General features: G+C 52.8%; 53 protein-coding genes and 4 tRNA genes (1 of these 57 running past the window's edge). 25 read left to right on the forward strand and 32 right to left on the reverse strand.

The window, feature by feature from the left end; genetic code table 11:
* Positions 1-449: 449 nt before the first annotated feature.
* Both A3841_RS12630 and A3841_RS12635 read right to left on the reverse strand, forming a co-directional pair.
* Entirely contained in the window at positions 450-995 is a 546-nt protein-coding gene (locus A3841_RS12630) for an RBBP9/YdeN family alpha/beta hydrolase (RefSeq protein ID WP_073852711.1), read from the reverse strand.
* A 47-nt stretch (positions 996-1,042) separates the two neighbouring features.
* Entirely contained in the window at positions 1,043-1,636 is a 594-nt protein-coding gene (locus A3841_RS12635) for a porin family protein (protein ID WP_073852712.1), read from the reverse strand.
* A 133-nt stretch (positions 1,637-1,769) separates the two neighbouring features.
* Here A3841_RS12635 and A3841_RS12640 point away from each other — a divergent pair, with 133 nt between their 5' ends.
* Both A3841_RS12640 and A3841_RS12645 read left to right on the forward strand, forming a co-directional pair.
* Entirely contained in the window at positions 1,770-2,339 is a 570-nt protein-coding gene (locus A3841_RS12640) for a GNAT family N-acetyltransferase (RefSeq protein ID WP_073852713.1), read from the forward strand.
* 61 nt (positions 2,340-2,400) lie between these two features.
* A complete protein-coding gene (locus A3841_RS12645; RefSeq protein WP_073852714.1) occupies positions 2,401-3,030 on the forward strand; it encodes an L-threonylcarbamoyladenylate synthase in 630 nt (209 codons plus the stop codon).
* Positions 3,031-3,176: 146 nt separating this feature from the next.
* On the opposite strand, the gene A3841_RS12650 is transcribed toward A3841_RS12645, so the two are convergent.
* Complete coding sequence (locus A3841_RS12650; RefSeq protein ID WP_073852715.1) at positions 3,177-4,076, reverse strand: lysophospholipid acyltransferase family protein; 900 nt, start codon at positions 4,074-4,076, stop codon at positions 3,177-3,179.
* Positions 4,077-4,283: 207 nt separating this feature from the next.
* Here A3841_RS12650 and A3841_RS12655 point away from each other — a divergent pair, with 207 nt between their 5' ends.
* Both A3841_RS12655 and A3841_RS12660 read left to right on the forward strand, forming a co-directional pair.
* Positions 4,284-4,889 carry a WbqC family protein gene (locus A3841_RS12655; protein ID WP_235861402.1) on the forward strand — a complete coding sequence of 202 codons (606 nt, stop codon included), beginning with the start codon at positions 4,284-4,286 and terminating at the stop codon, positions 4,887-4,889.
* A gap of 120 nt (positions 4,890-5,009) precedes the next feature.
* Positions 5,010-7,607 carry an ATP-dependent Clp protease ATP-binding subunit gene (locus A3841_RS12660; protein ID WP_073852717.1) on the forward strand — a complete coding sequence of 866 codons (2,598 nt, stop codon included), beginning with the start codon at positions 5,010-5,012 and terminating at the stop codon, positions 7,605-7,607.
* Between the two features lie 364 nt (positions 7,608-7,971).
* Here the strand turns inward: A3841_RS12660 and A3841_RS12665 are convergent, their stop codons facing one another.
* Entirely contained in the window at positions 7,972-9,021 is a 1,050-nt protein-coding gene (locus tag A3841_RS12665; RefSeq protein ID WP_073852718.1) for an AI-2E family transporter, read from the reverse strand.
* An 88-nt stretch (positions 9,022-9,109) separates the two neighbouring features.
* On the opposite strand from A3841_RS12665, the gene A3841_RS12670 reads away from it, so the two are divergent.
* On the forward strand, positions 9,110-10,411 hold the full coding sequence (locus tag A3841_RS12670) for a M20/M25/M40 family metallo-hydrolase (protein ID WP_073852719.1): 1,302 nt from the start codon (positions 9,110-9,112) through the stop codon (positions 10,409-10,411).
* A 157-nt stretch (positions 10,412-10,568) separates the two neighbouring features.
* Complete coding sequence (locus A3841_RS12675; protein WP_170866193.1) at positions 10,569-11,282, forward strand: SIMPL domain-containing protein; 714 nt, start codon at positions 10,569-10,571, stop codon at positions 11,280-11,282.
* A 202-nt stretch (positions 11,283-11,484) separates the two neighbouring features.
* Here A3841_RS12675 and A3841_RS12680 read toward each other — a convergent pair whose 3' ends face one another.
* Together A3841_RS12680 and A3841_RS12685 are read right to left on the reverse strand one after the other, a co-directional pair.
* Positions 11,485-12,339 carry an SDR family oxidoreductase gene (locus tag A3841_RS12680; protein WP_317042487.1) on the reverse strand — a complete coding sequence of 285 codons (855 nt, stop codon included), beginning with the start codon at positions 12,337-12,339 and terminating at the stop codon, positions 11,485-11,487.
* 79 nt (positions 12,340-12,418) lie between these two features.
* Entirely contained in the window at positions 12,419-13,279 is an 861-nt protein-coding gene (locus A3841_RS12685) for an endonuclease/exonuclease/phosphatase family protein (RefSeq protein ID WP_073852720.1), read from the reverse strand.
* 308 nt (positions 13,280-13,587) lie between these two features.
* Between A3841_RS12685 and priA the strand changes: the two genes are divergently transcribed.
* Positions 13,588-16,119 carry a replication restart helicase PriA gene (gene priA, locus A3841_RS12690; protein ID WP_073852721.1) on the forward strand — a complete coding sequence of 844 codons (2,532 nt, stop codon included), beginning with the start codon at positions 13,588-13,590 and terminating at the stop codon, positions 16,117-16,119.
* A 366-nt stretch (positions 16,120-16,485) separates the two neighbouring features.
* Here the strand turns inward: priA and A3841_RS12695 are convergent, their stop codons facing one another.
* From A3841_RS12695 to A3841_RS12715, 4 genes are all read right to left on the reverse strand, one after another.
* Positions 16,486-16,668 carry a hypothetical protein gene (locus A3841_RS12695; RefSeq protein ID WP_073852722.1) on the reverse strand — a complete coding sequence of 61 codons (183 nt, stop codon included), beginning with the start codon at positions 16,666-16,668 and terminating at the stop codon, positions 16,486-16,488.
* A 101-nt stretch (positions 16,669-16,769) separates the two neighbouring features.
* Positions 16,770-18,215, reverse strand: a complete 1,446-nt coding sequence (locus tag A3841_RS12700) for an SLC13 family permease (protein ID WP_073852723.1) — start codon at positions 18,213-18,215, stop codon at positions 16,770-16,772.
* A 76-nt stretch (positions 18,216-18,291) separates the two neighbouring features.
* A complete protein-coding gene (locus tag A3841_RS12705) occupies positions 18,292-18,825 on the reverse strand; it encodes a DinB family protein (protein WP_073852724.1) in 534 nt (177 codons plus the stop codon).
* Between the two features lie 763 nt (positions 18,826-19,588).
* The gene (locus A3841_RS12715; RefSeq protein WP_073852726.1) at positions 19,589-22,150 is read right to left on the reverse strand and encodes a M14 family metallopeptidase; all 2,562 of its coding nucleotides are present in this window, start codon (positions 22,148-22,150) and stop codon (positions 19,589-19,591) included.
* 436 nt (positions 22,151-22,586) lie between these two features.
* Here A3841_RS12715 and A3841_RS12720 point away from each other — a divergent pair, with 436 nt between their 5' ends.
* Complete coding sequence (locus A3841_RS12720) at positions 22,587-23,285, forward strand: TIGR02117 family protein (RefSeq protein WP_073852727.1); 699 nt, start codon at positions 22,587-22,589, stop codon at positions 23,283-23,285.
* Positions 23,286-23,342: 57 nt separating this feature from the next.
* Here the strand turns inward: A3841_RS12720 and A3841_RS12725 are convergent, their stop codons facing one another.
* Both A3841_RS12725 and A3841_RS12730 read right to left on the reverse strand, forming a co-directional pair.
* The gene (locus A3841_RS12725) at positions 23,343-24,056 is read right to left on the reverse strand and encodes a pirin family protein (RefSeq protein WP_073852728.1); all 714 of its coding nucleotides are present in this window, start codon (positions 24,054-24,056) and stop codon (positions 23,343-23,345) included.
* Between the two features lie 28 nt (positions 24,057-24,084).
* The gene (locus tag A3841_RS12730; RefSeq protein WP_073852729.1) at positions 24,085-24,669 is read right to left on the reverse strand and encodes a nitroreductase family protein; all 585 of its coding nucleotides are present in this window, start codon (positions 24,667-24,669) and stop codon (positions 24,085-24,087) included.
* Positions 24,670-24,911: 242 nt separating this feature from the next.
* Here A3841_RS12730 and thiL point away from each other — a divergent pair, with 242 nt between their 5' ends.
* A complete protein-coding gene (gene thiL / locus A3841_RS12735) occupies positions 24,912-25,937 on the forward strand; it encodes a thiamine-phosphate kinase (protein ID WP_073852730.1) in 1,026 nt (341 codons plus the stop codon).
* A 117-nt stretch (positions 25,938-26,054) separates the two neighbouring features.
* On the opposite strand, the gene A3841_RS12740 is transcribed toward thiL, so the two are convergent.
* Both A3841_RS12740 and rlmD read right to left on the reverse strand, forming a co-directional pair.
* On the reverse strand, positions 26,055-26,423 hold the full coding sequence (locus A3841_RS12740) for a hypothetical protein (RefSeq protein WP_073852731.1): 369 nt from the start codon (positions 26,421-26,423) through the stop codon (positions 26,055-26,057).
* Positions 26,424-26,516: 93 nt separating this feature from the next.
* Positions 26,517-27,869, reverse strand: coding sequence for a 23S rRNA (uracil(1939)-C(5))-methyltransferase RlmD (gene rlmD, locus A3841_RS12745; protein WP_073852837.1), 1,353 nt, complete (start codon positions 27,867-27,869; stop codon positions 26,517-26,519).
* 426 nt (positions 27,870-28,295) lie between these two features.
* Between rlmD and A3841_RS12750 the strand changes: the two genes are divergently transcribed.
* The gene (locus tag A3841_RS12750; protein ID WP_073852732.1) at positions 28,296-29,105 is read left to right on the forward strand and encodes an SDR family oxidoreductase; all 810 of its coding nucleotides are present in this window, start codon (positions 28,296-28,298) and stop codon (positions 29,103-29,105) included.
* A 178-nt stretch (positions 29,106-29,283) separates the two neighbouring features.
* On the opposite strand, the gene A3841_RS12755 is transcribed toward A3841_RS12750, so the two are convergent.
* Positions 29,284-30,021: an SH3 domain-containing protein gene (locus A3841_RS12755; protein ID WP_073852733.1), complete on the reverse strand. Its 738-nt coding sequence runs from the start codon at positions 30,019-30,021 to the stop codon at positions 29,284-29,286.
* 73 nt (positions 30,022-30,094) lie between these two features.
* Here A3841_RS12755 and A3841_RS12760 point away from each other — a divergent pair.
* From A3841_RS12760 to A3841_RS12770, 3 genes are all read left to right on the forward strand, one after another.
* Positions 30,095-30,167 (forward strand) — tRNA-Lys (locus A3841_RS12760).
* 138 nt (positions 30,168-30,305) lie between these two features.
* Positions 30,306-30,378: transfer RNA gene (locus tag A3841_RS12765), tRNA-Lys, on the forward strand.
* A 128-nt stretch (positions 30,379-30,506) separates the two neighbouring features.
* Positions 30,507-31,124, forward strand: a complete 618-nt coding sequence (locus A3841_RS12770) for a DUF4403 family protein (protein ID WP_073852734.1) — start codon at positions 30,507-30,509, stop codon at positions 31,122-31,124.
* Between the two features lie 123 nt (positions 31,125-31,247).
* Here the strand turns inward: A3841_RS12770 and A3841_RS12775 are convergent, their stop codons facing one another.
* Both A3841_RS12775 and A3841_RS12780 read right to left on the reverse strand, forming a co-directional pair.
* Positions 31,248-32,609 (reverse strand): hypothetical protein, encoded by a 1,362-nt coding sequence (locus tag A3841_RS12775; protein ID WP_073852735.1) that lies wholly within the window; start codon positions 32,607-32,609, stop codon positions 31,248-31,250.
* 99 nt (positions 32,610-32,708) lie between these two features.
* Positions 32,709-33,467, reverse strand: a complete 759-nt coding sequence (locus A3841_RS12780; protein WP_073852736.1) for an ABC transporter ATP-binding protein — start codon at positions 33,465-33,467, stop codon at positions 32,709-32,711.
* A 292-nt stretch (positions 33,468-33,759) separates the two neighbouring features.
* On the opposite strand from A3841_RS12780, the gene A3841_RS12785 reads away from it, so the two are divergent.
* Positions 33,760-33,841 (forward strand) — tRNA-Leu (locus A3841_RS12785).
* A 610-nt stretch (positions 33,842-34,451) separates the two neighbouring features.
* Here the strand turns inward: A3841_RS12785 and A3841_RS12790 are convergent.
* The 3 genes from A3841_RS12790 to A3841_RS12800 all read right to left on the reverse strand — a co-directional run bounded on the left by A3841_RS12790 (position 34,452) and on the right by A3841_RS12800 (position 38,126).
* Positions 34,452-36,557: a ComEC/Rec2 family competence protein gene (locus tag A3841_RS12790; protein ID WP_073852737.1), complete on the reverse strand. Its 2,106-nt coding sequence runs from the start codon at positions 36,555-36,557 to the stop codon at positions 34,452-34,454.
* Positions 36,557-36,985, reverse strand: coding sequence for a GNAT family N-acetyltransferase (locus A3841_RS12795; protein WP_073852738.1), 429 nt, complete (start codon positions 36,983-36,985; stop codon positions 36,557-36,559). The genes A3841_RS12790 and A3841_RS12795 overlap by 1 nt, the downstream gene beginning before the upstream one ends.
* A 103-nt stretch (positions 36,986-37,088) precedes the next feature.
* Entirely contained in the window at positions 37,089-38,126 is a 1,038-nt protein-coding gene (locus A3841_RS12800; protein ID WP_073852739.1) for a PhoH family protein, read from the reverse strand.
* Positions 38,127-38,223: 97 nt separating this feature from the next.
* Between A3841_RS12800 and A3841_RS12805 the strand changes: the two genes are divergently transcribed.
* From A3841_RS12805 to A3841_RS12825, 5 genes are all read left to right on the forward strand, one after another.
* Positions 38,224-39,000: an SAM hydrolase/SAM-dependent halogenase family protein gene (locus tag A3841_RS12805; RefSeq protein ID WP_073852740.1), complete on the forward strand. Its 777-nt coding sequence runs from the start codon at positions 38,224-38,226 to the stop codon at positions 38,998-39,000.
* Between the two features lie 40 nt (positions 39,001-39,040).
* Positions 39,041-39,421, forward strand: a complete 381-nt coding sequence (locus tag A3841_RS12810) for a four helix bundle protein (RefSeq protein WP_073852741.1) — start codon at positions 39,041-39,043, stop codon at positions 39,419-39,421.
* A 51-nt stretch (positions 39,422-39,472) separates the two neighbouring features.
* Positions 39,473-39,763 carry a putative quinol monooxygenase gene (locus tag A3841_RS12815; RefSeq protein WP_073852742.1) on the forward strand — a complete coding sequence of 97 codons (291 nt, stop codon included), beginning with the start codon at positions 39,473-39,475 and terminating at the stop codon, positions 39,761-39,763.
* 132 nt (positions 39,764-39,895) lie between these two features.
* Complete coding sequence (locus A3841_RS12820; RefSeq protein ID WP_073852743.1) at positions 39,896-40,432, forward strand: iron-sulfur cluster co-chaperone HscB C-terminal domain-containing protein; 537 nt, start codon at positions 39,896-39,898, stop codon at positions 40,430-40,432.
* Positions 40,433-40,444: 12 nt separating this feature from the next.
* Positions 40,445-40,528 (forward strand) — tRNA-Leu (locus tag A3841_RS12825).
* A gap of 122 nt (positions 40,529-40,650) precedes the next feature.
* Here A3841_RS12825 and A3841_RS12830 read toward each other — a convergent pair.
* Entirely contained in the window at positions 40,651-41,613 is a 963-nt protein-coding gene (locus A3841_RS12830) for a DUF4238 domain-containing protein (RefSeq protein ID WP_170866194.1), read from the reverse strand.
* Between the two features lie 251 nt (positions 41,614-41,864).
* On the opposite strand from A3841_RS12830, the gene A3841_RS12835 reads away from it, so the two are divergent.
* Entirely contained in the window at positions 41,865-42,260 is a 396-nt protein-coding gene (locus A3841_RS12835; RefSeq protein WP_317042488.1) for a transposase, read from the forward strand.
* Between the two features lie 400 nt (positions 42,261-42,660).
* On the opposite strand, the gene A3841_RS12840 is transcribed toward A3841_RS12835, so the two are convergent.
* Both A3841_RS12840 and A3841_RS12845 read right to left on the reverse strand, forming a co-directional pair.
* Positions 42,661-44,505, reverse strand: a complete 1,845-nt coding sequence (locus A3841_RS12840) for a PLP-dependent transferase (protein ID WP_073852745.1) — start codon at positions 44,503-44,505, stop codon at positions 42,661-42,663.
* A 228-nt stretch (positions 44,506-44,733) separates the two neighbouring features.
* The gene (locus tag A3841_RS12845) at positions 44,734-45,234 is read right to left on the reverse strand and encodes a YkgJ family cysteine cluster protein (protein WP_139307959.1); all 501 of its coding nucleotides are present in this window, start codon (positions 45,232-45,234) and stop codon (positions 44,734-44,736) included.
* A gap of 226 nt (positions 45,235-45,460) precedes the next feature.
* Here A3841_RS12845 and A3841_RS12850 point away from each other — a divergent pair, with 226 nt between their 5' ends.
* A complete protein-coding gene (locus A3841_RS12850) occupies positions 45,461-46,123 on the forward strand; it encodes a transmembrane-type terpene cyclase (RefSeq protein WP_073852747.1) in 663 nt (220 codons plus the stop codon).
* A gap of 345 nt (positions 46,124-46,468) precedes the next feature.
* The gene (locus A3841_RS12855) at positions 46,469-47,407 is read left to right on the forward strand and encodes a DUF808 domain-containing protein (RefSeq protein ID WP_073852748.1); all 939 of its coding nucleotides are present in this window, start codon (positions 46,469-46,471) and stop codon (positions 47,405-47,407) included.
* Between the two features lie 126 nt (positions 47,408-47,533).
* On the opposite strand, the gene A3841_RS12860 is transcribed toward A3841_RS12855, so the two are convergent.
* On the reverse strand, positions 47,534-48,463 hold the full coding sequence (locus tag A3841_RS12860; protein ID WP_073852749.1) for a lytic transglycosylase domain-containing protein: 930 nt from the start codon (positions 48,461-48,463) through the stop codon (positions 47,534-47,536).
* 392 nt (positions 48,464-48,855) lie between these two features.
* Here A3841_RS12860 and A3841_RS12865 point away from each other — a divergent pair, with 392 nt between their 5' ends.
* Both A3841_RS12865 and A3841_RS12870 read left to right on the forward strand, forming a co-directional pair.
* Entirely contained in the window at positions 48,856-49,458 is a 603-nt protein-coding gene (locus A3841_RS12865) for a TetR/AcrR family transcriptional regulator (protein ID WP_073852750.1), read from the forward strand.
* A gap of 89 nt (positions 49,459-49,547) precedes the next feature.
* Positions 49,548-50,081 (forward strand): YceI family protein, encoded by a 534-nt coding sequence (locus A3841_RS12870; protein WP_073852751.1) that lies wholly within the window; start codon positions 49,548-49,550, stop codon positions 50,079-50,081.
* Between the two features lie 104 nt (positions 50,082-50,185).
* Here A3841_RS12870 and A3841_RS12875 read toward each other — a convergent pair whose 3' ends face one another.
* The 5 genes from A3841_RS12875 to A3841_RS12895 all read right to left on the reverse strand — a co-directional run bounded on the left by A3841_RS12875 (position 50,186) and on the right by A3841_RS12895 (position 53,143).
* Positions 50,186-50,488 (reverse strand): hypothetical protein, encoded by a 303-nt coding sequence (locus tag A3841_RS12875; RefSeq protein WP_073852752.1) that lies wholly within the window; start codon positions 50,486-50,488, stop codon positions 50,186-50,188.
* A 130-nt stretch (positions 50,489-50,618) separates the two neighbouring features.
* Positions 50,619-51,074 (reverse strand): YybH family protein, encoded by a 456-nt coding sequence (locus tag A3841_RS12880; protein ID WP_073852753.1) that lies wholly within the window; start codon positions 51,072-51,074, stop codon positions 50,619-50,621.
* An 87-nt stretch (positions 51,075-51,161) separates the two neighbouring features.
* Positions 51,162-51,716: a glycine zipper domain-containing protein gene (locus tag A3841_RS12885; RefSeq protein ID WP_073852754.1), complete on the reverse strand. Its 555-nt coding sequence runs from the start codon at positions 51,714-51,716 to the stop codon at positions 51,162-51,164.
* Between the two features lie 203 nt (positions 51,717-51,919).
* Positions 51,920-52,684, reverse strand: coding sequence for a class I SAM-dependent methyltransferase (locus A3841_RS12890; protein WP_073852755.1), 765 nt, complete (start codon positions 52,682-52,684; stop codon positions 51,920-51,922).
* Between the two features lie 6 nt (positions 52,685-52,690).
* The gene (locus A3841_RS12895; protein ID WP_073852756.1) at positions 52,691-53,143 is read right to left on the reverse strand and encodes a hypothetical protein; all 453 of its coding nucleotides are present in this window, start codon (positions 53,141-53,143) and stop codon (positions 52,691-52,693) included.
* A 212-nt stretch (positions 53,144-53,355) separates the two neighbouring features.
* Here A3841_RS12895 and A3841_RS20060 point away from each other — a divergent pair, with 212 nt between their 5' ends.
* Positions 53,356-53,631, forward strand: a complete 276-nt coding sequence (locus A3841_RS20060) for a hypothetical protein (protein WP_139307960.1) — start codon at positions 53,356-53,358, stop codon at positions 53,629-53,631.
* A 440-nt stretch (positions 53,632-54,071) separates the two neighbouring features.
* Here the strand turns inward: A3841_RS20060 and A3841_RS12905 are convergent, their stop codons facing one another.
* The 3 genes in view from A3841_RS12905 to A3841_RS12915 are tightly spaced (each overlapping or abutting the next) and all read right to left on the reverse strand, a layout consistent with a single transcriptional unit that may run on beyond the window.
* Positions 54,072-55,283 (reverse strand): sensor histidine kinase, encoded by a 1,212-nt coding sequence (locus A3841_RS12905; protein ID WP_073852758.1) that lies wholly within the window; start codon positions 55,281-55,283, stop codon positions 54,072-54,074.
* The gene (locus A3841_RS12910) at positions 55,273-55,845 is read right to left on the reverse strand and encodes a chemotaxis protein CheB (protein WP_073852759.1); all 573 of its coding nucleotides are present in this window, start codon (positions 55,843-55,845) and stop codon (positions 55,273-55,275) included. The genes A3841_RS12905 and A3841_RS12910 overlap by 11 nt, the downstream gene beginning before the upstream one ends.
* Positions 55,845-55,970, reverse strand: the 3' end of a protein-coding gene (locus A3841_RS12915; protein WP_073852760.1) for a CheR family methyltransferase. 705 nt of this gene lie beyond the right edge of the window; only the last 126 of its 831 coding nucleotides appear in the window; its start codon lies off the right edge, out of view — the gene reads right to left on this strand; its stop codon occupies positions 55,845-55,847. Before A3841_RS12915 ends, A3841_RS12910 begins: the two co-directional genes overlap by 1 nt.

Genomic DNA, 55,970 nt, shown 5'->3' on the forward strand with positions numbered 1-55,970 from the left:
TGGTGCTCTCAAGCCCGAGAGGGCTCGTCCTTTGGCATCGCGCTGTGTTCCCTCCTGCGCCAGGGCGCTGCCACTAACGTGGCACCGGATCTCACAAGGCGCTCAACCCAAGGACTGGGATCATTTCGATAGCCGCTGCTGACGAAGCTTGAACTAAAGTCCCCCTTCAAAGGGGGTAGGGGGATGTGATCGGCTGCGAGACTCTTCTTCTGGATTATACTTTGTAGGGACAAGTCGCGACCTGTCCACACGGTACCAGCAGCTATGAAACTTATACTTCAGCAGAAGCAATAGCAGGCTCCCCGCCTTGGCTAAGGAGGGGTCAGGGGTGGTTGGACCCGGCATTGCAAAAGCTCCCTCCCCTGTTATTAAGAGAGGGTTGGGGAGAGGCAAAAATCCTCCTCCTTAAACAAGTAACATGGCGCTAGTCGGAGTTTGGCACTACTGCCCTACAACCTCGCGCTGCCGCAAAGGCCTTTGAGCAGTTCCAGCCCCTGGTCCCAGCTGCCGTAGCCGGAGGCGCTGTTGATGTGGCCCGCCATGCCGATGTTGACGTAGCGACTGCCCCAGGCTTCAGCCAGTTGCTGCGCGCGCTTGGTCAGCATGTATTCATCGTTGCTGCTGCTCACCAGTATACTTTTAAACGGCAACCGCTGCGTGGGTATAGGCGCAAAGCCACTCGCCTCCTCCGGAAACTGGGGCGCCTCGGAATCGGCGGGAGCCACAAGCAGGGCCCCCTTTATTTTCTGCTTATACTGCTGCGCCCAGATGGCCACGGCGATGCAGGCCAGGCTGTGCGCCACCAGCACCACCTGCTCGGGGTTATGCTGCTGCACCACGCGGTTTAACTCCTCCACCCACTCCTGCCGCACAGGTTTGTCCCAGTTCTGCTGCTGCACCCGCTCAAAAGCCGGGAACTTCTGCTGCCACAGGCTCTGCCAGTGGTCTGGGCCGGAGTCGCCGAGGCCGGGAACAAGTATGACGGTGTGCTGCATAAGCTATCGTGCGGCTGAAAGTATAAATCACTGAAAGTATAAACGGGTTAAAAACCCAGCCCCGCAGAGATGGAGAAAGCGCGGCCCTTGCCCGATGATCGCCCATCGTTAAAGAGCGAGGTTAAGTAGTGGTGGTACATCAGGTCCAGGTTCAGCAGCCACACCTCAAACCCAATACCGCCATTGAGGGCAAACTGGGCCTTGTGCAGGTCGCTCCGGCTCACGTCTATGTTATTGTCTGCCACAGCAAAGGCATAGGAAATGGAAGGGCCCACCATAAAGCGTACCTGCGAGGCCACCGGGCCACTATAGTCGGTGCGGTAGCCCAGCAGCACCGGTATGCGCAGGTAGCGCACGGTAAGCGCATCGCGCTCCCCCACGCGGGTTTGGGTACGGGTGATGAGGTGCGTTTTGTGGCTCACCAGGTTTAGCTCCGGCTGCACGAAAAACCGCTCCCCGATGCGGCCGTAAACCCCGAACTCATAGCTCAGGCCGGTGTCGTCGTCCTCCACCAGCTCGTCGCTGCCCAGGCTGTAGAAGTTAAGGCCAACCTTGGCGCCGATGGTTAGCTTCGGCTCATCCTGTGCCACGGCCGGCAGGCCCCAGACAAGTATAAAGGCAATTATTGTAAAGATTTCCATAAGATGGGGTATAAATTTCCGAAGACTGCGTTATACTCCTTAAACTATACTTCCCGAAGCTTTGTTTAGCCGCCCCTGCTGGCCGTATGGGCGAAGATAACTAACTTGCCTGTTCACGTGTAAGTATAAAACTATGAAACCTGCTGCCCCGCTCTTACAGCTGCCCGTAGCCCCCGACCTGTACCTGCGCCGCGCCACCACCGCCGACGCGCCCGCCCTCTACTACATCATCGACCGCGACCGGCCGTACCTGCGCCAGTGGCTGCCCTTTATAGATTTCAGCCAGGAGGTGGGCGATACCGAAGCCTACCTGAAGTATGTCTCCGCGCCGGGCAATACCTCCGACCTGATTTTCGTGATCGTGCATGCGCAGAAGGTGTGCGGCCTCATTGGGTTTAAGGGGATCGATAAACTGAACAGGAAACTGGAGATCGGCTATTGGCTGGCCGAGGACAAGCAGGGCAAGGGTATTATGCGCCGCGCCTGCCAAACGCTGCTGGACTACGCCTTCGGGAAGTTGCGCATGAACCGCGTGGAGATCAGGGTGGGCGTGGGCAACGCGCGCAGCAGCAACATCCCCAGGAAACTTGGCTTCACGCTGGAGGGGGTGCAGCGGCACGGCGAGTTCCTCAACGACCACTTCCACGACCTGGAGGTATACAGCCTGCTCAGGAGCGAGTACGGGGCCGGCACGCAAGTATAAGTTTTGCAACGCTTCTGCACCCGAAACAGTATCTCTACTTTAAAACAATAACACCTGAAAGATGAGCAACGCAGCCTTTATCCAGATACACCCCGACAACCCGCAGGAACGGAAGATACGCGAGGTAGCGGACATACTCCGCAACGGGGGTGTCATCATCTACCCTACTGACACCATCTACGGCCTTGGCTGCGACATCCATAATGCCCGCGCCATTGAGCGCGTGTGCCAGATAAAGGGCGTAAAGCCTGATAAGGTGAACCTGTCCTTCATTTGCTCCGACCTCACCCACATCTCCGATTATGCCAAAATAGACACGCCTACCTACAAGGTGATGAAAAAGGCGCTGCCGGGGCCGTTTACTTTTGTGCTGAACGCCACCAGCAACGTGCCCAAGTATGCCAGCGCCAAGAAGAAAACCGTAGGGATACGCGTGCCCGACAACAGCATTGCGCTGCAGCTGGTAAAGGAACTAGGCAACCCCATCCTCTCCACCTCCATCCGCGATGATGATGAAGTACTGGAATACAGCACCGACCCGGAACTGATCTATGAGAAGTATAAAAATCTGGTGGATGCCGTGATAGACGGGGGCCCGGGCAACAACATAGCCTCTACCGTGGTGGACGTGACCAATAACGCCTTTGAGGTACTACGCCCTGGCGCCGGCGATATTGAAGAGTATTTATAGTTAGAAAGTTAAAAGGTTAGAAAGTTAGAAAGTGTGGATGAGATGTCGTGATTTATACTTTGCCTGACACGCAATCCATACTTACCGCCTTGCTTATACTATCGCTCAGTATACAGTATATTATATACCTTATCTTCCCAAACTCTCTAACTCTCTAACTCAGCGGCCTTCGGCCGCTTGTGTTTCCAGCGTTTGTGGGTCCAGAGGTAGTTGGCGGGGGCGCGGCGGATGGCAGCTTCCAGCTTTTTTGCGAAAATTTCAGTAATCGGAACTGTGTCTGAAGTACCATCCGAGATTACCTCGAACGTTAACGTGTAATACCCGCGTCTCGAACGTTTCACATCCAGGAACAGAACCGGGTACCTGAATTTTTTGGCCAGCTTTTCGGCCCCTTCATAAAATGGGGTATCCTGGTGCAGGAAAGTAGTCCAGAACGTGATCTCGCTTTTAAGAGGCGTCTGGTCGGAGAGCATGGCCACCACGCGCGGCATGTTGCGGTGGGCGGCGAAATCGCGGAGGGTGTCCTTCATTTTTATCAGTCCCGCCCCCAGTTTGCTGCGCGTCGTCAGCATAAAGGCCTCGAAGAAGGGGTTGTTCAGCGGCTTGTAAATGCCATGGGCCGGAAAACCAAACTGCACCGCCCCGGCAGAGAGCACCCACTCCCAGTTGCAGGAGTGTGAGCCCATGGTGATAACAGTTTTGCCCTGCTGCACAAAATCATCCAGCAGTTCCTGGTTCGAGAAAACGATGCGCCGCCTCATTTCAGCTGCGCCCATCGACCGCAGCTTCAGGATCTCGACCACCACATCCGTGAACTGCTTGTAAAAGTCTTTGGCAATCAGTCGTATTTCCGGATCACTTTTCTCCGGGAAGGCGTTTCGCAGGTTGCTTAGCACCACCTTTTTGCGGTAGCCGGCAACGTAGTAAACTATAAAGTATAAGCAATCGGATAACAGGTAAAGCACCGGCAACGGCAGCAGGGATAAGCCTTTGAGCAGCAACCAGAGCGGATAATACAGGAAAGGAATATTCGGATAATTTTTCATTTGGCAACGAGCAACCACAAAGGTACAACCTCCGCGCCGATTATGAAATCTGAGAATTCATGCTTATTTAGCGGGAAAACGTATCACGTAGCACGAATCAAGTAGCACGAATGTACTGGAGCGACATCAAAAAGTCTTGACATGTGCTACCAAGAATCTAACTCTCTAACTCCCCAACTTTCTAACTCTCTAACTCTTAAACTCCCTTTGATTCTCTTAACCGAAACCATGTATAACCCGCCGGTGGCTTTTTTCTGGCACGCGCTTCGCTGCGAAAGTATAGCGCTGGAGGCGCACGAGAACTACGTGAAGCAGAGCTACCGCAACCGCTGCCATGTGCTCACGGCCCACGGGGTGCAGCCCCTGAGCGTGCCGGTGCTGCGCGGCAACAGCAAAACCAAGACACCGATACAGGAAATAGAGATCGATTACAGCCAGAAATGGCAGCTGGTGCACTGGCGCACCATACAGGCGGCGTACGGCCGGGCGCCCTATTTTGAATTTTACAGCGGCTACCTGCAGGAAGTATATGAGCGCCAGCCGAAATTTTTGTTCGAGCTGAACGTTGAACTTTTAAAGCTTTATCTTAAATTACTGAAACTGAACAAACCGCTGAATCACACGGATGCGTACCGGATTCAGCCCCCCGGGAACGTGCTGGACCTCAGAAACAGGGTACATCCAAAAATCTATCCTGACAATTTGCACGTAATACCATATACACAAGTATTTGGCAAACAATTTGTACCAGAGCTAAGTATAATTGACTTGTTGTTTACACAGGGGCCAGCGTCGATTTCTTACCTTCAGTAGCGGCGCCCATCAAGCTGAACATTTGTACCGAAAAGCTTGTTTGGATAAAAGATAGTAACTGTAACACTCAGGCAGTTATAACATTTCATACTTTATAAGAATACACGGAGTATAGTATACATGGAAGCAAAATTCTCAAACCGAGTAAAAGAAGTCATCTCGCTTAGCCGTGAGGAAGCCATACGACTTGGCCATGACTACATCGGCACCGAACACTTGGTGCTGGGAATGATTCGGGAAGGAGAAGGTACGGCCATCTCTCTGCTGAAGAAGCTTGGCGTTTCGATAGATGAATTAAAGTACGCTTTAGAGCAGGCTACACGAAATACGGCATCACAAAGCAGCAACATAACGGGCAGTATCCCTCTGACGAAGCAGACCGAAAAGGTGCTCAAGATAACCTACCTGGAGGCAAAGATCTTCAAGAGCGATATCATTGGCACAGAGCATCTTCTGTTGTCCATCCTACGGGACGAGGACAATATATCTTCTCAAATCTTAGCGAAATTTAACGTGAACTACGAAGCAATAAGAGACTCTTTGGATTATCATAGCAATAATCCGCTGGCCTCGTCAGACACTGATGATTCTGATGACTCAGACAAGCTGTTTGGTAGCTCGTCGTCCCGCTCTGGCAGCGCTGCAAGCAAGAAGCCAGGGGAGAAATCGCGCACGCCTGTGCTCGATAACTTTGGCCGCGACCTAACCAAGTTGGCCGAGGATGATAAGCTGGACCCGATCGTTGGCCGGGAGAAAGAAATTGAACGCGTGGCCCAGGTACTGAGCCGCCGTAAAAAGAACAACCCTATCCTTATAGGCGAGCCGGGCGTTGGTAAAACCGCCATTGCCGAAGGACTTGCCCTGCGCATTATCCAGAAAAAGGTGAGCCGTGTGCTGTTTAACAAGCGCGTGGTTACCCTGGACCTTGCTTCCCTGGTGGCTGGCACTAAGTACAGAGGCCAGTTCGAGGAGCGCATGAAGGCCGTGATGAACGAGTTGGAGAAGTCTCCGGACGTGATCCTGTTCATTGATGAGCTGCACACGATTGTGGGTGCAGGCGGTGCCTCAGGCTCGCTGGACGCCTCTAACATGTTCAAACCGGCGCTTGCCCGTGGCGAGATACAATGCATCGGTGCCACTACGCTGGATGAGTACCGCCAGTACATTGAGAAGGATGGCGCCCTGGCCCGTCGTTTCCAGATCGTGATGGTAGACCCTACCACGGCAGAGGAAACGATGGAGATCCTGCACAACATCAAGGATAAGTACCAGGATCACCACCACGTAAATTACACCGACAAGGCCATTGAGGCCTGCGTGAAGCTGTCTGACCGCTATATGAGCGACCGTTTCCTGCCGGACAAGGCAATCGACATCCTGGATGAGGCGGGTGCGCGCGTGCATATCAACAACATCGTGGTGCCGGACGATATCCTGAAGTTGGAAGAGCAGATCGAGAATATCAAGGTGGAGAAAAACCGCGTGGTGAAGAGCCAGAAGTATGAAGAGGCGGCCCAACTGCGCGACAAGGAGAAAAAACTCATCGACCAGCTCGAAGCAGCCAAGCGCAACTGGGAAGACGAGACCAAAAAGAAGCGCTACACGGTAAAAGAGGAAAATGTGGCAGAGGTTATTGCCATGATGACAGGTATACCGGTGAAGCGCATCGCCCAGAACGAAGGACAGAAGCTCCTGAACATGGGCGAGGAGCTGAAAGGCAAAGTGATCGGCCAGGAAAAGGCAATTGGCCAGCTGGTGAAAGCGATCCAGCGTACCCGCGTTGGCTTGAAAGATCCGAAGAAGCCAATTGGCTCGTTCGTATTCCTTGGTCCGACGGGTGTGGGTAAAACAGAGCTCGCTAAAGTGCTGGCCACCTACCTGTTCGATAAAGAAGACGCGCTGGTGCGTATCGACATGAGTGAGTACATGGAGAAATTCAGCGTGTCGCGCCTGGTGGGAGCGCCTCCGGGCTATGTGGGCTACGAAGAAGGTGGCCAGCTGACCGAGAAGATCCGCCGCAAGCCATACTCTGTGGTACTGCTGGATGAGATCGAGAAAGCGCACCCGGATGTGTACAACCTGCTGCTGCAGGTGCTGGATGATGGTATACTTACCGACGGATTGGGCCGCAAGGTTGACTTCCGTAACACGATCATCATCATGACCTCCAACATCGGTGCCCGCGACCTGCAGGACTTCGGTGCCGGTATCGGTTTTATGTCGAAGACCAAGCAGGAGAACGTGGACGACATCATGAAAGGCACAATTGCCAGCGCCCTGAAGAAAACGTTCTCGCCTGAGTTCCTGAACCGCCTGGACGACGTGATCGTGTTCAACTCGCTTAACCGTGAGCACATGCACAAGATCATCGAGCTGTCGCTGGGCAAGCTGTTCAAGCGCGTAGAAAGCCTCGGCTATACTATCGAGCTGACAAAAGAGGCGAAGGACTTCGTGGCTGAGAAAGGATACGATCCGAAGTATGGCGCTCGTCCGCTGAACCGGGCTATTCAGAAGTATATCGAGGACCCGATTGCGGAGGAGATACTGAAGGCCGAGGTGAACCAAGGTGACGTAATCATGGTGGAGTACAAGGAAGGCGAAGAGAAACTGACCTTCACATCCAAGAAGTCGGGCAGCAAGAAAGCCAAAGGCGCATCGGATGAGGCAGAGGAGACAGAGCCAACCAAGTCTACCGACACGGACAAAACGAAAGAGTAACGCATAAGTTTAAAGTATAAAGAAGGCTACCCGCTTGGGTAGCCTTCTTTGTTTTATGCCAGTTATACTTGCAGGACTGGCTTTTATACCTTGCCCCTGACACCGCTCCCCTCTTGTGCGTGAGCCTGTTTCATTCTGCTCTGCTTACCGAGCCTCTACCCAATTTGTCATTCTGTTAAGAATCTTGGTGGAAAAGAGGGTAAACTTATACTACCGCTACCAAGATCCTTTCAGGATGACAAAATGAAAAGTATGAAACGCGCTGCCACTTTTGTGGGAGTCCTGCCCAAGAGGCGCTTTAACAAACGACAAAGTATAAGAGAAGCTTCCGTTAGCGAAAGTATAAAATATGTTTATTTATACTTTACCGCCGCTCTTTGCCGCTTCCCAGCAGGAGCGAGATCGGCCGCATGGCCTCGTGCTTATCCGCAATGAGTTTTAGTATGGCCAGGAAAGGGATGAACAGGATCATGCCGGAGGCGCCCCAAAGTATACCGCCGGCCACAATGGCCAGCAGCGTAAAGAGCATGTTCACCTGCAGTCGCGCGCTCACGGCCCACGGGAAAATCAGGTTTGCCTCCAGGTACTGCACCACGCCAAACACCAGCACCACCCCCAGCGGGTACCACATCGAGTCGTAGGTGATCCAGGCCACCGCCATGGGAAGTATGGCCCCGATGGTGATGCCCACGTAAGGTATAAACGTAAGCACAGAGGCGGCCACCCCAAAGAATATGGCGTGCGGCACCCCGATCAGCAGCAGGCCCAGACTGTTCAGCACGCCCACCACCAGGTACACAATGGCCATGCCTTTGATGAAATTATAGTACGTGGTGATGGTTTCGAGCAGGATCTGGTGGATCTTCTGGTGCTCGTCCTTCGGGAAAAAAGAGTACAGGGCCCGGGCCAGCGCCTCGCGGTTGTAAAGTATAAGCGCCACGTAGATCGGGATCAGCACGAGCAACACCAGCGAAACCGCCGAAGTATAAACCACCCCCTGCACCAGCGAAAAGGCAGAGGAAGCCACATCAGCTGCCATCCCTTCAAGCCAGGCTACCTGTTTCGTGGCATCAAAACCGAAGTGTGTCTCCGCATACAGGCTGATGTTCCCCCAGGCTGCTTTCAGTTTACCCTGCAGCTGCGGCCACTCCGCCCCAAAGCGCAGCATCTGGCGCACCAGCAAATACCCTAGCCCGCCAACCAGCGCCAGCAGCAGCAACAGGCAAAGGGCAATGGCAGCCCAGCGCGGAAATTCTTTCTTCTCCAGCCACACACAGATCGGATATAGCACAAAACTAATGAGCAGGGCGAAGCTGAGCGGGATAAACAGGGTGCTGCCAAAGTATAAAGTCACCGAGACAAGCACGGTAAACTGTAGCCACTTCAGCCAGTTTATGTCTGCGCTTTTCTCCATAGAAACACTATATTTGTTTTGCTTAGGCGTTCGCTGCCTCTGCTGCCAATTTGCTCATTATTTTCCCAGAATCCATAGACGCTACCCCATGAGACTAAAATTTACCGCACTTGCTTTTGCCTGTGGCCTTTTTACTGCTACGGCCCAGGATGTAAGCAGCACTATCACCCAAAACGAAGTTACCCGCATCATATCCACCCTCAGCGATGACAACATGCAGGGCCGCGCCTCCTTTACGCCCGGCATCGAGAAGGCCGCCAAGTTCATCCAGGCCGAGTTTCAGCGCATCGGGCTAAAGCCGCTTCCCGGCGAGGACGACTACCTGCAGACCTTCAGCGTGTACCGCATCACCCCGGATGAAAAAGAGGCCAAACTGAACGGCAAGAAGATTTCCCCGGAAAATATGTTTGCCATCACGGAGAAAGAGGAAGTGGAGTGGAAACACAAGGGCAAGCAGAAAATTGTGACCATTGGCGAGAACGATGATTTCCGGGCGGTGCTACGCGAGCTGAACAGTAGTGCTGAGGACGTGCTGGTGCTGGTGCACCCGAAGCATGAGGAAACCTTTAGCCGCTACCAGCACTACATGGGCCGTGGCAGCGTAAAGCAGCAACTCAGCAGCGAGGGCGGCAGCAAGGTTTTTATACTTACGGACCAGTTGCAGGCTAAAAAGTATAAACTGGAGGTAGAAAATAACATAGAGCAGCTGCAACTCACCAACGTGGGCGGCATGATTGAGGGCAAGCGCAAAGATGAGTTTGTCGTATTTTCGGGCCACTACGACCACATCGGCATTCAGGAAGCCCTGGACGGTGACAGCATTGCCAACGGCGCCGACGACGACGCGGCCGGCACCACCGCCATGATGCTGCTGGCCGAGTACTACAAAAAGCAGCCGCAACCGGAGCGCACCTTATTGTTTGTGGCTTTCACGGCAGAGGAGATGGGCGGCTTCGGCTCCAGGTACTTCTCCGAGCAACTCAACCCCGATCAGATTGTGGCCATGTTCAACATCGAAATGGTGGGCAAGCCCTCTAAGTTCGGCCCGAACAGCGCTTACCTCACCGGCTTTGAGCGCTCCAACCTGGGCCCGCTGATGCAGAAACGACTGGAAGGCACCACCTACAGCATCCACCCCGACCCCTACCCCGAGCAAAACCTATTTTACCGCTCCGACAACGCCACGCTGGCCCGCTTAGGTGTGCCGGCCCATACCATCTCCTCAGTGCAGATAGACCAGGATAAAACCTACCACACGGTGCACGACGAACTCTCTCAACTCAACATGGAGCACCTGACCAACATGATTCGGGCCATTGCCTTAGCTTCTGAGGGTGTGGTGAATGGAGAGGATACGCCGACACGGGTGGATAAGTCGCAGGTGCGGTAGAGGCTCAGAGGTGACTTCCCTAGGACCAAATTTTATAGTGCAAGCGTCGCTTGTGCTGCTACAAAATTAGCTTCAGGCTCATAAACATCCATTTCTAGCACTATCTGGGCATCAGAAACAACTTTGAAAGCCAAATACATTACTTAGCACTGAACTCATGAATAAAATATGTTTTATCATAATCTATGCAATGCTTCAGTCCATTGTAAGCTTTGGGCAGACAAAGAACTTCATAGATCAGCCTTTTATAGAGACAGCTGCATCGGTCGATACACTGGTAACTCCTGATGAAATTTACCTCAACATCTTAATCAATGAGAAAGACACAAAAGGTAAAATTTCTATTGAGGAGTTAGAGTCTAAGATGGAAAAAACGCTTCAGAAGTTAGGGATCAATACAGCGGAAAACCTGTCGCTTAATGACTTGGGAAGTAATTTTAAAAAATACTTTCTTAAAGGGCAGGATGTGCTAAAGACCAAGGTTTACTCCTTGAAAGTTAATGATGCACAAACAGCTGGCTTGGTTATTTTGGAGTTGGAGAAAATCGAAATTTCCAATATTCACCTGGACCGAACAGAGTTCTCAAGCATGGACCAACTAAGGTTAGCGCTCAAATCCAATGCTGTTGCAAAAGCTAAAAAGCAGGCAGAATATTTAGCTTCGCCCATAAACCAGAAAGTTGGAGCTGCTATTTATATTTCTGACCAAAGCAATAACGCCGTACACAATGAACTTCAAGGGCGAGTTGCCGGAATTGTTGTAAGGGGCTACGGAACTTCAACTAAAGCGGAACCCAAGCCAGCTGATATACAATTTGAAAAAATTAAAGTAGAGAGTAGTGTAAGCGTAAAGTTTAAACTGGAACAGTAACTCTCCGCGCACAGGCGAACGCCCGCGCCAGATAGGCGGGTAAGCGCAGGCCTTGCAGTACTATTGAAAAAAATCCCCTTATCACTTTCAGCTTCCCCAATACCTTATTAAGTATGGAAACCCAAAGAGCTACTAAAATAAGTAGCTCTTTGGGTTTCTGCACCTTCCCTGACTAGAAACCTATCAGGCTATACTTTGCTTTTTAGACCGTTTTCAGCGCATCCGCCACTGCAGCGGATAAGGGCGTGGTGGGACGTCCGATTAACTTGGAGAGTTGCCGGCTATCATCATACAAGGCATCATGCGAGGCGGCCACGTCCCAGCCGGCAATGGCCTGCGCCAGCCCCTCGGGCAAGCCGAAGCTGGTAAGGGCAGCGGCATAGTCCGCCTCCGGCAGGTTCTTATAGGGGATATCTTTTCCGGTCTGGCGGGATATTTCTGCTGCCAGGTCGCTGAGGGTGAACGCTTCATCTCCGGCAAGTTCGTATACTTTGCCCTGGTGCCCCTCGCCGGTAAGTACAGCAACAGCTGCCTCGGCAAAATCAGCGCGGGTGGCGGCAGAGATCTTGCCTTCGCCTGCGCTGCCTATAAAAGCACCCCCTGCCACCGCTCCCTGAATGGAGCCAGTGTAGTTCTCCGTGTACCAACCGTTCCGGAGGAGTGTGTAGGGAATACCTGAATCTTTCAGTGCTGCTTCCGTGGCCCGGTGTTCCTCTGCAAGGCTAATAGAGGAAGTATCCGCATGAAGTAGACTTGTGTAAACAATCCACCTCACTCCATACTTTTTCGCAGCATCTATCACGTTTTGATGCTGCTCGGTGCGCTTTCCCACTTCACTTCCCGAAATCAGCAGAAGCGTCTCTATGCCCTCCAATGCGTTCTCCAGCGTCTCGGGCTTTTCGTAGTCGGCTTCGCGCGCTTCCACACCAAGGTCGGAAGCCTTCTGTGGTGAACGCACAAGTGCGACAATATTATCTGAGGATACTTTTTCCTTGAGCTTATTTACAACCAGCCGGCCCAGTTGCCCTGTAGCTCCAGTGATACCAATTTTCATCATTTACAAACGTTTATTTGTTCTTTAAGAAAACCCGGAACTCAAAGAAAAGTTAGAAGAATAAAAGTCAGGAACCAGGCACCTACTTCTTCTTCACCTCATACCTTACCTCCGCCACCACCGGGAAGTGGTCTGATGGGAAAAGGCCATTGGCGTAGGTATCGGTTAAAATCCCATACTTGCTGACCTTAAAATCCGGGGAAAGCCAGATGTGGTCGATGCGGCCGTCGGATTTGCGGGTGGCTTCAAAGCCGTTGAACGTACCGCGCGGCGCGTAACGCATGGCTGCTATTTCATAGGCATCTTTCAGGTTGGAGGCGGCCAGGGTTTTATACTTCTCGTCGTGCTGGTCGAAGTTGAAATCACCCATAAGTATAACGGGCGCTTTTTTGGCTATTTCCTGCACCTGCTTTAAGATCAGCTTCACACTCTCCTGGCGGGCCTGCTCACCCCGGTGGTCGAAGTGCACGTTGAAGAGATAGAACTCAAAGCCTGAATTTTGATCTTTGAACTGGCCCCAGGTGCATATGCGCGGGAAGTCGGCATCCCAGCCTTTGCCCGGTTTCTCAGGGGTTTCGGAGAGCCAGAAGTTGCCCTGCTTGAGCAGTTTATACTTGTCCTTCTTGTAAAACACGGCTGCGTGCTCCCCGGCCTGCTTGCCGTCGTCGCGGCCCACGCCAAGGTAGCCATAGGTCGGCAGCGCCTTCGTCATACCTTCCAGCTGGTGATGCAGCACCTCCTGCGTCCCGAAAATATCAAAATCATGAAACTGCACCAGGTCCGCAATCACGGGCAGGCGCTTGTTCCAGGCATTGGTGGTATCGCTTTTGTTATCATACCGGGTGTTGTAGGTGGCAACGCGCATGGTTTGAGTTTGAGCAAGTACAGACGTGCCGCAAAACAGCAGCAACAGGATGGCAAGGTATACCGTTTTCGCGATCATAGGGATTCCTAGATTAGTGAAAGTATAAGTTTGTTCGGAAATACTAAATCATCCCCCTACCCCCTTCGAAGGGGGACATTCACAGATGTAAATTCTTAAAGTGTATTTTAATTACACTTTAAGAAAAGTCTCCCCTTGAAGGGGGCGGGGGATGACAATCATCTGTGAATAATTCTTCCAAAGCTTAAGTTAAGCGTTTTACCCGCACCTGCCAAAGTATAATTCCGCCGCTTTTACTTCTACCCTTCCGGCCTGCGCAATTCATCAATTTTTTACGACCTTTGTAGGAAGCAAAAGTATAAATCCCCTTGTCTGAGCTACTCAACTTCAATTACCCGCCGGAGCCGGCCATAGATCGCGTCACGCTGTTTGCCGACGTGATTCTGCCGCTGCCCCTGCCCAAGCTGTACACCTACCGCATCCCTTACGAGATGAACGACGAGGTATCGGTGGGCGTGCGGGTGATTGTGCAGTTTGGCTCTAAAAAGGTGCTGAGCTGCATTGTGGCCGAGGTGCACGAAGATGCCCCGGCCGATTACCAGGCCAAGTATATCCTGGACGTGCTTGACGACAAGCCGATCATCACCGCGCCGCAGCTCAAGCTTTTTAAGTGGATTGCTGATTACTACATGTGCACCCTGGGCGAGGTGATCAACGCCGCCCTGCCCTCAGCTCTTAAACTGAGTAGCGAGTCGCGGATACAGCTGCACCCGCACTACAACCCCGAGGAGGACGAGCTTATACTTGCCCCGCAGGAGGAGAAGATCATTTTTGCCCTTCAGAACAACCAGGCCCTTACCTTTACCGAGGTCGGCAACCTGCTGCAGCTTAAGAGTTACCACAAGTTCATCAAATCGCTCATCCAGAAGGAGGCGATCATTATTTATGAGCAGGTAAGCGACAAATTCTCGCCCAAGGTGGTGAAGAAAGTGCGCCTGTCGGAGCATTTTGTGCAGGAGGAGGGCCTGCTGGAGGAGCTGTTTAACCAGCTCACGCCGCAGCCCAAGCAGCTGGACATCCTGCTCAACTACCTACAGCTCGTGCCCGTGCACCAGGATATTAACCTCAACTCCCGCGGCATCGAGAAAAGCGCGCTCACCAATAACCCGCACCTGTCGGCCTCATCCATTAACACGCTCATTAAAAAAGGCGTGCTGGAGCAGTTCGACCAGATCGTGTCGCGCTTCCCGATGGATTATAGCAACCAGCAGCTGCCGATGGCGCTGTCGGAGCACCAGTTGCAGGCCAAAGACGAGATCCTGGGCTTGTTTAAGGAAAAGGAAACGGTGCTGCTGCACGGCGTAACGGGCAGTGGCAAAACCGAAGTATACATCGACCTGATCAAGCACGCGCTCGATAGCGGCGGACAGGTGTTATACTTGCTGCCCGAGATTGCCCTCACGGCCCAGATCGTAACGCGCCTGATGAAAGTGTTTGGCGACAAGCTCGGCATCTACCACTCCAAATTCTCCGACAACGAACGCGCCGAAGTATGGCAGGGCGTGCTTTCGGGCCGTTTCCAGGTGGTGGTGGGCGTGCGTTCCTCCATTTTCCTGCCTTTCCATGACCTCTCGCTCATTATTGTGGACGAGGAGCATGAGCCCAGCTACAAGCAGTACGACCCGGCCCCGCGCTACAATGCCCGCGAAACGGCCCTGATGATGGCGCACCTGCAGGGAGCCAAAACGCTGCTGGGCTCTGCTACGCCCGCCATCGAGAGCTACTACAACTGCCAGACCGGCCGCTGGGGGCTGGTGAGTATGACCAAGCGTTTCGGGGAGGCCAAGCTGCCGGAGATAGAACTGGTGGACACGCGCCGCGAGCAGCAGCGCAAGACCATGCACAGCCACTTCTCGGCCAAATTATTAAACGATATTGAAGTGCGACTGCAACGGAACGAGCAGGTTATACTTTTTCAGAACCGCCGCGGCTACGCGCCCTTCATCTCCTGCGACGAGTGCTCCTGGATACCCAAGTGCAAGTTCTGCGCCGTGAGCCTATCGTACCACAAGTATAACAACGAGCTGCGCTGCCACTACTGCGGTTACCACGAGCGCATGCCCCACGACTGTCCCGCCTGCGGTGCCACCACCCTTAAAAGTATGGGTTTTGGCACCGAAAAGGTAGAAGATGAACTGAAGCTGCTCCTGCCCGACGCCGAGGTGCAGCGCATGGACCTGGACACCACCAAAAAGAAGAACAGCTACCAGCAGATCATCTCAGATTTTGAGACCGGCCGTACCAACGTGTTGGTGGGCACGCAGATGGTAACAAAGGGCCTCGACTTCGAGAACGTGAGCCTGGTAGGAATTTTAAATGCCGATACCATCATCAATTTTCCGGATTTCCGGGCGCATGAGCGGGCGTACCAGCTATTTGTGCAGGTAAGCGGGCGCGCCGGCCGCAAAGGCAAGCCGGGCTCGGTGATCATCCAGACCCGCGACCCGCTGCAGCCCATTTTTAACAAGGTCATCAGCAACGATTACCTGACGCTCTACGAGCACGAGATAGAAGAACGCCTGCGTTTCGGTTACCCGCCGTTTACGCGCATGATCCGCATCACGGTAAAGCATGCGGATGATAAGATTGCCGAGAACGCCGCCATTGTGCTGTCCAAGGAATTAACTGACAGGCTGGGCAAGCAGCAGGTGCTGGGGCCGGAGGTGCCCTACATCTTCAAGATAAGAAACCTCTTTCTGCAGGAGATCCACATCAAGCTGCCCCGCGACACCACGAACCTGAAAGCCGCCAAAGGCCAGATCGCGCAGGCAATTTTCAACCTGAAACTACTGCCCGACTTTAAAGGGATAAGAGTAGTGGCCGATGTGGACCCGGTGTAAGCCTGGTGTCGCGGACCAATGGCGTACTTCCGCCGCTTCGCTGCTATATAGCTTTAAGGGGTTTAAAAGATTAGTCCAAAACAACGGCCAGGGACATACTTCTTCCTCCCGAAACAATACTAAAACTATAGGACTGTAAATGAGACGGTTCCAAATAAAAACCGGGCGTGTACGTCTGCTACAGAAGGGGCTAAGCGAGCCGCCTGTCAGAAAATATTTTTAAAATATTTTCATCCTCCCTATAACCTTCCCCAAACCACCCGCGTAAATATAGATACCTTTGGCTAAAAGTTGAGAACCTGAAAGTCTGATTGTTCAGAAGGAACACTATAGACTTTCAGGTTTTTTCTTTGTGTCCCTCCCCCTCTATTCCGGCTTGTCCTTCTTAAAGATCAGGAACAAATAAATTGCACCAAAAACCAGGAAAACCACCAGCAGGAACACATCCATGGTGGAGTAATTTCCGGTGTATACCCTGTATGCGTTAAGTCCGGCAAAAACAAAACAGGCGATGGCCATGATAACTCTATAATACTTGCGGTTTTGCATGAGCTAAAAGTATGATTGTAAAAGTATTGGTTTAAAGTTGATGCGCCAGCAGTGCGGGTAAGCAGGTTCATACTTGCTGAAAAATCTTCGGGCACCTGCTGTTACAGCGCCATATAAAGCATGACCCAGGCGGTGATCATCACGGCACCGATCAGGTTCAGGAGCATGCCCGCCCGCGCCATCTGGCTGATCGGCACCTGCTTGCTGCCGTACACAATGGCATTCGGCGGGGTGGCGATCGGCAGCATGAAGGCAAAGCTACAGGCAATTACCACACCCAGCACCGGATAAAGCAAAGGCAGGTTCAGCCCGTTCAGCACCCCGATAATGATCGGCACAAAGGTAATGGCGATGGCCGTATTGGAACTTACCTCCGTCAGCATAAGCACCAGAAACACCAGCACCAACACCAGCAGTACTTTCTGGTCAGGGTTTACAAGGAGGGTGATGCTGCGGCCGATCACGTCGGCCAGGCCGGAGGTGATGACCAGCTGCCCCAACGCCATACCGCCTCCGAAGAGCAGGATCGTGTCCCAGTCTATCTTCACCAGGTCCTCGGCCGTGAGCGTACCCTGCCCGCCGGTTTCCTGCCCGGGCGGGATGAGGAACAGCAGCAAAGCGGCCAGCACCGACACGGTGCTCTCGGCAAAGTAGGTGCTCATAAACGTATAGGCCTGCTCCAGGCCCAGCAGGTTGAAAACACCCGGTGCCAGCCAGAGGATAACCGCCAGAACAAACACACCCATCGTTACCAGTTCTCCCTTGCGGAGTCGTTCTTTCTGCTGCCGCCGCTCCGCCACGTAGGCCTGCACCGCCTGCCGGTTATACCCGCTTTTGCCCAGGTAATAGCGCATGTAGAGCAACATCACCACATACATGCTCACCGCGATGGGCATGGCCAGGTACATCCACTGCAGAAAGTCTATCCGGATGCCTTGCTGCGCCAGGTAGTTCACCCCGATCAGGTTGGGCGGTGAGCCAATGATGGTGCCGATCCCTCCGATGGAGGCGCTGTAGGCGATGCCCAGCAGAAAGTATACCGCTGAACTTTTGCCATCCGCCGGCTGGCACACCAGCTGCGTTACCCCCAGCGTGAGCGGCAGTAGCATCGCCACCGTCACGGAGTTGCTCACCCACATCGACAACAGGAAGGCAATGCCTGAAAAACCCAGGAACAACCGGAAGAGGCTTTTCTGAAAATAGGGGCGGGAAAGTATAAACAGGGCAATGCGCTTGTCCAGGCCGTGGCGCGTCATGGAGCGGGCCAGCAGGAAGCTGCCGATAAAGAGCAGAATAATGGGGTGTCCCAGGTTCTGAAAGGCCGTCTCTATCTCGGCAATGCCCAGCATCACGGCCAGCAGCACACCCAGAAATGCCGTCATGGAGAGCGGAATCACCTCGGCCATCCAAAACACCAGGCAAAACGACATGATGGTGGCCACCATCCGGGCCTCGTAGGCCAGCGCGGGCGTCAGGAGCCATACCAGCAGCGCCAGCAGCGGCGCCACCACCATCCCAACATAGCGGCGGGTAAAAGTTATTGCCATACTTTATTCTTTTAAGTATCTGTTTCTAAAGATATAGAAATGTATAAGTATGGCAATAGCCTTTCTCCTGAAGCGGCTATGCCTTCAGGTAGCGCTCCCGGATAATTTTCTGGTGATGTACCTCATGCCCAAGTATGGTATAGCCCAGCGCACGCACACTCACTTCTTTCCCGCTGGCTACACCCACCTGCTGCAAGGCCTCTTCATCAAAGCTCTTGAACAGCTCGATGGTGGACGTACGCAGCGAGGTGTACTCGGCAATGATGGAGTTAATATCGCGGGCGTCGGCTTTGGAGGTCTGGGCGTACAGGTTCTCGTCGAAGCTGTGCAGTTCGGTTTTGTCCTGGCGGGCAAAGCGCAGGGCACGGTAGGAGAAGATACGCTCGGCATCGATCAGGTGCACCATCATTTCCTTGATGCTCCACTTGCCTTCCGCGTAACGGTGCAAAAGCTGTTCCTCGGCCAGGCCCTGCACCAGGCCGGTAATATACACGTAACTCGCCGTCAGCCCCTCGATCAGGTCCTCGGTGCGGGCCTGCTGCACGTAGCTGGCCATGTTGCTGCCGTACTCCTCCGGGGCAGGCGGCGTGATGATGTGTTGCGTTTGCATAGTTTTACATCTGTTAAGTATAGATGCTACGCAAGGTACGAATTTATACTTTATGGTACTTGGGGTGAGGATGTTTCGGAGGATGGGTTCAGGCTCTCAGGACAGGCTGCTGCTAGCTGCCAGTTTTTTGATCCGGCCGGTCTGGAGGATCGTACTTTATACTTTGGCTATACTTTTATACTTTATCTTCTTTCTGGCGCGGGCTTGCAGCCCGTGTCTTTTTATTCGTTGGGTTTTCAACCCGACTGGTTTGAAAAGCCATACTTTATACCTCAACCATACTTTTATACTTCACTAGCCGCCGCTTCCTTCCACTTGACACAAGCTATACTTGCTAGCTACCGTTCATCCTCCAGACTATACTTACCTATCGTTTCATTTTATACTTTGGTGCTCTCAAGCCCGAGAGGGCTCGTCCTTGGGCATCGCGCTGTGTTCCCTCCTGCGCCAGGGCGCTGCCGCTTGCGCGGCACCGGATCTCACAAGGCGCTCAACCCAAGGACTGGGATCAAGTTCGATAGCTAAAGCTTTTGCCACTGGAAAAGAAAGCGTAAAGTTATTAGTACAGAAACTGTCCCCTCGAGGGGACTATAAGGGTGTAAAGCAGCTACAACGAAGTTTATACTTCAGCATCAGTAATCACAGGCTCCCCGCCTTAGACAAGGAGGGGCAGGGGTGGTTGGATTCGTTACCGCAAAGCTCCCTCCCCTGTTCTGGGGGTAGGGGCCCTCGAGGAAAGGGGAGGGTTGGGGTGGGATTAAAGCTACTGCCCCACCACAAAAACAGCATTGCCAAACATCAGCTTTCCGCCCTGCCAGAAGCCCCGGAAAAGCGGGTTATCAGCCAGGTACACGATCTGGCCGCGGCCTAGTGGCTGTGTGCCAAGTATAAGGGCATCCTGCAGTTTCTCCTTTGCCCCCTGCCCTACATAGCCGGCGGCGTAGTTATTCTTCTTCAGCACGCCCACATTCCAGCCGTTCTCCAAAAACTGGAATGTATCCGCAGAACGGATGAGGGCGAAATAACTGTCGCCGTAGCCAAAGGCCAACGGATGCGTTTTGTCCAAGTCTATACGGTACACACTGCCCTGCACTTCGCTTTCCAGCGACTCGCGCTCGCGTCCGACATAGGTGCGCAGGTTCTCGTATGGATTTTTGTCATCACCTTTGCCCTTGCTTTCCGCTTTCTCTTCAGCTTCTTCGCCTTTCTTCTTGAGCTCAAAACCTTTCTTCCCGGCCAGGAAACCCGCGGCGCTCTCCAGGGCGATGAGTTTACCGCCGCCGCGCACCCAGTCCTGCACCTTCTCCAGCGTTTTCTCGTCCAGCACCTTGGTATAAGTGCCTGTGGGTAGGATCAGCACATCGAACTCCTGCAGCGGTACCTGGCTAAAGTAAGAGGTGTTGAGCACCGTAACCGGGTAATTGATCTGCTGCTCAAAGAAATGCCATATCTCCCCAAAGCCGTAAGGTGAAGTCCCCTCACCAGAGAGCAGCGCCACTTTCGGCATTTTAAGGTAGCGCACGCTGCCCGAGCCAAAATCTGCGCCGGTGCTCACGAAACCGGTATTGGTGGCAGCAAGCTGCACGCCATGCTGCTGGGCCAGCTCGCGCACACGGGTGTCAAACGTGTCGCCCAGGCGCTCGTTGCCGGTGCGGGTAATGATGAGGGTGCCAGCCTCATACTTCTGCCCATCCATCTCAAACGGCAACTCGGCCATGCGAATTTTTATACTTTGCTGCATCAGCTGCGTAGCGAACTTCAGGTCCTGCACACTGCTCCAGCGGGCCAGGTAAGCGTAGGGTTTTTCGATGCTGATGGCGGCAGCGGCAGGCGCGGCAGGCGCCTTGGTGGTCATATCCACCTTACCCTTTACCGCGTAGGCCTGCACCCCGTAGGCGTAAGGCAGCGCCCAGGAGGTGATGTCGTAGGTCAGGGAGTCCTCCAGGGCGGACTTTGGTTCGAACAGCACCTTTACCAGCACCGACTTCGGCTGGTACATGCTGATCACCACATCCTCAGGTGCCAGTTTTATACTTTCGGTTTTGCCGTTGAGGTAGTTGTAGCCTTTCACGGCGCCTTTATTGGCCGCATAACCGTACAGGATACCCTGCTGCTGCAGGTAGTCTGTCAGGGCTTTGAGGTTGCCGGCACTGTTGGCGCTGCTTTTTATCACAAAGGATTTATACTCGCCGCCGGGGTTGCGCAGGCTGTTGCTGTAGTATTTACGGAACTCCTGCTTCAGTTTATCGGCTTTCTCGGAGGTGGCCTTAATGGTAGCCTCGCTCGCCGCTACGTGGTGCGCTATTCTGTCCGTCAGCGTCAGCGTGTCTCCGTCTGCTTTCTTATAGGCTAACCCTGCGCGTCCCGAGCCACCCTGCTCATAGGTCATGCCGATGGCGCCGTTGTAGGTGGGCCAAGTGTCGCCGTAGCTGGGGTAAAACAGGTCGAAGCTCTCGCGGGTAAAGTATAACCAGTTGTTTTTGTCGAAGTACTGGCGGTTATACTCGCCGATAGTGTGCTGGAACTGGCGCTGCCATGGGGTTATACTTTCGTGGAAGGGCTTGGCGGCCGGCGAAAAGTAGTACGGCGACTCGGCCCCCATCTCATGAAAATCGGCGTGCACCTGCGGCAGCCAGCTGTTGTATACTTTTAGCCGCTGCTGCGACTCCACCTGCGTTTGCCAGGCCCAGTCGCGGTTCAGGTCGAAGTAGTAATGGTTGGGTCTGCCGCCCGGCCACGGCTCATAGTGCTCCCAGGCGTAAGGCGAGGCGTTGCCGCCCCGGTTGGAGGCCTGGTTATACCACTGCACATAGCGCTCGCGCCCGTCAGGGTTCACCACCGGGTCAAGTATCACCACGGTGTTCTGCAGCCACTGACGGCTCTGGGCGTTCTCCGGGTTCACCAGATCATAGAGCACCTGCAGCACCGACTCCGAACTCACCGACTCGTTGCCGTGCACGTTGTAGCTGAGCCAGGCGATGGCCGGTTGGTCGCCCTGCACCTGTCCATTCTGCAGGCCAGCCTGGCGCAGGTTGTTTTCCCGGATCTGCTCCAGGCGCGGCAGGTTCTCGTCGGAAGCCACATAGGCCAGCACCAGCGGGCGGTTCTCGTAGGTGCGGCCATACTCCTCCACTTTGATGCGGTTCGGGGCCTGCGTGGCCAGGTAATGCACATAGTCCAGGACGCGGTTTTGGGTGGTGAACTGCTGGCCCAACTCGTAGCCCAGGAACTGCGCCGGCGACTGCAGTTGCTGCTGCGCCACGGCGGCCTGCATGCTTAGTAGCAGCAGCCACAGCGCGGCAAAACGCTTTAGCGTGTGTATCATAAAGTCTTTTGTGGGTGAAGTTTTGATGGAGTCTCTAATTTTACACAATCTGCGCAAAAACAGCGAATATGGCAAACAAGCTATTATTACGTAAGGCTTCGCTGCACGGGTATCGCTCCATAAAATTTAGATAAAATAAGGAAGGATGTTCAAACAATTGTAAAATTTTATACCTTTGTACCCGAAACCCTTTTTGGGTTTCTTACCGCCCTCCCCTACCGAAAACAAAAGCAGCTTATACTTATACATGGTGGCAGCCACCAATCGGTAGCACTCCCTGCTTCAGAAGTATACTTATTACCAATGGCCGGGGCCGCGGGCGAATTTTGGAAGAGAAACTAAACTAACTAAACTACACTCAGACCCGGTGCATTGCACCGGGTTTTGTTTTTCAGGGCTGTTTATACTTTCGGAGCGTGACACGTATCTTACAGGTATGCGTTACGTGCTCAGGAAAATAGCAGCGGCCATACTTTGGATACTGGCCTCAGTGGCAGGTGCAGCGGTGCTGTTTATGGCAGCGGCGTTTATACTTGGCAGCATCACCGTGAACAACGGATACGCGCAGCCGCAGCCGCCGGACGAGCACATCGAGATCTACGTCACCTCCAACGGCGTCCACACCGATATCATCGTGCCTGTTTCCACCCCCTACATCGACTGGCGCGATAAGCTGCCACTGCACCACTTCGGCCACGTAGACAGCACCTACCGCTACATCGGTTTCGGGTGGGGCGACCGCAAATTTTACATGGAGACACCGGAATGGACTGACCTGACGCCGAAGGTGGCCATCACCGCAGCCCTCTGGCCCACCCGCACCGCCATGCACGTGGAGTACATCCGCGCCCGCCTGGTACCCACCAAACGGCAGCGCCCGCTGCGTATCACACCAGAACAGTACCGGCAGCTCATTGCCTATATCGACAAGTCTTTTGTGCAGCAGCAGGATGGCCGCTACCTGCACATCAAAGGCTCGGGCTACTCGGGGAGGGATACGTTTTATGAGGCCAACGGGAAGTTCTACATCCTGAAGAACTGCAATAACTGGGTGAATTATGGTTTAAAAAGTATGGGCGTGAAAACGGCCGTGTGGGCACCGCTGCCTGTGTCTATAATGCGGCACCTGCGCTAAAAAGAAAAACCCCGGCATCTGCCAGGGCTCCTACTTAAATCACTAAACACTATATACTTATTTCATGGGAATCTCCATCAGTAACAGTTCTGCATCGCCGGAGGAGTTGATCTGCACCTTGTCCGTCCTGCTAATGCCCATGCCGTCGCGCCTACCCAGTTTCTCGCCGTCAATTTCCACCTCTCCGTCCAGCACGAACGCGTAGAGGCCGTTGCCAGGCTGGTGCAGTGCATACTGCTCCGAGAAACCGTTTCTGAGCGTGCCCAGCGTAAACCAGGCATCCTGGTTTATCCAAAGGGCTTCGCCATCCTTTTCAGGAGAAACCACGGTCTGCAGCTTGTTCACCCGGTCTTCCGGCTTAAAGCTTTTCTGACCGTAGCGCGGCTGTATGTCCCGCTCTTTAGGAAACACCCAGATCTGCAAAAAGTTCACGGGCTCTGTTTTTGATCCGTTAAACTCCGAGTGCGTCAGTCCGCTGCCCGCCGACATGATCTGCACCTCGTTCGTTTGAATCACCTCCTGCGTGCCGGTGCTGTCGCGGTGCGCCAACGAGCCCTTTAGCGGAATCGAGATGATTTCCATGTTGTCATGGGGGTGCGTGCCGAAGCCCATGCCCGGCGCCACCACGTCGTCGTTGAGTACGCGCAGCAGCCCGAAGCCCAGGCGCTCCGGGTCGTAATAGCTGGCAAAGCTGAAGGTATGATGCGAATCGAGCCAGCCGTGGTTGGCGTGGCCGCGCGTATTGGCCCGGTGGATTATTTTCTTGCTCATGGCTTTATACTTGTACTTCTAAGGTAACTTACTGCTGCTTCCACTCCCCTTTAAAGGCCAGTTCGTTCAGTGGCTTGCGCTGGCGCGGTGCCAGCTCACGCGTTCTCAACGGCTCCGGCAGCGATTCCGGGTCGCCCACGTAACCGACTGCGCCCATCGCCACCGCCTCAAATCCCTCGGGTATCCCCAGCGCCTGTTTCGCTTTAGCGGCATCAAAACCACCCATCATGTGCGCGTGCAAGCCCATGCCCGTAGCCTGCAGTAGCAGGTTGCCGGTGGCCAGGCCCACATCGTGCCACGCGTGCTTGTTGGGGCTGCCATCATAATCATAGCCGGTTTTAGCGATGGACACGAAAAGCGCCCCCGCCTGCCTCGCCCAGCTGTTGCCCTCCAGCAGTATACTTCCCAGTTTCTCAAATGCTGCCTCATCCTCCCTGGTGGCATAAATAAAGCGCCAGGGCTGCTCGTTCATGGCAGATGGTGCCCAGCGGGCGGCCTCAAACAGCGCCTCCATCTGCTCTCCGCTTACAGGCTCGTTGCTGAATGCGCGTGGGCTCCAGCGGCTCTCTATCAAAGTATGGGTGGCGGTGCTTTTCTCTGTGGTTGTGGACATATGGCTTATTTAAAGTATAAATCTGATTTTATAGCTTGGTGCTACAAATTTAATGTACATACATGTAATGTACAAACATTATACCACTTTCTTCAGCTTTTTTACTTGTGCCTACTGTTACCTTAAATGATAAAAGAAGCGGGAAGGGGAAGTATAAAGTATAAACCCGCAGCCGGGAAAGCCATACAGCAGCTCTGTTTCTTATTTTGTATCTTTGCATTTGCTAAAACAGATACAGAACTATGAGCGACTATACTCCCTTAAGTGCCGTGGGCGAGTTTGGCCTGATCCGGAAGATAAACGAGAAAATTGAGCTGCGCAATGATTCTACCATCAAAGGCATCGGCGACGATGCGGCTGTGCTGCAACCCAAGGAGAAGCAGGTGGTGGTAACGTCGGACATGCTGCTGGAAGGCGTGCACTTCGACCTGTCGTTTTGCCCGCTGAAGCACCTAGGCTATAAGGCCGTAGCCGTAAACGTATCCGACGTGGCCGCCATGAACGCCAGGCCCACCCAGATAACGGTGAACATTGCCTTGGGTGCCCGCTTTACCGTGGAGGCCGTGGAAGAACTGTATGAAGGCATCCGCCTGGCCTGCGACAACTACAAAGTGGACCTGGTGGGCGGCGACACCACTTCCTCCGCTGCCGGCCTGGTGATAAGTATAACTGCCCTCGGCGAGGCTGCCCCGGAGCAGATCGTGTACCGCAACGGCGCTAAAGTGAACGACCTGGTATGCGTAACCGGCGACCTGGGCGCGGCTTACATGGGCCTCCAGATTTTGGAGCGCGAGAAGCAGGCGTTTCTGGCAAACCCCGAGATGCAGCCGGAACTGGAGAACAAGCAGTACATTGTGGGCCGCCAACTACGGCCGGAGGCGCGCATGGACGTGATCTACGACCTGAAGGAGCGCGGCATCCAGCCAACCGCCATGATCGACATTTCAGACGGGCTGGCCTCGGAGCTGTTCCATATCTGCAGCCAGTCGAAAGTGGGCGCCACGGTATTCAAAGACAACCTGCCCGCCGACCCGCAGATGCTGCAAACGGCGCTGGAGTTCAACATCGACCCGCTGACCTGCATCATGAATGGCGGCGAGGACTACGAGCTGCTCTTCACGGTACCACTATCCGCTTATGATGAGCTAAAAAATCACCCGGACATCACTATCATCGGCAAAATAACCGAGGAAAGCGAGGGCGTGAACCTGGCAACCAAGTCCGGCCAGGTGTTCCCGCTAAAGGCGCAGGGCTGGAGCCACTTTTAGAGTTGGCGTATCACGACAACAAAACAGAAGAGGAGCACAAAACTGTGCTCCTCTTCTGTTTTTACATCCACATTAACTTACTGTCGTGATTCTTGATACGAAATACGTGATACGCCCTTAATCCTCCGGGAAAGGGATGAACACGAAGTTCTGGAACTCGCCATCCACTACAAACAGGCAGCAAAACTCGTCGGGGTCTTTGTAGGCGGCTTTAAACTCCTCCACCTTCTCTTCTACCACCAGCTGGCGGTTCACGAAGTCTTCCAGGTACGAGGCGTTGATGTGCCAGTCCAGCGCCAGCTCTTCCTTGGCCAGGAACACAGAGCCCACCGGCACTTGCGTGCGGCTGAACACAAAAATCGGGTACTCTGAGATCTTACGCTTGCGCACCTGGTACGATGCCTCCTTCAGCGTCTCGGCCACCACCACAAAATCCTTTGAGATGGTGCCCAGGTACTTACCATTCAGTTCCGGATCGTTTTCCATATTTATTTCGCGTATCTCGTAGCACGTATCAGATAGCAAGACTTTCGTATACTTTTGTCGTGATACTTGATACGTGCTACGAGATACGTTTATCTATTTAGCGGTTAACAATACAATATTCTCTACGTGGTGCGTCTGCGGGAACATGTCTACCGGCTGCACGCGTGTTACGTCATACTTCTCCGAGAGCCACTCCACATCGCGGGCCTGCGTGGCAGGGTTGCAGCTCACGTACACGATGCGGTTCGGGTGCACCTGCAAGAGCTTTTTCACCACATCCTCGTGCATGCCGGCGCGCGGCGGGTCAGTGATCACCACATCCGGCCTGCCATGGCGGGCAACCAACTCATCCGACAGAATATCTTTCATATCGCCGGCGTAGAAGGTGGTGTTGGTGATGTTGTTGATCTGCGAGTTTATTTTGGCGTCCTCAATGGCGCTCGGCACATACTCTATCCCGATTACCTCGCGAGCCTGACGCGCCACAAAGTTAGCGATGGTACCGGCTCCGGTATACAGGTCGTACACCAACTCGTTTCCGGTCAGGTTGGCCAGCTCGCGGGTCTTTTTATACAGCTCATACGCCTGGTCGGCATTGGTCTGGTAAAACGACTTCGGCCCTACGCGGAACTTGATGCCCTCCATATCCTCATGGATGTAAGGCAAGCCTTTGTAGCATACCACTTCCAGATCGTGAAAGGTCTCGTTGCCCTTGGCGTTTACCACATACTGCAGCGAGGTGATCTCAGGAAAAGTCGCAGCCAGGTGCTCCATGAGCGCCTGCATTTCCGCCGGCCTGTCTTCGTACACCTGCACAATTACCATCACCTCTCCGGTATTAGCCGTACGGATGATCAGGTTACGCATATAGCCCTCCTGCTTCACGATGTCGAAGAACGGCAGGTTTTGCTCTTTGGCATACTTTCGCACTTCCAGGCGGATGGCGTTGGAAGGATCGGGCTGCAGGTAGCAATGCTTGATGTCGAGGATCTTGTCGAAGCGGCCCGGGATGTGGAAGCCCAGCGCGTCGCGGTCATACTCCTGCCCCGACTGGATCTGCTCTTTGGTGAGCCAGCTGGTGTTGGAGAAAGTATACTCCAACTTGTTGCGGTAGTAGCGCGTTTTCTCCGAGCCAAGTATAGGATCAAATTCCGGTAGCGGCACCTTGCCGATGCGCTCCAGGTTGTCCTTCACCTGCTTCTGCTTAAAGTATAGCTGGGTGTCGTAGCCAATGTGCTGCCACTTGCAGCCGCCGCAGGTACCGAAGTGCTCGCAAAACGGCTGCACGCGCAGCTCCGACAGCTCATGAAAATGCACCGGCTCGGCCTCCATATAACTTTTCTTTTTGCGGGTTACGCGCAGGTCCACCACGTCGCCGGGGGCCACGCCAGCCACAAAAACAACCATATTATCGTGGCGCGCCAGGCACTTGCCCTCGGCCACCATCTCCTCGATCCGGACTTGCTCGAGTATTACTAATTGCTTCTTCTTGCTCTTATTTCTCACAGTGGTGCAAAATTACGAAAATATAGGGAGATGCGGCGGGTTCGTTAGTAGTTATTGGTTCTTCGTTAATAGTTGTTCGTTGCTAGTTATTCGTCAACAGAAATACAGAAACGCTGCCTGCTTCCTGAAGAAAATATGCTGCAAGGGTACTACAGTCTATCAGCAACAGGTAATTCATACTTTACCGTTCAGCCAGCATCATTTACATCTGACAGTGCAAGTATAAATTGTTGGTGATAACACCAACAATGGCTAAGACTCCTAAACTTTCTAACTCCCCAACTTTCCAGCCTTTCAACAATCAACAAACACCAATCAACAATAAAATTTATCTTTGCAGCCTATTAATGATGGAGAAAGTATAAAATGAAAGATAAAGTAGTGTTGATCACCGGCGGCACGTCGGGTATCGGCAAGGCGCTGGCTTTTGCCTTCGGGCGCGAGGGGGCGAGAGTAGCCGTATCAGGCCGCAACCAGCAAAACCTTGACCAAACCAGCCAGGAACTAACCGCAGCAGGTATAGATAACCTGGCTGTGAATGCCGATGTAAGCGTGGAGGAGCAGTGCCAGCGCATGGTGCAGGAAACGGTTGACAAGTATGGCCGACTGGACGTGCTCATCAACAACGCCGGCATCTCGATGCGCGCCCTGTTCGAGGACCTGGACCTGGACGTGCTACGCCAGGTGATGGACATTAACTTCTGGGGCACCGTGTACAGCACCAAGTATGCGCTGCCCTACATCAAGCAGGCAAAAGGCTCTATCGTAGGCATTTCCTCGATTGCCGGCTACCGTGGCCTGCCCGCCCGTACTGGCTACTCGGCCTCCAAATTCGCGATGCACGGCTTCCTGGAAACCTTACGTACCGAGTTGCTATACTCCGGCGTGCACGTGCTGCTGGCCTGCCCAGGCTTTACCGCCTCCAACATCCGCAACACCGCTTTGGCCGCCAACGGCCAGCAACAGGGCGAAACGCCGCGCGAAGAAGAGAAAATGATGAGCGCCGAGGAAGTAGCCGAACGCATCCTGAAAGCCACCCTGCAGCGCAAACGCGACCTGGTAATGACCACGCAAGGCAAGCTGGCCGTGTGGGTGAACAAGCTCTTCCCGAGCCTGGCCGACAAGCTGGTGTACAACGTGATGGCCAAGGAAAAAGACTCGCCGCTGAAGCGATAGTATAGTTGATAGTTATTCGTTGTTCGTTATTAGATTCTGAAAGTATAGCCCCCCTTGCTGCATCAAGGAAGCATGTGAGGATGAAACACCCTTTAAGTTCAGGGAATTGTGACGACCAATAGAAGCAGCATGTAATAGAGGAACCCTAATAACGAATAACTAACAACCAATAACGAAACTACGGCAGTTCCAGCAGGTTATTCTTGCGGATGTAGGCCTTCTCTCCTTTCCATTTGATCTCGTACCAGATGTCCTGCTCGCCGGTGATGGGCACTTTGTGGCCCTGGGAGGCAGTAGCCACCCAATCGGCGCCGGCCGAAGGGGCCGACATGATGGCTACCTGGTTGTTTTTGATGATGCCCTGCTCGCCGAGGTTGAGGAAATTGATGTAGTAAAGTATGAACAGCAGGTAAAGTATAAAACCGGCTTTGAACGTAGCACTGAATCTATAGCCCCGGCGCCACCTGAACAGCATCACCGTAACCGTAATGACCGCCGCCAGCAGCATGACCTCCAGCATGCGCATGTAGTGTTTGCTGAACTGGGTTTTGAAGAACTGCAGGTCGTTATACTCATAGCCCTGCAGGCGGTGGGCCTGCGCCAGTTCCTCCATCTTCTTGAGGGTAGACCGGCTGGGCTCCCTGGTGTAGAACAGGTGCAGGTAATACATGGCGCCGGTATAGTCGCGGAGGCCCTCCTGGATGTAGGCCATCTTCAGGAGCATTTGCGGCGAATAATGCTGCTCCTGCTCCAGCAACTGCTCGTACAGAACAAAAGCATCGGAATAACGTTGATTCTGAAATAAAGAATCTGCTTTAGCCAGTGTTAATTTAGACGCCTGAGCACAAGCCGGTTCCGCCAAAACAGCCAAAAAAATAATCAGAAAGGCAGATATTTTGGATAAGATGTTTTGCATTTAAAAACTTAGCTGTTAGTTTTGCATCGCAATTCAGGGAAACGCCTTGAGCATGCAAGTTAAGAAATAAACTGATTCTGTAGCTCAGCTGGTAGAGCAATACACTTTTAATGTATGGGTCCTGGGTTCGAATCCCAGCGGGATCACTGAAAGAAAGCCCAAGCCTTTCCTAACCGGGAGGCTTTTTCATTCAACCTCTTGCAAGGAGAGGAAAAGAAGCAAAAAAGTGTTTGACATTTAAACGGAAGCTTCTATCTTTGCACTCCCAATCAGGGAACACACACGATTCTGTAGCTCAGCTGGTAGAGCAATACACTTTTAATGTATGGGTCCTGGGTTCGAATCCCAGCGGGATCACTTCAAAAGCCTCAAACCGAAACGTTTGGGGCTTTTTTTATTTCTACTCTAAACAAATAGCGCTATATACCTGTAAGCTCTACTCAAAACCGCCGCTGCGCCACCTGTTACACCATCAATTTATTCCTATGGAAGATGCCGTTAGAATCTATGTGCCTGTCTCCGTCTCCTACCCTGCCCTGGAGGGTGTGCTGAAAAGCCAGCTGGTTGGCCAGTACATCCCGAAACCGGAAGAAGGAACAGACGAGCCTCCGTACGCGCAGATTCTGGACGTGGGCATAAGCGGGAGCAGCTCAGGCACGCAGGAGGTAATTCTCAGGATCAGGATCAGAATACTACGTACCATGCTGAAGCGTGACAACGTGGACCTGTATGTATTGGCCAGCCTGGGGTATGATAATGCCACGCAGCAGCTTTACGTGCAGCAGTTCCACCTGACATCCCGAACCAACAGCGGCTTTTTCAATACTGGCCTGGAGGTGCTGGTAAACAAGGTAGCCTACAGCCAGATCCTCCGGAAGGCCAGGGTCAGTCTGGGGGAGATAATCTCGGCGGAACTGTTGAAAGCAAACGGAATGCTGGACGAGGGCTTGGAGCTGAAGGGGATCAGGCTTACCGGGGCTGTAAACGAGGTCCGGGTGCAGGACATCACGCCTTTACCCGACAGGGTAACGCTCTCAGTAGAGCTTAAGGGCAACGTGGCAGCCAACGTGCTGGATCTCTCCAGCCTATTGCCAGGCAAGTAAGCTGCAGGTAGCTGGCTCTAGGTTCAAATTTCTCAGAATTTATACTTTGAGGGAGCTAATAAAAGTATAGCCCCGGCACTTACAAAATGCCGGGGCTATACTTTATACTTCAGACTTCAGACTTCAGGCCTCGGCCTTAAAGTGGCTTTCGAAGAGCTTATACTTATACCTGGGATATTCCTTCAGCACCGCCACCAGCGCGAAAATAGTACCTCCCACCACTACCGGGTACACCAGATACAGCAGTGGGTGTATGAGCGGCAGAAACAGCAGGCACAGCAGGCCTATGGCAATGAAATTGAACAGGTAGGAAGCCTTGGCGCTAAAGCTGAACAAGCCTCCAGACACCGTTTTTGGGCTCACCACAGAGGCGATTATACTTAGTGGCGCCAGCACCAACACGCTGCCCAGGTACATCATCACTACAAAAAAGGCCTCCCCCTGGTTAAACACAGCCACATACACAAAGGTAAGCACGGCATCGATGAGCAGCGGCAGGCGCAGCGCCAGCCACGTTACCCGCAGCAGGTCCTTGGTGGTGCCGCTGCTGCGCTCCACGGTGAGCCACAGGTTGCGGTAAAAGCCCCACACATTATTGAATACGTAGGAAAACACCACCAGCGGCCCCACAAACAGCCACAGCGTCATCATCTCATCCAGCAGGTGCTCACCCTTCTTGGCGAAAGCCAGTGCATCGGCTCCAAGTATGAACGCCTTGAAAACAAAGCCAAAAATAAGCATCTGACGGGCCTGCTTGTGGTTCTTGAACAGGCGCCACCCCAGGCTGCGTCGGGCGCTGGTGCTGTAGTTCACGGTTTTGCGGCGCGGCTCCGAGGCGGCTTTTTCCAGAAAGAAGTTAGCCGTTACAAAGGCCCCAAGCGCGGCCAGGTGCACCACCAGCATTAACCACTCAGATACCGGGTAGAACATCGGCACACGCACCTGCAGCGCCACAAAGGCCGCCGCCATCACCGCTGCCGAGTAAAAGTTAGCGTTTCTCCAGCGCATGCGGCGCTCAATAAACACCTGCAGCGAGCGCAGCGTAACATGTGCCGTAAGTATAACCAGCACGCTCTGCAGCAGGTGCAGCAGCGTATACAGCGGCGACATCAGGTACATCAGCACCAGAAAGTTGAGCAGCACAAAGTAAAACGGCGACACCAGCTCCACCACCAGCTCGGTGCGGAACCGCTGCAGCGCCGACACCGGGTAGAGCTGGGGAATCAAGTTAGCCTTGGGAATGTATGCCGGGAAAAAGCCCTTCAGGATGATGATGGCCAACATGAACAGGTTGGTGTACTCCAGCACCTGGTCTACGCCTAGTTTGGTATTGCCCTCGCCGGCCTGCTGCAGCAGGAACGCGAACAGCCAGCTATACACGCCCGCCGATATAAGCCCTACCGACAGCAACAGCACACGCTGCAGGCGCTTCTGCCTGAAAAAGCTGTTGATACGGGCACGGCAAGAGAATGCGATCAAATCCATTTTTATAGTTAAGAGTGGAGAGTTATGAGTTAAGAGTCGCAGGAAGTACAGTAGGCGTTGCCACACTTTTAACTTCAAACTCTTAACTTTTAACTAATTCTAGGTGAGCATCCAGTCCAGGTTAGTTTCGGTGTTGTGTTGCGGCAACAGCAGCTGGAACAGGGCCTGGTCTATCAGGCTGGAGCCGTTCATGGTGAACTCCTGCACCGAGCCGTTGTACATCAGCTGCCCGTCGTTCAGCACGCCAATGTGCGTGGCGATCTTCTCGACGTAGTTCAGGTCGTGGGAGGAGATGAGGATGGCGCGGTTTGCGTTGCGGTAGCTGCGGATGAGCTGCACCAGGAGCTGCGCCGCAATCGGGTCGAGGCCGGTAAAAGGCTCGTCGAGGATGAGCACCTGCGGCTTGTGCAGCATGGCGGCGGCAATACCCACTTTCTTCTTCATGCCGGTGGAGTAGCCGGCCACGTTCTTGTGCAGCGATTCCTTATCGGTAAAGAAATAACCAACCAGGCTTTTGATGCGCTCCTCCGCCTCTGCTGCCGATAACTTGTAGAGCTTGGCGACAAAGCTGAGGTACTCCAAACCGGTAAACTCCTCAATCAGGGGGTTGTCTTCGCAGAGGGCGCCCAGGTTCTGCTTTACCTCCAGCTGGTGCCGGTGATAGTCCTTGCCAAACAGGGCGATGCTCCCACTGTCGGGCTGCACCAGGTCGAGAATGCAGTTAAGGAAGGTGCTCTTGCCTACGCCGTTCTTGCCCAGCAGGCAATAAATCTGCCCGCTTTCGATGGTCAGGTCCAGCTCCTGCAGCACCTGCTTTTTCCCATACTTCTTCGACAATCCCGTTATTTCTATACTCATATATTTCTATCGTAGCGTAAAGGAGCGGAAATAAAAAGTGCGCCTACAGCCTGTGGCACAAGCCTAAAGGTATAAACAATCTCCGAAACGCCCTACACTTACCGCCGCTTTATCTCGAAAATTTCATACTTCCCTGCGCGCCTCCTGCTTTCATCTGTGCTAACACCGCAAATGCCCGATATGGTTCTTTGGCCACTGAATTTTAGTTTTAAAGTATAAATGGGCTAATTTTTGAGTATTTGCCTTTGCATTTGTCAGAGCCGGTGTATACTTTTGCATCCTACTTTTACCGGCGCACGTGGTGAAATCGGTAGACACGCCATCTTGAGGGGGTGGTGCCTTCGGGTGTGGGAGTTCGAATCTCCCCGTGCGCACTCTCAAAGCTCTATTCTTAGCGGAATAGGGCTTTTTGCTTTTAGAGGCTCCTACCAATTTATTGAGGCTATACTTCTAATTCAGGTTTTCAGGTAACTCTTTATACTTTGGCTATACTTCCCTAGCCGCTGCTTCCCGCTATTTTGAACAAGCTATCCTTACTAGCAACCGCTGATCCTCTAGTTCCCACAAACCTACAGTTGCATCTCTAGCTTTGGTGCTCTCAAGCCCGAGAGGGCTCCCCGATATGCATCGGGGTAAACTCTCTCGGGCATCGCGCTGTGTTCCCTCCTGCCTCCGCTGCGCTACGGCTGCCCTTGACGGGCACCGGATCTCACAAGGCGCTCAACCCAAGGACTGGGATTATATTCGATAGCCACCACTAACGAAGCTTCAGCAGAACTCCCCTCCTTAGACAAGGAGGGGTTAGGGGTGGTTGGACCCGGTACTGCAAAACTCCCTCCCCTCTTCTTAGGGGAGGGTTGGGGTGGGGTAAAAGCAGGGGTGACTGGACCAGGCACTGCAGAAACGTGGAAGAAGAAGTCCGGAACAGCAGGTTGAACCCACCACCTGCAAATGCGCCTCTCCTTCTACCACGAAAAGCATACCCTACAACTCCAGCACAAAAGCCCCTGAGTCAGCCACATCATGATAGGCGATCCCCAGCGTGTCTAACTGCTGGCGCAGGCGCTGCCGGTACCAGGGGGCGTTGGAGCCATCCAGAATAAGTTTGCCGAAAGTATACTGCTGCAACTGCCCCGGCCTCAGGCGAACGTTCTTACGCAGCAGGAGGAAATCGACTTTGAAGCCGGACTTTGGCTGCAATTTGGGCGGGTGCGAAAGTATAAACCAGCGCTGCCCCTGCCATACCAGCAGCTGGTTACTGTCAGGGAGCAACACGGTAGGGGCCGAATTGGAGCCGGCAAGAGAAGTTAGTTGAGGCTGCTGGACACCTAATTGCCACAGGTGCGGCTGCACGTTAAAGGTAAAGTTCTGCGGATTGCGGAGCAGCGTCGAATCGGCGATAACCATAGCCTGCTGCCCCTGCACCAGCCCAATACCCGTGCTGCCGCGCAGGCTATACACGATGAGTTGCCGCTGCTGCCGTTGCTGTACCTCCTCCCATATCTCCTGCACCGAAAGTATGGCCACAAGACCCACCGCTATGCTCAGGTACCGTAGCCTTTTAAGGGCGGCGAAAAGTATAAGCGCCAGCAGCAGCAAGTATAAAAGCCAGGTTTGCCCCACACTGATGTCGATGCCGGTGAGAATGGACTGCGGCCAGCGCTGCACCCACAGGTTAAACTCGTTCATCCCCCAGATCAGCCAGAAGTGCACCTTGAAAAGAAGCCAGCCAAGCCCCGGCACCCAACTAAAGGCCAGCGCGGCCATACCCGTGTACAACACCGCCGTGGCAGCCGGCACCACCAGCAAGTTGGCCAGCCAGAAGTATACCGGGAACTGATGGAAGTAATAGAGCCCAAGCGGGGAAGTGATCAGTTGTGCCGCTACTGACACCGTAAAAGACACCCAAAGCAGATCCAGTGCCCGGTTTCGCAGCTTCAGCACACTATAAAACCCGGGCTGCAGGTACACGATGCCCAGCACCGCCAGGAACGAGAGCTGAAATCCGATGTCGAAGAGGTTGTACGGGTTGCCATACAGCAACACCAGCGCGGCAAAGGCAATGGTGTTATAAATAACCGTTCGCCGCTGTAGCGCCATGCCCACGGTAACCAGGCTGAACATGAGCACCGCCCGCAGCACCGACGGCGAAAGACCCGTTACAAAGGCATAGCCCCAGAGCGCCGCCAGCACAAGTATGGCGCCTAGCCAGCGTTGCCTGGCTGTGGCCGTGAACCGGGAGAGTACCAGCATCAATACCGAAAAAATAAGCCCTACATGCAGCCCCGACACCGCCAGCACGTGCATGGTACCTGTGTCGGCATAGGCCTGCCGGATGCTGTTGTCCAGCTCGTCCTTTACGCCTAATATAAGCGCCGAGGAAATGGCGTACTCCCGCTTCTCCCCCACCCGCTCGCGCAGCAAGTCGTCCAACTGGCGCCGCAGCTGTATGCTATAGTATAAAATGGGGTTAGAAGGCTGAGAGGCGATTTTACGATACTGCTGCGGCTGCAGGTAGTGGCGGTGGTGGATGTTCTTGTTGGCCAGGTAAGCTCTGTAGTCGAACTGGCTGGGGTTAAGGGATGCCGCAACCGGCTGTGGCGCACCCCGCACCAGCAGCACGTCGCCGTAGCTCAGTTCATACGCCCGTTCCGAGTCGTGGGGCACCGAGAGTTGCACCTTGCCGGTGGCCTGTTGCCAGGTGCCGTTTACCTTTACCTGCTCCACCTGTAGCACCGTGCTCTGGTAGCCAGGCTTCTGCAGCACGTAATCCTGCACCACGCCCTGGTAATGCGTCGGGGCTGTTGTTAAATGCGCAATGTGGCGCGGCTGATTCAGTTCCGTGCGCTGGTACACTGTGGTATAGCCAAGCGCCATGAACGTGAGCAAACCAAGTATACCCGCCGCATCGGTCGCGGAGGGGCTTTTATACTTTAGGGCAAGTATGGCGATGGCCAGAAAGGAGGCAAAGCAAAAGACGAGCAGCCCGAGTCCGTGCCCCAGCTGCCCGCCCAGCAGAAAGTATAGCGCAATACCCGCTATAAAGCTTAGCGTGATGCGTACGAACGGGTATGGCGCCCACCGCAGCATCAGCCTCTAAAAACCATTTTGTAGTGCTGGATGTCACACTCCGTAAACATATCGCCTTCCGCCACAAAGCCGTGGCGCTTGTAGAAGCTCACCGCCGGCAGCTGGGCATGCAGGTAGATCTTGCGCCCCGGCTGCTCTGTTTGCACGTCCTGCAGCACCAGCCGCAGCACCTCAGCGCCTATACTTCTATTACGATACTCAGGCAGCACGGCAAAACGCTCCAGCTTTACGCCGGCATCGGTTTTGCGCCAGCGTGCAGCTCCGCAGGGCACTCCCTTGTAAGTGGCCAGGTAGTGTTTGGCCGTGGGCTCGTGGGCATCATACTCCGCCTCGCGGGGCACCTGCTGCTCCTGCACAAAAACTTTCTCGCGTATGGCAAACGCCGCTTTCAGGTCCTGCCCGGTGGCGGCTCGTTTCACCTCGATCATGGGGCTCAAGTATAAAAAAGCAGAGACGCAACAGGTTGCGTCTCTACAGGTGTATTTTAAAAAGTATAAATCAATATTCCGGTACAGAAAGTTCCGTTTACAGCTACTCTGCCGGCTGCCTCCTGCTGCGTCCGTTCACCTTTACGGGCGCACCCTCTTCGGCTGCCTTGGCTTCCTCGCGGGCGGCGCGGCGTTTCTCCTCCAACTCGCTGTAGGCGCTCACGATGTCGCGCACCAGGCGGTGGCGCACCACGTCCTCGGCACTCATCTCCACAAAACCGATGCCCTTCACGCCCCGCAGGATGTTGAGGGCCTCCATCAGGCCGGAGCGCTGGTTGCGCGGCAAGTCGATCTGCGACCAGTCACCGTTCACCATCACCTTGGCATTCGGGCCCATACGGGTCAGGAACATCTTCATCTGAGCGGGTGTGGTGTTCTGGGCCTCATCCAGCAGCACGAAGGCATTGTTGAGCGTGCGGCCACGCATGTAGGCCAGCGGCGCTATCTCAATGATCTTGTTCTCCTGGTAATACTTCAGTTTCTCCACCGGGATCATGTCCTCCAGGGCGTCGTAGATCGGGCGCAGGTAGGGGTCTACCTTGTCCTTCATGTCGCCCGGCAAGAAGCCCAGGCTCTCGCCCGCCTCCACCACCGGTCTGGAGATGATGATCTTCTTCACCTCTTTATTCTTGAGCGCACGCACGGCCAAGGCCACCGAGATATAGGTCTTACCCGTACCGGCGGGCCCCAGCGCAAACACCAGGTCGTGCTTCTCCACGGTGTCCACCAGCTTTTGCTGGTTAGGGGTTTTAGCTTTAATCACACCACCCTTGCTGCCGTACACGATCACGTCCGAAGAAGTGATGATCACCTCCTCCTCGGTTATCGCATCCGTGCCAAGGTATCTATTTACGCTGTTATGCGTAATCTTCCCAAACTTGTGATAATGGTCTATCAGTGAAGACAGGATCTCGTGAATCTTAGTGATCTCAGGGGTCTGCCCCTGAATCTTTATCTCGTTACCTCTCGATATGATTTTGCTGCTGGGGAAAGCTGCAGCAAGCTGTTTGATGTTTTGATTTTCTGTTCCTAAAAAATCGATGAGGGAGATATTCTCTAAGGTTATTACTTTCTCTACCAAATGTTTATCCTCTTATATAGTAGGTTAGGAATATTTTTTTTAATTTAACTAAATTCAGTATTATTAATACAAATCTACTCAAATTATAGTTCGTAATATGGCTGTAATTACGTTTATCTCGGACTTTGGATATAGGGACCACTATGTGGCCGCCGTCAAAGCCAAAATCCTCTCTTTGGACCCGCAGGTGCCTGTCGTGGACATTACCCATGCCATTGAGCCTTTCAACATCGCGCAGGCAGAGTATGTTTTCGGTTCCGTTTTCCAGGATTTTCCGGAGGGCACCGTGCATCTCATTGCCGTAGACACCCACGGTTGTAAGCAGGGCAAATACCATGCTACAAAGTATAAAGGCCACTACTTTCTGCTGGCCAACAACGGCTTGCTCTCGCTCCTGACAGACGGACAGCCGGGGGTGGTGGTGGAGCTGAAGACCGACACCCCTTTTATGCCATCTCCGGCAAGAGACCTGCTGGCGCCTGCCGCTGTGTTCCTGGCCAAAGGCGGCGATATGGACGTGCTCGGCGACCGCACCACCCACATCAGGCAACTGTTTAACCGCCAGCTCCGCCTCGGCGACCATGCCATCACCGGCCATGTGATCCACGTAGACCGCTTCGGCAACCTGATCACCGACATCACCCGCGACAGTGTGGAGACGATTGCGCACGGCCGCACCTTCACCATCCACTTCGGCCGCGAAACCATTGGCCGCATCTACCCCAACTACAACCAGGTAGACGACGGCGACTGCTGCTGCACCTATAACAGCCAGGGACAGCTGTGCATCGGCATCAACAAGGGCCACGCCGCCGAGCTCCTCGGCCTCGGCTTCGACTCGCAGGTTGATGTGCGCTTTTACCCGGGAAACTGACGAGTTTTGAATGAGTGGATGAGTGAATGAGTGAATTTTGATGGAGGAATCTAGAACAGGAGATAAGCAACAATTTGTAGAGCGGTTTAGGCAGCGTACAAAGCAATTGGCGTTGGATGTAATTTTGTTCTCAAAGGTTTTGCCTAAAACGGAAGAGGCCACTATCATGAAGCGACAACTGCTCCGCTCAGCAACATCCGTGGCAGCTAATTACAGGGCGGCCTGCAGGGCAAGATCATCAGCAGAGTTTTATTCAAAGCTAAGTATTGTGATTGAAGAAGCAGATGAAACCTTATTTTGGTTAGAGCTCCTTTCTGAATCTGGTACTACCACAGAGGCGAAGGTGGCTGAGCTTAAAAGGGAAACAACGGAAATCCTGTCAGTGATGGCGAAAGCTAGGAAAAGCGCGTCAAAAAACTGAAATTCACTCATTCACTCATTCACTCATTCACTCATTCACTCATTCAAAATTATGTTGATTCGCATTGTCCGGATGACGTTTAGGCCGGAGAAAACGGAGGAGTTTCTGGAGATCTTCCGCAACTCTAAAGATAAAATACGCGCTTACGAAGGCTGTCAGCATGTGGAGCTGCTGCAGGACCTGCACCAACCCAATGTATACAGCACCTACAGCCTCTGGGACTCCGAGGAGCACCTGAACAACTACCGCGGCTCTGAGCTGTTCGGGCAAGTATGGCCGGCTACCAAAACGCTTTTCGCCGCTAAGCCGGAAGCCTGGTCTTATACTTCAGTTACCATTTAACAGTAATCATTTATCAGAATTACGGAAGCTATACTTCCGCTTGCAAACAATCTTGGCCCTTTTGCTGTACTTTTGCTACGTATGGCCTGCTTTGATAGGCCCATCTGATAAATGTTAATTGATAATTGATAGATGAAAAACTACTTCGAATTTTATAACATACCCGAGAGTTTTATACTTGACGAGAAGGCGCTAAAGAACACTTACTACAAGCTGAGCCGCGAGTACCATCCGGATTTCCACGCCAACGAGCCACAGGAGAAGCAGCAGGAGATCCTGCATCTGAGCACGCAGAACACTAACGCCTACCGCACCTTATCTGATGCCGACCTGCGCATGCAGTACATCCTGAAGGAACACGGGCTGCTGGAGGAAGGCGGCAAAAACGAGTTGCCCGGCGATTTCCTGATGGAGATGATGGACATGAACGAGGAGCTGATGGAGCTGGAGTTTGACTTCGACGCCGATAAACTGCACGAGATTGGCGAGAATACCAGCGGCCTGGTGGCCCAGCTCGACAACGACATTTTGCCGGTGCTGCAGCGCTACCCCGAGCTGCACGGCATCACCAAAGAAGAGGCCCTGCAGCAGGTGAAAACTTACTACCTGAAGAAAAAATATTTATTGCGTATTCAGGAAACATTATCTAAGTTTGCAACCCGTTCCTGACAGAAAGGAGAGGCCTTGGTGGCGGAATCGGTAGACGCGTTGGTCTCAAACACCAATGAGGTAACACTCGTGCCGGTTCGACTCCGGCCCAAGGTACAAAAGCCCTGCAGATGAAAGTCTGCAGGGCTTTTTCGTTTAGTGCTGTTCTGTATTGTTAAGGGAATGTCAGAAATGGCCTTAAAAATGAAAATCTGCAAGCCTTTAAAATTGAAGGAGGTTCATCCTCCAGTTATAATGGGTAAAAATGATTTAAGAGACTCCTTCTTCTTTGCAAAAATGTATCTATACTTATAGCGAAAACCTATTTCATTAATTTCATTCACACACTGCTCTGATATCACCTGATGTATAAATAATTTTTCATCCCCGCCAAAAAAGCCGTCATTCTCCAAATCATTGTCTGATATGTATAGGCAAAATGTACTAGAAAGAGGGAAGAAAAATGAGAAGTTGCTGTCATACTTAGTGTTGAAAGATTTATTATCAGATATAGAAAAACCCGGATTATCTGAGCTGATAAAATTAGCTCCTGTGCATGCCTCAAGAAGATACCACTTATAGCTGATTAGTTTAGAGGTTATTTTTTCTAACAAACCGCCCGGGAGGTGCCTTCTAAGTAAGCCTCCTTTAAAGTACTGCTCAATAAATGAGGGGTCGTTCGAATATTCTTCAGCTATTGAATCTATCAGCTCTCTAAATACAGAAGCAGGTAGATTAGGATATATACTTAATCCTACTTCTATCAAAGAATTTATAGACTCATCTTTTAAATATGATGTGATATCTATACTCTTCACTCTATATGGGTTCCTTAATTTCAGGCTTATTAAGAATTTAATAAATGTAATTGCTTGACTTATATTAAGTCTTTGCCGTTTTTCAATACATGGAAAGATTCTACCATACTCAGTTTCGAGACAACCAAATATGTCATTTTCGAGTGCTAATTCATTTAATAGAGCATATGCAGGGAATCTTTTTTTGAAGGATTCTTCGAGTACATGGAGGTCAGGTATATAGCAAATAGAGCCCGGGGAACGCGGATTTATACTTGGAGAAGCGTCTGGCTTATATTGTTTTATCTTATTGAAAATAAACATATCCAATATATAGGTCTTGCCATCTTCAGTAAAGTTCTTTATGAAACACTCAGGTAGGTAATGATGCTTGCTTTTTTTCATTTTAAGGGCTTCAAACATTCAATACAAATAACTGATTTACACCTTATGGCGCAAGCGTCCGCTTGTGCCTTGCGACAGCAAAACTAACCGCTTGCCCCCGCATCACAGCCAGCAAACTACTAAACCTTTAGCCAAAGCAGTGGCAGCACAAGCGGACGCTTGCGCTATGATGTTACCTAAACTTTATACTTACCTGGGAAAACCAGGTAGCCTGTAGCCAAGTATGGAAAGGCTAAACCATACTACAGCGCATGAGCAGGAAGTATAAAATCAGGGACCAGCGCAAATTATACTTTGTCAGTTTTTCGGTGGTGTACTGGATCGACGTGTTCATCCGGGAGGAGTACAGGCAGGTGCTGCTCGATAGCCTTAGTTACTGCACCCAGCATAAAGGGCTGGAAGTATACGCCTACTGCATCATGACCAGCCACATGCACCTGATCATCGGTAGCCAGCAGGAGCCGCTCCAAAACATCCTGCGTGACTTTAAAAGTTATACTCCACCCAACTCAGAAAAGCCATACAGGATAACCCGCAGGAGAGCCGCAAAGACTGGATGCTCTGGCTTATGCAGCGGGCCGGAAAGAGGAACGGCAACAACCACGATTATCAGTTCTGGCAGCAGCACAACCACCCCATCGAGCTAAATACAAACTTTCTGCTGCAGCAGAAGCTGGACTACATCCACCATAATCCGGTAAAGGCTGGATTTGTCAGCTTCCCAGAGGCGTATACTTACAGCAGCGCCGCTGCCTATGCAGGAGAACCAGGTTTGCTGGATATTATGCTGATCGAGTAACGTGGGTATAGTATAAACCGTTAGTACCGCGGCACAAGCGGACGCTTGCGCCAGTGTTTTGTTACTCATTTCCCTTTTTCCCCCGCCGTTGTTGGTGTTATCACCAACAATCAAACCCCCAGCACAAGCCTCCGCTCGCATCATAACCTTTAAACGCCGTTAGCCGCTATATCACATCGCATAAGCGAGTAACATAGCGGCTAACACACGCCTCAACCGGGTTTGGTATTACACGATCTCCACCAGCCTTAGATTTGCGCTACAAAGTCCTGAAACACTTTTTTATGAAGTTCAAGGTCCAGGTCGGGAGACAGGGATACCCGGGCAATGTAATCCTTGTCGGCTTCTTTAGTTGTGCCTTGCGTGGAGGTGGCAGGTATCGTCCAGTAACAGCCCTTCAGCTGGCCATAGCTCACACAGTATTTACTTTCATGCGGGATTTCCTGGATCATCATGTTGATCAATTTATTATTCAGCTCCCGCTTATAGGCCTCCCTTTCTTCAGGCGTATTCCCCTTCGTAGGAAGATCCAGTGAAAACACGGACGGCGTAAATCCTTCTTCTGCCAGTTCTTCTGAAACAAAGTTGATCTTCGCCTCCGGCAACGTATCTTTTATAAAGTTTACGAACTCGCGCGTGTTGCTGTAGGCAGCTTCAATCCGTTGGTTCATGGAAGGCAGTTGCTCGGACAGTATTTTAGTTTGAAGATCGGTCGCCTGGTTATCGCAAAGCCTCAGGTGCTTTTCTATCTTTTCCAGCAAGGCTTCCGCTTTTGCATTGGCTACGCAGTAGCCGGCTGTCGCTTTTCCGCCACTCGGGAACTTCGATCCGCTCACATACGAAATAGTCCTGATCGTTGATAGAATGCCGTCTTTGCTTACAAATGGCACATTCGGGCAGAAGGTCTGATCCAGAATGAAAACCGGATCAACCGCCACTTCGCCGGCTGCCGTCTTACGCGCCTTGCTTAGCACCTCCCTCAACTGTACAAGATCCGGCACTTCTACTCTTGGGTTTGTCGGGATCTCAGCAATAATGTAAGGCACGGCATCCTGGCGGGCGATTTCCTCCAGCACCGTATCTATACTTCGGACCATATCATGCTCCCCATCCACCAGCAGGTCCACTATTTCCACATTATCCAGAGCAGCAGCTACCCGCCTGGATTGGTCGTTGGTGCCACCATAGCAGTTTGGAGGAACCACAAACTTGATGTTTTTTCCCGGGTGTTTTTCCAGGGCCTCGTGCACAAGGCCCATCATGATGGCATATTGCGTAGACAGCCCGGAGGAACCAAGCAGCGCTTTTGTACTTGTACCGGTGATCCCATGGATCAATTCCTGAACCCGCGCTTCGTTTGCCGCAGCATCACCCTTCTCCTTATCGGAAGGAGATTTCCCGATCAGCAATTGCAAGGCAGCGAAACAGTTGGCCGGCGTCATGGCAATGCTCTCTCTCCTTCTCACATGCTGTATTTCTGAGATGTAGCCTTTGTTCTGCTCGCCTTTTACCAATATGATACTTCCGAGATGTGCATGCACACTCACATAGAAGTCAATATGGGGCATCAGGGTAGCGTGACCTACTTCATCTTCCTGCGAAAAGAAAATGGTACTGCCATTAAACGCAGCGATCTCCTCTACTTTCTCAACGTGCTCTAAGTCAAACTTGTAGCTATACACCCGCTTAAGCACTTCCGCGTCAAAATAATCGGGTAAGGCACCGGTATAAACGATACGTGTGTTCTTCTGCTCCAGTAAGTTTTTCCTTAGAACAGCCAAAACAGGCATCGTCCGGGAGGAGAAACTGATGACATGCTCCGGTTTCAGCCCGTGTAAGCTGGCAATTGCCCACTCCAGCACGGATGATAAGGGATGCCCTAACCGGATGTAATCGTAAGCAGTGGGTAAAGCACTGAGGGCTGCTGTCTCCGCATTTCGGTTTTTAAACAGGCTTTCAAACTGCTCCAGGAATTCGGTTTTGGCCAGTTGTTCGTTGTAAATATCCAGTCGGTGGGTGGTTAGCCTCAACCAGTCGGCTGGCATGTTTTCTAATACAGCCTCAATATAACTCCGCACTTTATTGTCTTCCATGATATTTATGTTGCGATTAGCCCATACTTTAAATGGCTCAAATTTACTTTAAAAATGCTACAACAATTTGTTGTAGCATGTTACTTCGGCGCCTTACAGCCGGTCCCAACTTCTTCCCTCTAAACCCCACACCAAGTATTATGTTCACGTAGCCGGCACACAAGCAGCATTGTCATCAGGAAAAGTAGTGACAAGGTCAGATGATTTAGTCTGCCGCTGATCTTCTATTTAAAATAAGGAGACGCCAAATCTTGTTGACAACAGCCTATCAAGTTGCTCGAGATCTGATTGCAAATCCAGGTAGTCCTGCGTTAAGGATGCAGGCTCACTTTTCTGAAGCGAGTTTTTCAATTCGATCATTTTAAAGTAAAAGGATTGGGACTGGAGCTCGATTTGTAGCAACGCCAATTGTTTTTCGATAGCGATCCTTCTTTGTTTAAGCTCATCGACTATTTCGACAGCCGCATCAAAGTCCAGCTCCTTTTGCTCGACGGATTTCAAGAGTCCGCACTTGAAACTGGCACAATGTTTCGGTCTTCTGGAATAGATCGTGCAGCCATCACAAAAGTATTTACAGGGCTGAAGAAAGAACCCTTCACCATTTGTATTCTCAACATCCACTAAGTCGCTCAATGCAGGCACCTCTTCCCGGCCGAGCTGTACAAAACCAATCATGGTACCGTTACAACAGCAGCCACAAGCCAAACAAATATTTGTTGAATCACCCATTCTTCAAGTTTATATAAATAATACGCCGTTAGCAGTGTTATCACCAACAACCAGCTGCAAAACTGCCGAAACATTCCGTAAGCATCTTATATATTACTCATAAATAATCGGAGGAGCCGCCCTACAGCAACGGTGGCAAATAGAATACGCTGTTAATGCCGCAGCACCAGCACCTGATTACGCTGCCACTGCGAAAAAGCCGTTTTTTATACTTTGAACGAACACCATGCTACAGAACCCGCTTCATGTAGACCCCACCATCGATGCCATCTTAAAAATAGGCAGCGGTATCTTCTGGTCGCTGACGTACCTGCTTATACTTCGGCGGGGGTTTCTCGACAAAAGCTATGGCATGCCGGTGGTGGCGCTTTGCGCGAACCTGTCCTGGGAGTTTATCTTCTCGTTCGTGCACCCGCACAGCAAACCACAACTCTACATCGATTATGCCTGGCTCGCCCTGGACGCAGGCATTCTGATCCAGTACCTGACCTATGGCAGAAAGGAATTTCCGGAGCATTTGCCACGCGTGCTCTTCTACCCTACTTTTCTGCTCACGCTGCTACTGTCCTTCCTTTTCATTTTGCTCCTGTCGCGCGAGTTTAACGACCTGAACGGCGTATATGCGGCCTTCAGCCAAAACCTGCTGATGTCCATCCTTTTCATTCACCTGCTGCTCCGGCGCAACAGCTACGTGGGGCAGTCGCTTTACATTGCGCTGTGCAAGATGATCGGCACCGTGTTTCCTTCCCTACTGCTCTACCTATACTTCCCCGATTCATACTTTTTGATTCTGTTGTATGTGAGCATCTTTATTTTCGACATGATCTACCTGCTGCTTTTATACTTTAAGATCCGGGCGGGCGGCCTCAGCCCCTGGGCCAGGGTATAAAGTATAGATCAGCAGTGCACTACCCTCAGCTTCCGCTCTTCCGGATTTGTAATCCGAAAGTGTAATAGCCGAAGATTTGTAATCTGCACTGGCAAAGGCAACAGCTTCAAGCACACAGGCGGATTTGCTATCCGCAAAGTATAACGTTCCGGATTACAAATCCGGAACAGCGGCGGTTACCCTCCACCTAGCCACCCCAACTATATTTTCCACGTATGAAGAACCTTTAATTGCGATCCGGCTTCTTTCGCTTAATTTAGGATCGTGAAAAAGCGTGCTGCCGCGTTTAATCCGTATAGGATGGGCAGTAAGAACTGAATGATACTTTAAACGAACGTATACATAATGGCGACAGGACTCCTCGCACTTTTAGATGATGTGGCGGCGCTGGTGAAAGTCAGCGCGGCAAGCCTCGACGACGTACCAACGCAGGTGGCGAAAACAACGGGCAAGGTTTCCGGCATTGTCATCGACGACACAGCCGTGACGCCCAAGTATGTGGTGGGCCTGGATCCCAAGCGCGAGCTCTCCATCATTTTCCAGATCGCCAAAAAGTCACTCATCAACAAGGCGCTCTACCTGGGTCCGGCTGCGCTGGTGCTCGGCTACTTTGCGCCCGGGGTTATCCCTTACCTGCTCATGCTGGGCGGTGCCTACCTGTGCTTCGAGGGCTATGAGAAAGTGCACTCCCTGTTCGGCAAAACGCACGAGCCTACGGAGGAGCCAACAGAAGAAATGGAGGTGATCACCCCGCAGCAGCTGGAGAAGGAGCGGGTAAGCAGCGCCGTACGAACGGACTTTATACTTTCGGCAGAGATCATTGCCATTGCCTACGCCACGGTGGCCGACAGTCCGCTGATGAACCAGATCGTGGTGCTCTTAACGGTGGCTGTCTTTATTACGATAGCGGTGTATGGTTTCGTGGGCCTCATCGTGAAAGCCGACGATATTGGGGTGCACATGGCGCAGGAAAAATTCAACCCGACTACGCGAAAGATCGGGCGTGGCATCGTCAAGTCCATGCCGAAGTTCCTGACCATACTTGGGTATGTTGGCACCGCGGCCATGCTGTGGGTGGGGGCCGAGATCATAGCCCACGGACTGCCCTTTATGCACCACCCACTGGAGTCTCTGGAGCAGGCTTTCTCTGGTATACCTGCGCTGGGCTGGCTGGTGAAGGTGGTGCTGCTGGCCCTGGGAGGCGTTGTGCTGGGCTTTATCATTGCCCAGGTGCTAAACTTAGGTAAAAAACTATTCAAGCGCCCTGCCGAAAAAGTGGCGTGATGCCGGACGAGAAAACTGAAAAAACAAGTTGACGTACGGCTGGAAAAACCGGCTTAAGCCATAGAACCTGATTTTATACTTTGTGAGGCTGCTCAGGTATACCTGGGCAGCCTCTTTTATTTATACTTACATGGCCTCCTGCGGCAGCTGCAGCTCAAACGCCTTGCCTTGCGCCACGGTTAATTTATAGTCCTTTATCCAGGGGTTGTAGAGGCGCAGGGTTTTGTAGTTGGTGCCCTGCTCCAGGGCAAAGGCAGGCAGGTCAGGGAGCGTAGAAGTAACCTTCACCGTGCGGGAAGGCAGGGGCTGGTAGCCGTGCTCCTCGGGCAGGTCAAAATTATACTTCTGCGGGTTGCCCAGCACTTCTTTCAGGGCCAGGATACGGAACATGTAGCGCGAGGTCTCGTCGTTCAGGTAGAGGTCGTAGTAAGAGCTTACGCCCTGGCGCTCCAGTGCGCGGTCAAGCCCGGCCATGCCCCTGTTGTAAGAGGCGGCGGCATTGGTCCAGGAGCCAAACCGCCCTTTGGCGCTTTTCAGGTACTTTACGGCGGCCAGCGTGGCCTTCTGCACATGGAAACGCTCGTCCACCTCGCCGTTCACGATCAGGCCGTAGCCCCGGGCGGTGTCGGGCATCAGCTGCCAGAAGCCGGCGGCACCCGCCGGCGAGGTCACATGCCCGAACAGGCTTTCGGCCAGCGCCAGGTAAATGAAATCCTCCGGCACATCGTTTTCTTTTAACAGGATCTTAATCTCCGGCACGTAGCGCTGCATGCGCTTGAGGCCCAGCAGGGTGGTGGCGTGCAGGTACGAGTTCACCAGCAGCTCGCGGTCCAGCCGCTCGGCCACGTCCGGCACATCGAGCGGCACCGGCTCGCCGGCAAAGCTAAGGGCGTCTGGCACAGCAGGCGGACTAAAAACCGGTTTCAGGGCGTTTGCTCTCGTTTCGGAGGTTGCCGCAATGCCCCCCGCCGTCATGATCTGCTGCTGGCTGCACAGTTGCAGCGCCACTACCAAAATCACTGTTACCCAAATGTACTTCCAAATCTGCTGTGCCATAGTGCCGCCCCTCCTGTTTTAATATGAAATAAATGTTCTGCTATAAACTTTCTCTTAAGTTAGGGATAAATGCAAAAGCATCAAAACCAGTTCCTCCCCCGGTATTTATACTTGTGTCGTTTGTTTCGAGCTGATTTGGTTAAGTACAGGGGAAACTGCACCACTCCTCCGCAGGCCGTGCTTAATAAGTGGTACGGCAGCAGGCGCTAACGGATCAGGGCTTCCAGGGAGGCGCAGCAAGAAATGTATTAATTTTAAGTGATGCTGATACTTTTTATAGTGCACGGTGGGTACCATCAGTCAGGCTCAGTTAATCTAGTGCGTATTTTGTCATGTAACGCGGAACTTCTACCTTTGCTAACACTGTTAGGTAATATAACAGAAGTATAAAAATGGGAATAGCGGAACGGAAGAAACGGCATAAAGAAGAGGTACGAACCTCCATCCTTGCGGCTGCCTGGCAACTGGTGCTGCAGGATGGGTGGCAAGCGCTCTCTATCCGCAGGATCGCGGAGGCCATTGAGTACAGCGTTCCCGTTATCTACGACCACTTCACCAACAAGGAGGCCATTCTGCTGGAGCTTACGAAGCAGGGCTTCCGGCAACTGAACCAGGAGCTTATCCGGGCAAAGGACAAGGCAAAATCTCCGGAGGAGCAGGTTGAGGCCATGGCGTACGCCTACTGGAAGTTTGCCTTCGACAACCCGGCTTACTACCAGGTGATGTATGGCCTGGGCATCCCCTCCTGCGAAACCGTGAACCAGATCAGCGAACTGGGCACGTTCAGCGAACTGATCCTGCAGCCGATAAAAGAACTGATCGCGTCGGGCAAGCTTCCGGAAACAGACCCTTTCCTAAAGCTGCACACGTTCTGGTCTATGTTGCATGGCCTAGTTTCGATCAATATGATGGGTAGCGGCGAAAACAAAAACGAACTGAACGGGTTGGTGCTGCAGGATTTCATCCGCGGCTTCGTATCGGGCATGAAAACCTAATTTTTTTGCCCTTATACCTAACACCGTTAGATAATATAGCATCATTATTTCTTTTATAATACACCAAGTAAACTTTAGTACGAATTAATATGGCAACTACAAAATGGTCTCTCGACCCAACCCACAGCGAGCTCGGTTTTAAAATCAAGCACCTGATGATCTCTAACGTTACCGGCAGGTTCACCCAGTTCGAGGGGGAGGCTGAAACGGAAGGCGACGACTTTACAAAAGCAAAGGTGGTGGCGAACATCAACCCGGCCTCCATCGACACCAGCAACCAGCAGCGCGACGAGCACCTGCGCAACGCGGATTTCTTTGCCACGGACCTGCACCCGAACATGACCTTTGTTTCCACCAAGGTGGAGAAGGCCGGTGATGACACCTTTAACCTGTATGGCGACCTGACGATTAAGGACACCACCAAGCCGGTGAAGCTTTCTGTAGAGCAAAATGGTGTGGCCACTGACCCGTGGGGCAACGTGAAGGCGGGCTTCTCCTTTAGCGGCAAAATCAACCGCAAGGACTGGGGCATAAACTACAACGCGGCCCTGGAGACAGGCGGCGTGATGCTGGGCGAGGAACTGAAGATACAGGGCGAGGTGCAGCTGGTAAAGCAGGCCTAGTCCCCTTTTTCATACTTATACTTCGAGGCTGTCCGGAAATGCCGGGCAGCCTCGTTGCTTAATACCGTAGCAAGTATGGCCTGCTGCAAAGTATAAACAGGTGCCTAGCTCCGCTCGATAACGATGTACCTGGCCGAGAAGCCGTTGCTTTTATAGAGCGCCTGCAGCGCCGTGATCAGGGATTGGATGCCGCTGCCTTTGGTGCGGTGGCTGCTGAGCGGCTCCAGGTAATTCTTGTAGCCTTTCCCGCTCACGCGCCCTACAAAGCTCCTTGCCTCTGCCTCCCCCACGTCCTGCAGGCCCTTGGCCAGTACCACGCGCTGCATGTAGGGCAGCGCCGACTTCATACTTTGATAATCCGAGAAAGCGTAGAGGCGGTAGTAGGAGCTCAGTTTGATGGAGTTCATAGCGGCAAAGATAGCAGGGCGAGGTTTGACTTGGGCAGTTTATCCCTACAAACAGAAAAGCCATGCAACATTCAGCTGCATGGCTTCTCAATTTATACTTGTGCAGCGTATCTTTGCTGCTTCAACTCTGTTAATTCTTTACCTGCACCGGCAGGCCTTCCAGTTGGGCGTAGCTTAGCTTCCACTCGCCTTCCGCGGTTTTCTTCCAGAGGAGCATAAAGTTGCCCTCTCCTATCCCGCGCAGCTGATCCTGGGAGGTTGGGAGCACATCCACCGAGAAGGTGCCTGCCTCGTAGGCCATCTCCTTGTCTACGCCCGAGCTTACCACATTCGTCTTCAGGTCGGCGATGGTGCCGTAGGTATCTTTTACCCATTTGTTGGCCACCTCTGTTTTGCCGTTGAAGTGCGTTTCGCCCTGAACGAACTGCACATCATCTGCCAAATACGAGATCACTTTTTCCGGGTCGTTGCTGTTCCAGGCTCCGATAAACTCCTGGTTCAGGCTTTGTACGTTCACCGCCTCCTCCGGCTGCGCGCAGGAAGTTAAGATGGCGGCAAAGAACAGGATATATACATAGCGTTTCATAAGTCTGATTGTTAAAAGTATAACATCTGTAAGTATGGCCTGCCTGCAGCAAACTTTATACTTGCTGCAGACAGAGCTACTCTATACTTACCAGCTTTTCCGTCTTACCTCTGAGGTAGAGTAAGCGGTTGATGGGTCGCCGAAGGACAGGTTTGGCAAATACCCCATGCTGATGATCGGGTTGTACACCTCCTCGTTGTAGGCAGCATAAGGCACGGTTACCTGGTTCTGCGCCACCAGCGCCTGTTTGGCTGGCTCAGCCTGCCTCTTAGCGGCTACCGGCTTGCTGGCGGGGGTCGTTCTGGCGGCTACGGTTCTGGCGCTTCTGGCCTCTGCGGCGGCCCTGTTAGCGGCAGCCACTCGTTCTGCCTCCGCCACTCGCTCGGCCTCCGCCCGTTTCTGCCTGTTATCGATGCCCTTGCCGATGGCATAGCCTGCGCCGCCGCCTACCACACCGCCCACTACACCGCCTACCACACGGTTGCGCTTATGTATCACGGCACCGGCGGCTGCACCTGTGGCAGCGCCAATTACGGCACCCTTAGCCTGTGGGCTTATTTTTCTGTCTTGTGCTTCGGTTGCAGAACTCAGCAGGATCGATACTATAAAGACCAAACTGAAAATGTAATTTACCTTTTTCATAAAACGTGCTTTTAAGGTTTTAATAAACTATCACGCATGGATGAAGGGATTATTACAAGATATATGCCACAACAGTTGTGATACCGCCAGGCACACCTATACGGAATTGATTATCAGTATATTAATTTTTATTGATTTTGTAAAATTGATGCAGCACCAGGGGCTTAACGGAAGACAAAAGAAGACGGATGGGGACTTTATACTTATTTTGCGGCCTTCCGGAACACCAGGAAGTGCTGGCGGGGCAAAAAGTCCTCCTGCCGGTGCAGCTCAAAGCCATTCGCGCCCAGTTCCTGGGTTATCTGTTCCACGCTCATTTTGTGCAGCTCCTTCACCTGCACATTAGGGTCCTCGGCGCGGTACTCGAGCAAGAGCAACTCTCCATCCGGTTTCAGCGCCCGGTATATGTCCTGCAGCATCTCTTGGGGGTACTCCAGCTCGTGGTACACATCCACCATAAAAGCCAGGTCCAGTAGGTTCTCGGGGAGGTTTATACGTTGGCTGTCGCCTTTCACCACGTTCACGTTGGTCAGTCCACGTGCTGCCGCGCGTTCTTTCAGTGCCGCCACAAACTCCTCCTGCACATCTATGGCGTATACTTTCCCATCAGGCACTTTGGGGGCTACCCGGAAAGTATAATACCCCACGCCCGCACCGATATCGGCCACCACGCTGTTGGGGCGCAAACCCATGTTGGCAACGGCTATGCTGGCTTTGTCCTGCTCTTCCCGCGACTCCCGCTCCAGCCACGCCCCGCCTGCCGGACTGATGATGCCCGCAATCTCGCGGCCCATATATACTTTGCCAATGCCGCCAGGGCCCGGCGTTTTAAAAGTATAACCGCCTGCGGAAACCTGTTTCTGCTCCTGCTCCTGCGCCTGGCAGGCATTGCAGGCGCTCAGGCACAGCAACAGAAGTATGAAGTATAAACCAGAAATTCGTTTGGCTATGGCAAGCAGGAGGCGCATAGGCTGTCAGGTTAGTTTTTCAAGGCGCTGCGTCAGGTCGTCAATCAGTTCTTCGCTCCACCTGCCGGCCACCAGCTCGTACTCTGATTTTTCCCAGCGCTGCAGGTAGGGCTTCTCGAGCCAGCTGTTGTTCTTGTCCGGCCCCACGGTATAACTGTTGTACTCCAGTTTGAACAATACGTCTTTGGTCAGGTCAAATGTTTCCACACCCGGCTTCTGAAAGCCCTCCAGCCGCAGCTTTAGCCCCAGTTGCTGCACGTTGCCGTTCTCCACGCTTACCTCCGTGTCCGCCTCTGCCGCCGGGTCCCGGGTCCAGGTGTCGATGATGCGCTCCAGCCCGAAATTATCGAACAACGGGAGTATAGGCAGGATGCTCTGGTGAATGTGCTCCGCCAGCGTGGGCAGGATGGTGTTGTAGAGGTGCTGAATAGCTTGTTTATCGCGGTTTGGGTATTCCATGGGTTTATACTTTTGGTGTTGATGGGATTGGGATGGCTATGTTTTCTCTGTTTCAGCTGTGATCTGATAGCTGCTGCTGCTATACTTTATTCTTACCTGGCGCAAGCGTCCGCTTGTGCCATTTTATACTTTCTCTGGCGCAAGTCTCCAGACTTGTGTCCTTTTATGATATCGAGTTTGTAACTCGATTGGCTTGAAAAGCCATACTTGCTTTGGCTATACTTTTATACTTGGCTATACTTCCATTTCCGCTGTTCCGGACATCCTTGTCCGAAACCAATTCTGCTGCGGACTTCCAAGTCCGCGTAAGCCATACTTTTATACTTGCCGGTTTATACTTACTGCTATACTTTATACTTACCTGGCGTAAGCCGAAAGTCCCGGAGCATTTCGGGGCGTCCGCCTGTGCCTTTTTATACTTCGGCCATACTTTTTTAGCCACCGCTTCCTTCCACTTGACACAAGCTATACTTACTAGCTGCCGCTGATCCTGTAGTTCCCACAAATCTACTGTTGCATTTCCTGCTTTGGTGCTCTCAAGCCCGAGAGGGCTCGCCTTCGGGCATCGCGCTGTGTTCCCTTCCTTTGCTCCTACGTCGCAATGCCCTTTCAGGGCACCGGAATCTCACAAGGCGCTCAACCCAAAGGCTGGGTTCAGATTCGATAGCTGCTGCTTACACAACATGAACCAAGTCCCCCTTTGAAGGGGGTAGGGGGATGATGATCGTTAGTTGAGTACTCCCTCCCCTGTCATTAGGGGAGGGCTGGGGAGGGGTGAAACAGCGAGACCGGGGGTAGGTTTATACTTGTAGGGACAATTCGCTACCTGTCCGCGAATGTCAGCCGCTATGCAATTTATACTTCAGCTAAAGCAGTTTCAGAAATCCCCTCTCCTAAAAAATGAGGCTGTTTAGATCCTTCCTAAAACCTACTCCTGCTTCAGGTAAACTTTAAACTCAGATCCCACGCCCAGTTCACTCTCAAATTCTATCTTCCCGTCGCAGTTCTCGATTATCCGCTTCACGATGGCCAGGCCCACGCCGGAGCCCTCCACGTGGGCGTGCAGGCGCTTGAACATGCCGAATACCTTATCCTGGTCCTGCTTGCGCAGCCCGAGGCCGTTGTCGCGCACCGTCAGCAAGGTATAGTCCCCCACCACTGCTGTGGTGAGAATGATCTCGGGCTTTCTGTCAGGAGAGCTATACTTGATGGAGTTGGAGACCAGGTTGTAGAGGATGCTGCGCAGGTTCTTACGGAAGAAAATGATTTCGGGAGCAGCCGTGAAATCGTCCACAATGGTGGCGTCATACTTCTGGATCAGGTCCTTGATGTATACTTTCACATCCTCGAGTATCTCCTTAAAACTGACGCTCTCAGGCTCCGCGGCCTGCTCCTCGTACTGCAGCTTGGCTACCTCCGTCAGGTCCAGGAGGGTGTTTTTGAAGCGGCCGACGGCATCGTTTATCATGTCGATGATCGGCGTTACATCCTGCAGGCCGGGCACCTTCTCCTCCAGCGTCTCCTTCAGGGCCGTCATCAGCCCCTCTATGTTGTTGATGGGCGCCTTCAGGTCGTGCGAGGCGGTGTATACGAAATTGTCGAGGTCTTTATTTACCTTGGTCAGCTCGCGCGTACGTTTCTGCACACGCTCCTCCAGTTGCTGGTTCAGTTCTTTTGTCTCCTTGTTGGCCCGCTCCAGCTCCTTTCGCTGCAGGTAAAAGCGCACAAAGGCCGCCACCTTGGCCCTGGTGATGGACGGGTGCAGCGGCTTGAAGAGGAAATCCACGGCGCCGGCCTCAAAGCCTTCTATCACGTGTGTCTCCTGCTGGGCAATGGCTGTCACGAAAATGATGGGGATGTCGCGGGTCTTGGAGATATCGCGTAGGTAGCGGGCCACTTCGTAGCCGTTCATGCCGGGCATCTGCACATCCAGCAGGATAAGGGCAAGCTCCTCCTGCAGCGCAATCTTCAGGGCCTCCTCGCCGGAGTGGGCGAAAAGGTAGCTGATATGATCGTCCTCCTCCGAAAGCAGGCTCTCCAGGCTCACCAGGTTCTCCGGCTTGTCATCCACCAGGAGGATTTTTACGGGATGCGCGATCTTATCCGGGGTCAATAACGTCAGGTCGTGGTCAGTGTTCATGTAAGGAAAGCAAAAACTCCTTTATGCGCGCAACATTCATTATGCTGCAGCCAGGGATGCTATCGATGGCTGCCTGTGGCATGGTGGCTACTTCGGCTTCGTGCGGGTCCTGTGCAACCGCCATACCTCCTTTCTCAAAGATATACTTTAATCCTGAACTTCCGTCCCTGCTGGCGCCACTTAAAAGTATGCCCACCGTGTTTTCGCCGAAAACGTCCGCGGCGCTGGTAAAGGTAACGTCGATGGAGGGGCGCGAGTAGTTCTCCTGCTCCGAGTCGTCGAGGGAGAACGTATGGTCTTTCTCGAGCAGCACATGGTAGTTGGCCGGGGCCAGGTATACATGCCCGGGCAGGGCCGGCTCCTTCTCCTCCACCTCCGCGACCTGCAGCAGCAGCTTTCTGGCGAACACCTCCTGCAAACTGCCCTCCTGGTTGCGCAGGCGGTGCAGCACCAGTATAATGGGTATGCTGTAGCTGGCCGGCAGGTCCTTTAACACCGAGAGCGACGCCTGAATGCCGCCCCAGGAACCGCCCATCACGATCAGTTTGGAGGAAGTTGGCATCAGCTTACTTTACGGTATATGCGGTTGCTTTTATCCATAATATCATACCTGGGGCTGATGCCCGACATGGCCAGCGTCTCCTTCTTGCCCAGTGCCAGGTATCCCAGGCTCACCAGGCTCTCGTC

The sequence above is a fragment of the Pontibacter flavimaris genome (genome assembly GCF_001907195.1).
Classification (GTDB): Bacteria; Bacteroidota; Bacteroidia; order Cytophagales; family Hymenobacteraceae; genus Pontibacter; species Pontibacter flavimaris.

What these genes read in the sequence shown, in the direction of transcription:
- A3841_RS12870 (WP_073852751.1), top strand. Translation starts at nt 49,548, where the DNA reads ATGGCAACTACAAAATGGTCTCTCGACCCAACCCACAGCGAGCTCGGT.
- A3841_RS12670 (WP_073852719.1), top strand. Translation starts at nt 9,110, where the DNA reads ATGAGACTAAAATTTACCGCACTTGCTTTTGCCTGTGGCCTTTTTACT.
- A3841_RS12790 (WP_073852737.1), bottom strand. Translation starts at nt 36,557, where the DNA reads ATGCTGCGGTGGGCGCCATACCCGTTCGTACGCATCACGCTAAGCTTT.
- A3841_RS12730 (WP_073852729.1), bottom strand. Translation starts at nt 24,669, where the DNA reads ATGTCCACAACCACAGAGAAAAGCACCGCCACCCATACTTTGATAGAG.
- thiL (WP_073852730.1), top strand. Translation starts at nt 24,912, where the DNA reads ATGAGCGACTATACTCCCTTAAGTGCCGTGGGCGAGTTTGGCCTGATC.
- A3841_RS12725 (WP_073852728.1), bottom strand. Translation starts at nt 24,056, where the DNA reads ATGAGCAAGAAAATAATCCACCGGGCCAATACGCGCGGCCACGCCAAC.
- A3841_RS12665 (WP_073852718.1), bottom strand. Translation starts at nt 9,021, where the DNA reads ATGGAGAAAAGCGCAGACATAAACTGGCTGAAGTGGCTACAGTTTACC.
- A3841_RS12700 (WP_073852723.1), bottom strand. Translation starts at nt 18,215, where the DNA reads ATGGCAATAACTTTTACCCGCCGCTATGTTGGGATGGTGGTGGCGCCG.
- A3841_RS12640 (WP_073852713.1), top strand. Translation starts at nt 1,770, where the DNA reads ATGAAACCTGCTGCCCCGCTCTTACAGCTGCCCGTAGCCCCCGACCTG.
- A3841_RS12895 (WP_073852756.1), bottom strand. Translation starts at nt 53,143, where the DNA reads ATGGAATACCCAAACCGCGATAAACAAGCTATTCAGCACCTCTACAAC.
- A3841_RS12835 (WP_317042488.1), top strand. Translation starts at nt 41,865, where the DNA reads ATGAGCAGGAAGTATAAAATCAGGGACCAGCGCAAATTATACTTTGTC.
- A3841_RS12705 (WP_073852724.1), bottom strand. Translation starts at nt 18,825, where the DNA reads ATGCAAACGCAACACATCATCACGCCGCCTGCCCCGGAGGAGTACGGC.
- A3841_RS12680 (WP_317042487.1), bottom strand. Translation starts at nt 12,339, where the DNA reads ATGATGAAAATTGGTATCACTGGAGCTACAGGGCAACTGGGCCGGCTG.
- A3841_RS12695 (WP_073852722.1), bottom strand. Translation starts at nt 16,668, where the DNA reads ATGCAAAACCGCAAGTATTATAGAGTTATCATGGCCATCGCCTGTTTT.
- A3841_RS12885 (WP_073852754.1), bottom strand. Translation starts at nt 51,716, where the DNA reads ATGAAAAAGGTAAATTACATTTTCAGTTTGGTCTTTATAGTATCGATC.
- A3841_RS12890 (WP_073852755.1), bottom strand. Translation starts at nt 52,684, where the DNA reads ATGCGCCTCCTGCTTGCCATAGCCAAACGAATTTCTGGTTTATACTTC.
- A3841_RS12645 (WP_073852714.1), top strand. Translation starts at nt 2,401, where the DNA reads ATGAGCAACGCAGCCTTTATCCAGATACACCCCGACAACCCGCAGGAA.
- A3841_RS12850 (WP_073852747.1), top strand. Translation starts at nt 45,461, where the DNA reads ATGCTACAGAACCCGCTTCATGTAGACCCCACCATCGATGCCATCTTA.
- A3841_RS12840 (WP_073852745.1), bottom strand. Translation starts at nt 44,505, where the DNA reads ATGGAAGACAATAAAGTGCGGAGTTATATTGAGGCTGTATTAGAAAAC.
- A3841_RS12740 (WP_073852731.1), bottom strand. Translation starts at nt 26,423, where the DNA reads ATGGAAAACGATCCGGAACTGAATGGTAAGTACCTGGGCACCATCTCA.
- A3841_RS12905 (WP_073852758.1), bottom strand. Translation starts at nt 55,283, where the DNA reads ATGAACACTGACCACGACCTGACGTTATTGACCCCGGATAAGATCGCG.
- A3841_RS12855 (WP_073852748.1), top strand. Translation starts at nt 46,469, where the DNA reads ATGGCGACAGGACTCCTCGCACTTTTAGATGATGTGGCGGCGCTGGTG.
- A3841_RS12880 (WP_073852753.1), bottom strand. Translation starts at nt 51,074, where the DNA reads ATGAAACGCTATGTATATATCCTGTTCTTTGCCGCCATCTTAACTTCC.
- A3841_RS12685 (WP_073852720.1), bottom strand. Translation starts at nt 13,279, where the DNA reads ATGATCGCGAAAACGGTATACCTTGCCATCCTGTTGCTGCTGTTTTGC.
- A3841_RS12780 (WP_073852736.1), bottom strand. Translation starts at nt 33,467, where the DNA reads ATGAGTATAGAAATAACGGGATTGTCGAAGAAGTATGGGAAAAAGCAG.
- A3841_RS12830 (WP_170866194.1), bottom strand. Translation starts at nt 41,613, where the DNA reads ATGAAAAAAAGCAAGCATCATTACCTACCTGAGTGTTTCATAAAGAAC.
- A3841_RS12755 (WP_073852733.1), bottom strand. Translation starts at nt 30,021, where the DNA reads ATGCAAAACATCTTATCCAAAATATCTGCCTTTCTGATTATTTTTTTG.
- A3841_RS12810 (WP_073852741.1), top strand. Translation starts at nt 39,041, where the DNA reads ATGGAGGAATCTAGAACAGGAGATAAGCAACAATTTGTAGAGCGGTTT.
- A3841_RS12865 (WP_073852750.1), top strand. Translation starts at nt 48,856, where the DNA reads ATGGGAATAGCGGAACGGAAGAAACGGCATAAAGAAGAGGTACGAACC.
- A3841_RS12630 (WP_073852711.1), bottom strand. Translation starts at nt 995, where the DNA reads ATGCAGCACACCGTCATACTTGTTCCCGGCCTCGGCGACTCCGGCCCA.
- A3841_RS12815 (WP_073852742.1), top strand. Translation starts at nt 39,473, where the DNA reads ATGTTGATTCGCATTGTCCGGATGACGTTTAGGCCGGAGAAAACGGAG.
- A3841_RS12660 (WP_073852717.1), top strand. Translation starts at nt 5,010, where the DNA reads ATGGAAGCAAAATTCTCAAACCGAGTAAAAGAAGTCATCTCGCTTAGC.
- A3841_RS12910 (WP_073852759.1), bottom strand. Translation starts at nt 55,845, where the DNA reads ATGCCAACTTCCTCCAAACTGATCGTGATGGGCGGTTCCTGGGGCGGC.
- A3841_RS12720 (WP_073852727.1), top strand. Translation starts at nt 22,587, where the DNA reads ATGCGTTACGTGCTCAGGAAAATAGCAGCGGCCATACTTTGGATACTG.
- A3841_RS12805 (WP_073852740.1), top strand. Translation starts at nt 38,224, where the DNA reads ATGGCTGTAATTACGTTTATCTCGGACTTTGGATATAGGGACCACTAT.
- A3841_RS12770 (WP_073852734.1), top strand. Translation starts at nt 30,507, where the DNA reads ATGGAAGATGCCGTTAGAATCTATGTGCCTGTCTCCGTCTCCTACCCT.
- A3841_RS12775 (WP_073852735.1), bottom strand. Translation starts at nt 32,609, where the DNA reads ATGGATTTGATCGCATTCTCTTGCCGTGCCCGTATCAACAGCTTTTTC.
- A3841_RS12845 (WP_139307959.1), bottom strand. Translation starts at nt 45,234, where the DNA reads ATGGGTGATTCAACAAATATTTGTTTGGCTTGTGGCTGCTGTTGTAAC.
- A3841_RS12715 (WP_073852726.1), bottom strand. Translation starts at nt 22,150, where the DNA reads ATGATACACACGCTAAAGCGTTTTGCCGCGCTGTGGCTGCTGCTACTA.
- A3841_RS12635 (WP_073852712.1), bottom strand. Translation starts at nt 1,636, where the DNA reads ATGGAAATCTTTACAATAATTGCCTTTATACTTGTCTGGGGCCTGCCG.
- rlmD (WP_073852837.1), bottom strand. Translation starts at nt 27,869, where the DNA reads ATGGTGGCCGAGGGCAAGTGCCTGGCGCGCCACGATAATATGGTTGTT.
- A3841_RS12750 (WP_073852732.1), top strand. Translation starts at nt 28,296, where the DNA reads ATGAAAGATAAAGTAGTGTTGATCACCGGCGGCACGTCGGGTATCGGC.
- A3841_RS12860 (WP_073852749.1), bottom strand. Translation starts at nt 48,463, where the DNA reads ATGGCACAGCAGATTTGGAAGTACATTTGGGTAACAGTGATTTTGGTA.
- A3841_RS12820 (WP_073852743.1), top strand. Translation starts at nt 39,896, where the DNA reads ATGAAAAACTACTTCGAATTTTATAACATACCCGAGAGTTTTATACTT.
- A3841_RS12675 (WP_170866193.1), top strand. Translation starts at nt 10,569, where the DNA reads ATGAATAAAATATGTTTTATCATAATCTATGCAATGCTTCAGTCCATT.
- A3841_RS12650 (WP_073852715.1), bottom strand. Translation starts at nt 4,076, where the DNA reads ATGAAAAATTATCCGAATATTCCTTTCCTGTATTATCCGCTCTGGTTG.
- A3841_RS12875 (WP_073852752.1), bottom strand. Translation starts at nt 50,488, where the DNA reads ATGAACTCCATCAAACTGAGCTCCTACTACCGCCTCTACGCTTTCTCG.
- A3841_RS12795 (WP_073852738.1), bottom strand. Translation starts at nt 36,985, where the DNA reads ATGATCGAGGTGAAACGAGCCGCCACCGGGCAGGACCTGAAAGCGGCG.